Source organism: Jonesia quinghaiensis DSM 15701 (assembly GCF_000423205.1).
GTDB classification, from domain to species: Bacteria; Actinomycetota; Actinomycetes; order Actinomycetales; family Cellulomonadaceae; genus Jonesia; species Jonesia quinghaiensis.
Map to the genome: position 1 here is coordinate 115,343 of NZ_AUHN01000006.1, position 57,671 is coordinate 173,013.

Sequence of the window (57,671 nt, forward strand, 5' to 3'; positions counted from 1 at the left end):
TCAGCTGTGTGGTTCGGGAACCGTAGCCTGCAAGAATTTACTCGCCAAGGCACAACCTTCCACCCCAATAAACCAGGCAAAGCAACCGCACTCATCATCAACGGCCCCAACAGCGTGACCCGCAACCCCATGTACACCGGGTTAGCGGGGCTACTCCTCGCGCATGCAGTTGCCCGCCGTTCTGTGCCCGCTCTCATACCCCTCGCGGGATTTGTGGCAGTGTTGAACACCGGTCAAATACCGGCTGAAGAAGACGGACTACGGGAAACCTTCGGAGCTGAATACGAACAGTACTGTCAACGCGTTCCCCGCTGGGTGTCCCCGCAAACTATCCCGCTACTCGGCACGTGGTTGCGGAACCACTGACCGGTCAACCACCGTCACATCGTTGTGCCGGTACGGCGCCCCCATCTGCCACCCACCAAGAACGTAGCGTTCCCCAGAATCAGTCACGAGGACCGAATCAGCATCGAAACCAACAAGACGATGCACCCACAACGTTGTTCGCGTGCCATCCGCCGCGTGAATGTCATACACCGTTACCTGACGCTGGTTAAGCTCCTCATCCGGCACATCGCTGGGTATACCCTGCGCATCCGCCCACAGTTCCGAGCAGAGGGCCTCGACGTCACCATGAGTGTCAACCCGGTGAACATCAGCGAAGCTGTGGTCGGCGTAGTAGTTATACATGTCAATCGACGCCACCGGCTTATCAGGGCACACCATGATGGGCACTGCGCTCTTGCCGCACGCACCTAGCGTCACAATGCTCACTAGCCCCAGCGAGAGGGTGAGCGCAACCAACTGCGACAGGCAGCGATTCGCTCCCTGAGGGGTATTCGGCATTCGTGTCATGGCAGCAGCGCTTTGGGGCGTTCCGCAGTGTTGACAGCCTCACCATCGAAACCAGAGGGGACGCCATATTGGGTTTTCATCACGGTCCCATCAGGCCACACAAGATAGTGATAGCCCGGCCCCGCAAAGATGCTCGTCACCTCGTAAGTGGTCCCATCACGGAGGTGAAACCGGATACCGTCAGCATCCAACCCGGCCGCTTCTTCCGCTGTCACATCACTGGGCTTCACCGGTATATCAGTGAAAAACCCTACCCACTCGGTGATCTCCTGGCGGTCCGCCACCATGGTGTATGTGACCTCACGCGGATGATTCGCATAAAGATACGTGTAGAACTCCGCGTACTCCACATCACTAGGCCCAAAAGCTAACTCAAACTCCGTCGCAGGCCCACAAGCCGTTAAAAGTCCGCACAGAGTGCCACCGGCAATCGTCACCGCAGAACGCCACCACCAACGTGTCCCGCCCCCCACACGCCGAGATCCTAGACCTCGCACTGAGATCCTTGCCCAGGCCAAGGATCTCAGTGCTAAAACTAGGATTTCGCGGGGAAAATGAAGAACGGCGAGCGCATTCATGAAGCCCAATCCTGAACGTGAGTAGCGTGTGACGGTGCGTAACAATTTCTCTGTCATGATGCCGTGAACATGAGGAGATCTCGCGAACACAGCGTGTAACCCTCTATGTCTCACCAGCGGTGATGCTTACAGTAAGTCCGTGACCACACCTTTGCCCGATGCCAAGCTGCCCGATGCGCCACAACGCCGTATCCGCATCGTCACCCTTGCCAGCGCGATCACAATCGCCGGTGTGCTCGCAGCGACACCTCACTTCACGTTCCTTGGAACCATTGGTGGGGTGAGCATCGTGCCAGTCCTCCAAGCGATCATCCCGATTCTGTGCCTTGCTGCAGCAGTCCTCGTCCTTATTGCTCTGTTTATGCGCTGGTGGTTACCCGCGCTTGTGTTGATCGTGGGGATTGGCGCATCAATGCTGCCAACCTTGACCCCCACACCAACACTGACAGCACAGGTAGACTGCCGTGCACCTGCAGAAATCACTGTTTTCGCAGCGAACGTTCTCCAAACCAACGCTGACCCCGAGCAACTTGTTACTGCGATCTCAACACAACAGCCCGATGTTGTGGTGCTCGTCGAGGTTGATGAAACCTACCTCACGCGACTAGCTGACCTAGGTCTGTCCGCCACCCTGCCACACAGAACAGAGGCGGTCAGCCCGGGCGGTTTCGCTGGGTCCGTAATTTTCTCCGCATACCCGCAACGAGATCACGGGACAGTGCCCGTCACCACAAGCATCGTGTTTGATATGCCAACAACGGTCTTGGACCACCCGCAGGCAGGCCCCATCCAGGTAGCAGCCATCCACCCCTACCCGCCGACAAGCCAAGGTGAGGCGTGGCAAACAGCGTTAGAAGACATCGGCGATTGGCAGCGGAGCGTCACTAATCACCCACTTATTCTTGCCGGTGACTTCAACGCCGGGACCGGCCACCCAACGTTCCGGGCCGCGACGCAAGGGCTTGACCTTCCAGCAGGGTTCGCCGGGACGCTCCCGGAACCCACCTGGCCGATGGGCGGCCGAGTACCAGCCTTCACCACGTTGGACCACATCGCTGTGCGGAACCTGACCACAACCCGGGCCGGCATCCTTGACATTCCAGGCACAGATCACCGTGCTGTGACCGCCACACTCTCCACCTGTTCTACACAGTGAGATGACAGACACCAACTCACCGAGAGAAGTCCCCATCGCTGTCCTAGGGTGGAAAGAGGTGACCTAACCGGCCACCCACCTATCTCAAGGAGGCGCGCCATGAAAGCCGCGAGGTACTACGACCGTAAAGACATCCGTATCGAGGACATCCCCGAGCCCACCCTCCAACCTGGAACTGTCGCCATTGACGTCGCTTGGTGTGGCATCTGCGGAACGGACTTGCATGAATATCTCGAAGGTCCGATATTCATTCCTCCCACGGGTCACCCACACCCCATCTCTGGGGAAGATGCGCCAGTCACCATGGGGCACGAATTCTCAGGGACCATCACCGCACTAGGTGAAGGGGTTGATGACCTCGCTGTTGGCGAATCCGTTGTTGTGGAGCCCTACATCATCCGCGATGACGTTGATACCTCCCCTGGGCAGCCCTACCACCTCTCACCAGACATGAACTTCATTGGGCTCGGCGGTCGAGGTGGGGGACTTGCGGAAAAGATTGTTGTCCAGCGCCGCTGGGTGCACCCCATCGGTGACATTCCACTTGACCACGCAGCGCTCATTGAACCGTTGTCAGTAGGGCACCACGCGTACGTGCGATCTGGTGCCACCGCTGGCGATGTTGCCATTGTGGGCGGTGCTGGGCCGATTGGGCTTCTCACAGCTGCTGTCCTCAAAGCAGAGGGACTCACCGTCTACATCTCTGAAGTCTCCGAAGCGCGCAAAAACATGGCCACCTCGACCGGCGTAGCCGACGCTGTTTTTGACCCACGAGAAGTAGATGTTGCCCACGAGGTACGTGAACGCACCAATGGGCGGGGCGCCGATGTCGGGTTTGAATGCTCTTCCGTTCCTGTAGTGCTCGACATGCTCATTGACGCTGTGCGTCCCGCGGGAGTCCTTGTCAATGTATCCATTTGGGGGCACAAGCCTGACGTTGATATGCCCTCTGTTGTGCTCAAGGAAATCGACCTACGCGGAACCATCGGGTACGCAGGCGACCACCCCGACACCATCAAGCTCGTTCAGGACGGGAAAATTGACCTAGCGCCCTTCATAACAGCGCGAATAGGGCTAGACGGACTGGTGGACGAGGGCTTTGACCAACTGATCAACAACAACGAGCATCACGTGAAGATCATCGTTAATCCGCGCGGCTAAGTGAGTGCTCCTTGGGGGAGGGGTAAGTGAACTCCGTGCTGACTCGCAATGATCGAACCCCTCCCCAGGTGTCCACCAGATGGCAATGAAGTGGACAGATTTCCATGAACTCACTGGGGAGCTGTCCCCAGTGTTACAAGCATGAAATACGGTTGTAACGCCTCTACGGTGTGTCACATCGAGGTGCGTTAAGCGTTCGCCGCAAGAATGTGAGCAGGTCGATCGCCGCATGATTCGGCGGTTTTACGCAACAGCCATCCGTATGCTGAGATTCATGTTTCCCAAGTTACTAGTCAGTATCTCTTTGATAACGATGACTGTGATAGCGCACGATTTTGTCGTCAGCACGCGTTAAGCGTGTGTACCTTTCTAGTAACCCTTTGGGAGTTCCAGCACCCGGTTGCTGAGCAACACAGAACGACTCCAGTTCTTGTGTGCCGTGCAACAGTGAAGAGCGGGTGCCTCCCGTCCCTCGAGGAGGAACATTGAAGATCAGGAAGATGGCTGCGCCGTTCGCAGTCCTCATGAGTGCGTCGCTCGTGCTCGCAGCCTGCGGAACCTCGGAAGAGCCCGAGACCACAGAGACCAGCACAGCCGCCAACGGTGAGCAGGACGACGCCGGTACTACCGCCAAGGTAGACCTCGGTGAAGTCACCACCAAGGAAGACACCATTTACTACTCCCTCGGTGGAGAAGAATGGCTTGGCTACAACGGCAACACTCCCGAGACCTACTCAACCTACAACTCGGTCGTCAACGAGCGCCTCATTGAGGGCTTCATGTACTTCGGTACTGACGGCACCATCTACCAAAACGAAAACTTTGGTAGCTTCAAGTTGCTCGGTGAAGACCCAATGACCGTTGAGTACACCATCAACGACAACGTCACCTGGTCAGACGGAACTCCAGTTGCATACGAGGACTACCTCCTCGAGTGGGCAGCCCAGAAGATTCAAGACGGCGACAACCAACTGTTCAACCACGTCGGTGGTTTGGACTTCGGTGACCGTGTACCAGACGGTCCACAGGGCGAGATCGGTGGCAAGACCTTCACCATCGAATACAAAGATCCATACCCTGACTACCAGCTCCAGGTCAGCACGGCATTCCCTGCCCACGTTGTCGCTGAGCAAGCAGGTATGACCATTGATGAACTCGTTGCAGCGATCCAGGATGAGGACATTGACGCTCTCAAGCCTGCTGCAGAGTTCTGGAACGAAGGATGGCTGTCACCAACACCTGGTCAGCTCCCTGACGCTTCCATCATTCCTTCGAACGGCCCATACGTGCTGACCTCATGGGAAGCCGGACAGTCCCTCACCCTCGAGGCGAATGAGAGCTACTGGGGAACACCTCCAGCAACCAGCACACTGGTATACCGCTTTGTTGCTCCTGAAGCACAGGTACAGGCACTCACCAACGGTGACCTCAACGTCATTGAGCCACAGGCAACTGTTGACACCGTGGCGCAGATCGAAGCTCTTGCTGGCAGCGTCAACCTCATCTCCGGTGACAGCCTCACCTGGGAGCACTTGGACTTCAACTTCCGCGAGGGCAACGAAATGGGCGAAAACCTCGCCTTGCGTGAAGCATTCGCCATGTGCGTGCCTCGCCAGGACATCGTTGACCGTCTTATCAAGCCAGTCTCACCTGACGCCGAAATCATGAACGCACGCGAGGTCTTCCCCTTCCAGATGCGTTATGACGAAGTTGTGTCAGCTGCATACGACGGCCGCTACGACACCGTCAACCTCGATGGTGCAAAGGCTAAGCTCGAAGAAGCTGGTGTTGAAACCCCATTCACCGTGCGTATCGGCTACTCACAGCCCAACGCACGCCGTGACGACGAGGTTAACCTCATCAAGGAAAGCTGTGACCAGGCAGGGTTCAACGTGGAAAACGTTGGCTCACCTGAGTTCTTCTCCGAGACCCTTCCAAACGGTGACTACGACGTAGCACTGTTCGCTTGGGCAGGTTCAGGCCAGATCGTTTCTGGTCAGAACATCTACTCAACCGACGCTCCACAGAACTACGGGGAGTTCTCCTCAGACGCTGTAGACATCGCATGGCAGGCTCTTGGTTCAACACTTGACACTGCACAACAGCTCGAGCAGACCAAGATCATTGAGAAGGAACTGTGGGACCAGCTGTTCGGTATCCCACTGTTCGCTCACCCAGGCATCACGGCTTACGACGCAACACTGTCGAACGTGCGCCGCACTGCAACCCAGTCCACCGTGGCGTGGAACGCAGAACAGTGGGTGCGCGCAGAATAAGTCAGGAACCAACTGCTTGCAATAGTCAGTTGTAACCGCTTAATGCGTGAGCATCACACATGAGAACGGGGTGAGGCTGGAAACGGCCTCACCCCGTTCCTGCGATGTCAACACCCGCCATCATCCGTGGCATTATTAGTAGGTTGCGGTATGACGATCGATCATCGTCGGCGCCAAAGTACCTAAGGAAAAGTTCGTGACCAAGTATATTTTGCGCAGGCTCGGGGCCTCCTTCCTCGTCCTGCTCGGTGGCTCATTGCTCCTTTATGTCCTCACCATCAACTCCGATGACCCGCTGAAGGATCTTCGAGAGAGCAATGCAGACAACCGCGAATACCTCATTCAGCAACGCACCGAGTTTATGGGACTCGACCAGCCGTGGTACGTCCGCTACTGGGACTGGCTCACAGGGGTGTCAAAGTGCGTAACCCTCAATTGTGACCTCGGAACAAACCGCAATGGCGTCGATGTCGGATCCCTGCTCGGAAACGCTGCCAGTTCCACACTGCGCCTTGTTGTTCTAGCAACAGTGCTAGCTATCGTCATCGGTATCGTTGTGGGTATCCTCACCGCCATCCGCCAGTACTCAGGCTTTGACTACTCCGTGACGTTCCTCGCGTTCCTCTTCTTCTCACTCCCCGTTTTCTGGGTTGCAGTGTTGTTGAAGGAATTCGCTGGTATTCAGTTCAACAACTGGATGCAAGAACCGACATTCTCACCAGTGCAAATCATCATCACTGCTCTGGTCCTTGCTTTGATCCTGTCCGCTGTTCTTGGTGGTGACTGGAAGCGCCGCGCAGCAACAGCTGGTGTGACATTGGTTTTTGTGGCCAGTGCAATGACATACTTCTCCGCCGTTGAGTGGTTCCGCCGGCCACTTCTGGGCTTTGGATTTGTTGCGATCGTCGGCATCGCAGCAGCTGTGGGTAGCACCACACTCTTCGTAGGCTTCAAAAACCGTCGAGTCCTTTACTCAACATTGGCAACAGTTGCTGCGGGCCTCGTATCGTACTTCGCGTTCCGCGGTGTTATCGAAGAGCCCACCTGGCCAGTCCTCATTGGCTTGTTCATCATGAGCCTTGTTGTTGGTGGACTAATTGGCTGGTTCATGGGCGGTTACTCCCGTAAGCCCGCTGCTGCGCTCTCTGCTTTTGTCGGTGGAACCATGGCGCTACTGACTGCGGCTGATATGGCAGTTTCTCACTGGGCTTCATTCCTGTCGCTCAAACCACGTCCCATCTCAACCATCGGTTCGCAAACTCCGAACTTCTCTGGTGGTTTCTGGGAGTCTTTGCTTGACGTTGGTGCGCAGATCATCCTGCCAACCATCGTGCTGACCCTTATTTCGGTTGCCTCGTACACCCGCTACACACGGTCCTCGATGCTTGAAGTCATGAACCAGGACTACATTCGCACAGCCCGTTCAAAGGGATTGTCCGAGCGTGTAGTGATCGTTAAGCACGGGTTCCGTAACGCGCTGATCCCCATCACCACCATCGTCGCTTTTGACTTCGCAGGCCTCATCGGCGGTGCAGTCATTACTGAGAAGGTGTTTGGTTGGAAGGGAATGGGAGAGCTTTTCGAGACTGGTTTGCGAACCGTTGACCCCAACCCGGTTATGGCCTTCTTCTTGGTAACAGGTACTGCAGCGATTCTCATGAACCTGCTTGCTGACTTGGCCTACGCGGCTCTCGACCCACGTATTCGGCGGTGATCACCCATGTCATCAGCTGACATTAAGTCTTTCGTCTGCGTCATCACGCGCATATCGGCAAACCCCAACGGAGTGTCACATGTCTAACTCCCAAACTCCTGGTTCTGACTCGTATTCGATCGAGGCAGAAATCCCAGCGAACACGAAAACCTATTCGCAGGGTCAACTAGTTTTCCGTCGGTTCGTCCGACACAAGGGAGCGATGGCCTCGCTCATTGTTCTGTTATTCATCACGTTGACGGCTATCACCTCAATCGGTGTCGGGCCACTCCCGGGGTGGTGGGACAAGGACTACACGCGAGCAACTGCTGTACTTGATGGCGGTCGCCCCACCATCGGGTTCTTCAGCCTAGGTGAACACCCCTTTGGGCAAGACACCATTGGGAAGGACTACTTCGCGCTGGTGATGCGAGGCACGCAAATCTCGCTTCTCGTAGCTGTGACAGTGGGTGTACTTTCCACCATCATCGGAACCATCATTGGTGCTGTGGCAGGTTACATGCGCGGCTGGATTGAATCAATCCTCATGCGCCTCACCGACCTCGTCATTGTCATCCCGCTGCTTGCCCTTGCTGCAGTGATCGCTAAGGCGGCCTCGGATCAAGGTGTTTTCGTCCTCGCGCTTGTCCTAGCAATTGTTACGTGGACTGGTCTAGCCCGGCTTGTGCGTGGTGAAGTCCTCTCACTACGAGAGCGAGAGTTCGTTGCAGCTGCGCGTGCAGTCGGTACATCACCAGCACGCATCATCTTCAAGCACATCTTGCCGAACACAATCGGTGTGATCATTGTGTCCGCGACACTCTCGATCGCTTCTGCGATTCTTCTCGAAACGTCCCTGTCCTACCTCGGATTTGGTGTGCAGTCGCCAGACGTTTCACTCGGTCTCCTGATCAGCCAGTACCAGAACGCGTTCCTCACCCGGCCGTGGCTGTTCTGGTTCCCCGGCATCATGATTCTTCTTATCGCCCTGTCCATCAACTTCATTGGTGATGGTTTGCGCGATGCCTTCGACCCACGCCAGAACAGGAGCAAAGACTGATGACGTCACCACAATCACGCGTCCCGGTCGCCTCAGAACCCGTCCTTGAGTTCGACAACCTCGACGTCAAGTTCGGCACAGAGTTCGGAACCGTTCACGCCGTCAAGGGCATATCCATTCACGTACAACCCGGTGAAGTGCTTGCACTCGTTGGGGAATCAGGGTCTGGTAAGTCAGTAACCTCGATGACGGCGTTGGGTCTTCTCCCATCAAACGCTCGTATCGGCGGGGACATCCACGTCATCGACAATCAAGTCACCTCGATGGATGACCGCCAATTGCGGCGTATGCGCGGGAACGACGTTGCCATGGTGTTCCAAGAACCGATGACGGCGTTGAACCCTGTTCTGATGATCGGGAAGCAACTCACTGAATCACTTGAGCTGCACGACGTTGCTCACGGCCGCGAAGCTGACGCACGTGCAGTCGAACTGCTGCGCATGGTTGGTATTCCTGAACCTGAACGTCGGGTCAAGCAGTTCCCCCACGAGTTGTCCGGTGGACAACGTCAACGCGTGGTCATCGCGATGGCACTTGCGTGCGACCCTCGGGTCATCATCGCTGACGAGCCAACCACAGCTCTCGACGTTACTGTTCAGGCCGAGATTCTCGACCTTCTGCGTTCTCTTAAGGAGAAACTGAACACTGGTATCTTGCTTATCACCCACAACATGGGTGTTGTTGCGGATATGGCAGACCGCGTTGCTGTGATGTTCAAAGGCAACATCGTGGAAGAGGGCACTGCAGATGAGGTCCTTAACCGCCCGCAGCACGAATACACCAAACGGCTCCTTGCCGCAGTGCCACACCTAGGGCGTGGACCACAGCAGTTCGGGTTCGCACAGAAGGCCGTTGAGCCACTGCGTCCCGGACAATCTTTGGCGCTTGATGTTCAGAACCTCGTGGTGGAATACCAGCGCGTTGGTAAAACACCGTTCCGCGCTGTTGATGACGTTTCCTTCAGCGTGGCACCAGGCGAGATCGTTGGGCTTGTCGGGGAGTCAGGTTCAGGTAAGTCCACCATCGCACGGTGCTCCTTGGGTCTCATTCCGGCGCACTCTGGGACAGTCAATATCTTGGGTGAGGACCTTCACTCTATTGACCGTAAAACCGAAAAGGCGCTCCGTAAGCGCGTTGGTGTCGTCTTCCAGGATCCAGCATCCTCGCTGAACCCACGGTTCCCTATCGGTGACTGCATTGCTGAGCCACTTGTTGTTCACAAGGTTGGCAACCGTGCGTCTCAACTAGCACGCGTCGAGGAATTGCTGGATGCTGTTGAGCTTCCTCGTAACGTCATCAACCGTTACCCACACGAGTTGTCTGGTGGTCAGCGTCAACGCGTATCCATCGCTCGTGCACTCGTTCTTGACCCAGAGTTCCTCGTTGCTGACGAACCAACGTCAGCATTGGACGTCTCTGTTCAAGCGCAAGTGCTGAAGATGTTCCTTGCGCTTCAAGAGCGCTACCAGTTTGCGTGCATCTTCGTGTCGCACGACCTCGCTGTGATCGACATGCTGGCACACCGTGTCGTGGTTCTTGAATCAGGCGCGATTGTGGAGCAAGGTACTCGCCAACAAGTTCTTGGCAACCCGCAGCAGGAATACACCAAGCGACTTATCGCTGCAGCTCCTGTTCCAGAACCCGGTGAACAGCGCCGCCGCCGTGAAGAACGCTACCGCCTCTTGGCGCAGCTTGGTGACGAGCGTACAGAACTCAAACTGAACTGATTTTGTTGGGGTAGAACAACCACCACGAGAGGACCACGATGCGACACTTCACTGTGCATCGTGGTCCTCGTACGTTTCTGAGCGCACTCTGCACCGTTCTCCTGTTAGCTCTTGCGGCTGTGAGAGGAGCACAAAACGTGTGACGTGATACGAAGCAACAACTCGGCATATGTTCCTCAGGATCTTGCACTGGTAGAGTATTGGACGGCCCTCGAGAACGTGATGTTCCCGCTGTACGTCCAGTCAGTTCCCTATGGGGTCCGACGTCAACAAGCGCATGATGCGCTCACCACCTTGGGTTTGGCTCGTCACGATCAGCAGCGTCTGAGCCAGTTATCCGGTGGTCAACTGCAACGGGTAGCTAATGCTCGTGCTATTGCTGGAACGCCGCAAGTTCTCCTTGCTGATGAGCCAACTAGGCAGCTCGATTCGACAAGTTCAAAGAATGTGATGGACATCATTCATGAACTCAGTAGGGCGTCGAATATCGGGGCAATTGTCACAACATGCGATCCAATAGTTGTCGCACGCGCGGATCGCGTGCTTGAAATCCACGATGGGCGTGTACTGCCCGTAGGTCAGTGAAGTACGATTGCATAGGCCATCGTATGGCAAGCGCCCCGACCGCGAAGACTTGGGCGCCCCTTCTCGTACAACCCCGAAATGAGTCCCTTCATGTCAGTGCGCTCAAACCTGCGCAATGTAGCGATTGTTGCCCACGTCGACCACGGCAAAACCACCCTTGTGGACGCCATGTTGCGTCAGGCTGGTGCCTTCGATCCTCGCGCGCAAGTCGACGACCGAGTCATGGACTCCGGTGACCTTGAGCGCGAAAAGGGGATCACCATCCTCGCCAAGAACACAGCGATCCGTTACGCCGGGCCAGCTGCTCACGCTGCAGGCCACGAAGATGGCATCACCATCAACGTGATCGACACCCCTGGACACGCCGATTTCGGTGGCGAGGTCGAACGTGGTCTTTCTATGGTTGATGGTGTGGTGCTCCTCGTTGATTCCTCTGAGGGTCCGCTACCTCAAACCCGCTTTGTGCTGCGTAAAGCACTGGCCGCTAAGTTGCCCGTGATTCTTGTTGTCAATAAAGTTGACCGCCCTGACTCGCGTATTGAAGAAGTGGTGTCAGAGTCCACAGACCTCCTGCTTGGTCTCGCCTCGGACCTGTCCGAGGAAATGGACCTCGACCTTGAATCAGTTCTCGATGTTCCCGTTGTGTACGCAGCCGCTAAAGTTGGTCGCGCGAGCACTGAGCAGCCAGCAGATGGCACTGTTCCAGACAACGAGAACCTTGAACCGCTGTTCAAGACCATCATCGATAAGATTCCTGCGCCAACCTACGAGGATGACATCCCGTTGCAAGCGCACGTCACAAACCTTGACGCTTCGCCGTTCCTTGGGCGTCTCGCTTTGCTCCGTATCCACAACGGCACAATCCGCAAGGGGCAACAGGTCGCTTGGTGCCGCACAGACGGATCCGTGCAAAGCGTCAAGATCACTGAACTCTTGGAAACTAAGGGCCTTGACCGCGTCCCAACTGACTCAGCTGGCCCTGGAGACATTGTCGCCGTTGCCGGTATCGCTGACATCATGATCGGTGAGACACTCGCTGATCTTGATGACCCACGCCCGCTGCCCGTCATCACCGTTGACGACCCAGCCATCTCGATGACCATCGGTATCAACACCTCACCATTGGCTGGTAAGGGTGGCAAGAACCACAAGGTTACCGCCCGTCAGGTCAAGGACCGCTTGGACGCTGAGCTGGTAGGTAACGTGTCACTGCGCGTGCTACCCACTGAGCGCCCAGACGCGTGGGAAGTACAGGGCCGTGGAGAATTGGCTCTGGCTATCCTCGTTGAGCAGATGCGCCGTGAAGGCTTTGAGCTCACTGTTGGTAAGCCTCAAGTTGTTACCCGGACTGTAGACGGAAAGCGTCACGAGCCGATGGAACGTATGACTATTGACGTGCCTGAAGAATACCTCGGTGCAGTCACTCAATTGTTGGCTCAACGCAAGGGCCGCATGGAAACCATGATCAACCACGGCTCTGGCTGGGTGCGCATGGAATTCATGGTTCCAGCCCGTGGATTGATCGGCTTCCGTACCCGATTCCTCACTGAAACTCGTGGAACAGGCATCGCCTCGTCGATCGCTGACGGTTACGAGCCATGGTTTGGTCCCATCGAAACTCGTAATAACGGCTCACTTGTTGCAGACCGTGCCGGTGCGGTTACCCCATTTGCCATGATCAACCTTCAAGAACGTGGTTCATTCTTCGTTGACCCCACCCAAGAGGTCTACGAGGGCATGGTTGTTGGCGAGAACTCGCGCAACGAGGACATGGACGTCAACATCACCAAGGAAAAGAAGCTCACGAACATGCGGTCAGCAAGTGCTGACTCATTCGAGAACCTCGTTCCGCCACGCAAGCTCACCTTGGAAGAGTGCCTTGAGTTCGCCCGTGAAGACGAGTGCGTAGAAATTACTCCAGAGATCGTGCGCATTCGTAAGGTCATTCTTGACGCTACAGAACGTGCCCGGGCAACCGCCCGCATGAAGCGTTCCTGATCACTGACATCTGATGGTGGTGCTGTGGTGGCGGTTCGCCACCACAGCACCATCGGAGAACACATGAACATCACCGAGATCCAGCCACAGGGACATCTCGTTGCTGTGCACGCACACCCCGATGATGAAACCCTCTTCACTGGCGGCATCATCGCCCGATGGAGTGCCGCCGGGCTACCAGTCACCGTCGTGACGTGTACGCGGGGGGAACTGGGTGAATCAATCCCCGAAGATCTCGCTGACCTGCCACAGTCGCCACACACATTCGGTCGCTACCGGGCAACAGAGCTCCGCGAAGCGTTGCTCACATTGACAGCATCATCGAGCATCACGCACTTCTTTCTTGACGAACTCCCACTGCCCACCGCACAGAACCTCGATGCTTCAGCGCAGTTCACTGATTCTGGCATGCAATGGGCAGGTGAAGGGCTACCTGGAGTGTCAGGTCAGGCTACAGCTGCGCCGAATGCTCCTGCCACCGCGCTTACTCGCGGGGACCTAGATGAACAAGCACAGCGACTTTTACTCCTACTGCGTGAAACTTCGCCTTCATTCATTGTGACGTACGAGCCAGGTGGCGGATACGGGCACCCTGATCACGTACGCGCCGTGGATATTGTGCAGCGTGCCAGAGCAATAGATGGTGCTTCACCAGATGCTTCTCTGATGCAGACGCAGTTCCTCGCGTCAGTTCTCCCTGAAGAAGTAAGCCGGTGGGGGAGAGCCCAACTTGCTCACTACCCTCATGCCGAAGAGGCGCATCTTCCTGACCCCTTTGGGCCGTTACCGAGTATCAGCGCTCACCAACCGCAACAGATCTTCACAGTGAGCACGGGATCGCTAATACGCCCATTGTTGACAGCGTTGGCGACCTACCGAACCCAGGTGCACTGGGTGAGCAGTGCGCCAGAACCGCACCCCACGTTGTCGTGGCACCACCACGACGTCAAACTACGCGGATGGTATGCCCTGTCCAACAACATTCTCTCGCCGCTTTTCGACTGCGAAACCTACGCAGACCTCGGTCAGCTCTCAGCAGATCTCCAGACCAGACAGGTAGCATTTCCGCTATGAATAAACGCGCCATTGACGTGCTGTCCACAGTTTTTGACTACACACTTTCAGCAGGGCTAGGCGTCTTTATTGCGGTCTTAGGAACAACCCTTCATCGGCAATGGCAGCCATATACGCTGATCGTATTATTGCTCGCAGTTGTTGCTGCCACGATCATGCTTCGAGCCTGGAGAGGGATCGTCATGGTGGTGCCTTTTGGAGTCGCCTTAGTTGCGGTGGCACAAATTCTTGTTCAGGCAGGCCCAGGTGGAGATGTTCTTGTTCCCGACCAGCCCGTCAGTTATGTGTGGATCATCGGGTCAATAACTGCAGTTGGCATTGGATGTTTCACCCCACGATCATGGTTTCGTGACTGAACATTGACAAAAACTTCCCCATGACTTCCGTAGAATAGCCACGGGTAAATCAACCCGTCGTCAACTTTCTCGTTTCGCATATTCACGGCAACTGGAGCAGGACATGTCACAGGGCGCTGACCCTCGGCCCACCGAAGAGCAAGACCAACGCGGAAAGAGCGGAGAATCGGGTCAGCCCTCACAGCAGAGCGATAAGAAAAGCTCAGCACCTCAGGCTGATGTACCCCGTACACAATCACCCGCTGACGTTGCGAAAAAGGTAGACACAGACAAGCCGGCCTCGAAGTCAACTTCTGTAGTCTCGCCTAAATCTGCTGGAGCCACGCCGACAACTCCACCCTCCAAGGGGGAAGAAAACGGCAAACTTCCTGCTACTCAAGAAGCCACAGCGAAACCAAAAGCGCAGGAGAAGGCTCCGGCAGCGAAACCACCACGAAAATCTGCTGCCCCAATACCTATTTTGTCGAGCCCGCCACAGGAACCTCTAGGGCCAATGGCATCAAAGAAAGCATCTGCCCCGCAGGCGAAAGGAAAACCTGAACCTGCAACTGCAGACCCAGTAGGCACATCAGCCGCCCCTGCGAAAACCACCAACTCGGCGAATACGGATGCAGGCGCGGACACGGACACGAAAACCAGCAAGTCAGATCCGCCGAAGAAATCTGCGCCCTCGACAGCATCAGCAGCTCCCGCACCACAGGCATCCACACCGCCATCAATCCCACCGCGTTCACACCACACAGTGAAACGTAGCCCGGACGCTGCTGCCTCGAAGAAACCAGTTACGTCGAAACAGCAAGAACTTCCAGCACGTACAGCTGCGTCTGTGGGGTCAGCATCAACAGCATCGCCATCAACACCACCGAAAAAAACTCCAGCCGTTCCAGCAGCTGTGCCAGCGACGAAGTCGACACCTCCTGCGCAAACGAGCCCTCGTACAACGAAAGATGAGAAGCCCACTGAGACAACTCCATCAGGTTCTACCGCGTCTCAGGTAAAAGCATCAGGTTCTCCATCGTCAGCGAACAAGCCAGCGGTGCGAGAGTCGCCTAAAACGTCGCACCCTAAAGGCTCTGAACCCAAGAAGACGGCACCTAGTTCCGCTTCGCCTGCACCAAGTACAACTGCACCAGCAGTGCCAACACCGGTGCCGGAAAAGCCTGAGAAAAAAACCGATTCCGTCGCCTCCGAAAAGTCACAAAAGCCAAAAAAACCAGAGCCTACGTATGCATCTCTCGATGAGATCGACAATGAGGAAGTGCGCCGCACATGGCCTAAAGCGCTCGGAATCGCTGCCGCTTCAGTCCTAGTACTTGCCGGGATCTACGTTGGTGCGCAATGGTCCTACGCCAGCACAGTTGCAAACGGCACCACCGTGGCAGGAATTGATATTGGGGGCCTGGGTAAGGAAGATGCGACTCAGAAACTCACCGAAGAACTCATGCCACGGCTGACAGAACCAGCAGAACTCACAGCCGAAGACCTTCGGGCTTCTTTTGATCCCACAGAAGCGGGTATCACCCTCGACGCCGATGCGACAGTTGAAGAACTCATTGGTTTTTCGATGGCGCCACAGCGGTTACTAGCCCACTTAACAGGGGGTGATGAGGTTGAACCACAACTCATCATCGACGATTCAGCTTTTGCTGAGGCTTTGGAAGCCGCAGCCGTGGACCTCGAAGAAGAGCCCGTCAACGGGACAGTTTCTTTCTCCGGGGGTGAGGCAATTGCGAGTACTGCCGAAGATGGCCGTGGGATCGATGTCGAGCAGGCGAAAGCAAGCATTCTGGACGCAATTGTGACGGAAAATCGTCCAATCGCGTTGCCTGTTGTCAGTAAAGAACCAGAGATCACCCAAGAGATCACTGACCAGTACTTTGCACAAGCTCAAGAAATGACAGTCGGACCGATCACAGTGGAAGTCGCAGAGACTTCAGTGGAGATTCCGGTGAAAGACTTCACGAAAACTATTTCTGTGAAAGCTGAAAGTGCCGGGCTAGATTTTGTTTTTGACGGTGAGAAGTTGGCGTCAGAGGTTCTGGAAAGAACTTCGGGTCTCCTGACTGAAGCCGAAGACGCCCACTTTGAATTTGAGAATGGGAAGCCCATTATCGTCCCCGGAAAAGCCGGGACCCGCATCGATAGTGAGCAACTAGCTACAAACGTTAAGCAAGCAGCAACCCAACCCATTGGTGAACGCACTGCCGAAGTTGCTTTGGTTGAGTCAGCTCCACAGGACTCAGTTGAAGCCTTGGAGGCGTTGGGGGTAAAGGAAAAGGTAGCAACTTTCTCAACCCCCATCACCAACGACTACCTGCGAACCGAGAACCTTAAAGTAGCTGCTAAACGCATCACAGGGTACCTGGTCAAGCCAGGTGAGGAGTTCGACCTCCTGGAGGTTATTGGCCCTGTGACCGTGGCTAATGGGTATCACGCAGCCGGCGTTGTCGTGAATGGAATCCACACCGAAGGCGTTGGTGGTGGGCTTTCCCAGGTGGCAACAACCACGTACAACACGGGGTTCTTTGCAGGCATGACGGATATTGCACACCGCCCTCACTCCTACTGGTTTGAACGCTACCCAGCGGGCCGCGAATCGACAATCTTTGTGGGTTCGATCGACATGATCTGGCGAAATGACTCCCCACATGGTGTCTTGATGCGCTCCTACGTGGCGGACGGCAAATTGACTGTAGAGGCGTGGTCCACCGAAACATACAAGGTAGAAACCACTACCTCCCCACGGTCCAACGTCGTTGCGGCAACGATGACAACCATGACTGCTGCCAATTGCGAACCTCAACCCATCGGTAGCCCAGGGTTCACGGTGACAGTCACTCGCAAGGTCACAGAAATTGAATCGGGGGAAGTTGTCATCGATGAAGCAAACACATGGCGATACAAACCAGACAATGGTGTGACGTGTAAAAAGGCGTCGAGTAAAGACGACGACTAGCGATACACGTTGACCAACACGCCGATGCCCACCCCACGACTGGGGTGGGCATCGGCGTGTTTTCAGCAGTTACGATGGACCCAATTCACACGGCAATCCAGGAGATCACCATGCTGGGCAAGAGCGCACGCGAATCCGCCATTCATGTCGCCGCAGCGGCGACCCGCGCCGGTTGGGGGGACGGGGGTGGAGAAATTCTTGACCTTGGGACCCGCGCCGCCACACTATCCACCATTGCGTCTATCGATGCGATCAGCGCCGTCGTCCATATCGGTCACCCTGCGCAACCTGACCCAGACTTGGAACGGCTCCTTCTCACCGGTGATGACGCACTGATTATTACTGACTCGGTGAGTATTGAACCGCAGTGGGTTCTTGCCGCGCGTTCTGCTGAGTCCAGCGGAATGGTTATCGTGGATGAGGCCGGGATGCGAGATTGCCGTGGGGAGTTGCGGGCACTTGGCTTAGCGCCGCGTGTTGTCCCTTCGCCGACCACCATGGAGCAGCGGGTGGCTCTAGCTGCTGAAGGTGACTATCTCCTTGTGGAACGCGATGTGATTCCACGAGGGTTCTCCGAAGTTGCAGCTTCTGCCCGCTTGGCGCGCTTACCTGCCTTGTGGTTTGGTCTCCTGGAAGCATCCGCGGGATTGCCCGCTTTCTCCGCTCCGGCGCAAGTGTGGCTTGCTGTTGGGCCGCAAGAAGACCATGAAGGTTCACTGTTGGCTACATTGTCAGTATTTGCAGACCATGGAGTTGATCTTCAACATTTGCGCAGTGCACGGTCCACCGTTGGGCCGCACGTTTTCTTGTCGTCGTTTGCGATTTCTTCATCAACGCAGTTGCGTGCACTGCTTGACACGTTGGAAGACCGATCCGTGGAGTACAGGATCCTTGCGGTGATCCCTGGCGATTTCCGTTCAGAAGGCCCTGATGCAATTACTCCGGTGTGGGACAACGACCTTTACACGCGTCGGTGACACTGTGACAGATACGTGCGCTTTTCTTGGACCCGAAGGTACCTTCACCCACCAAGCTGCTTTACAGGCGGCGCCGCAAGGGACTCCTCTCATTCCGTGCCCTGATGTTGCTGCAGTGTATGACGCGGTCAATAGTGGGAAGTCGCGCTGGGGCGTGGTGGCTATTGAGAGTTCTGTGGAGGGGTATGTCGTCCCTTCGCTTGATGCGCTTGTTGCTGCAACGAATGTTATTGCTGTGGCAGAAACTTTTGTTGAGATTAGCTTTGATGCCTTTGTGCCTGCAGGTGAGGTGGGGGAAGCCACTGAAGTGGTGGGGCATCCGGTTGGTTTGGCCCAGTGCTCTGCATACATTGTGGAACGTGGGTTGGTTCCAGTTGCAGCGTCTTCAAATGCTGCTGCGTGCCGGGACATTAAGAATCATCAGGTGGCTTTGGCTCCTCCGGTGTGCTCTGATTTGTACCCTGTGCATCGGGTCGCTCACGCGGTTGAGGATTTTCATGGTGCGCGTACTAGGTTTTTCGTTATTACCCAGCGTGATCAGTGGACCCGCCCGGGTACGGATTTGGCGGGCGATACGTCGATGATCGCTATTACACCGCGGGCAACGGGTCCCGGTGTTTTAGCGCGGTTTGCGTTGGCTTTTGGGCAGCATGGGTTGAATATGTCGTCCCTGATTACGCGTCCGTTGAAGTCTCTGAGTGGTAAATACACGTTCATTGTGACGGTGGATTCTCCGACGTCTTCTGCGCCGATGCGTGCTGTATTGCAGGATTTGATGGCTCATGATGATGCCTTGAAAACGTTGGGTGTTTATTTCCGTCAGGGCCAACTGGACCAGGGGATTGACGAGTCCAAGATCGCTCCTGGTTCGGTCGACCAAACGAGCAGCTCGATGGATGCCGCACGTGCGTTGTTGTGGGAGGGGAACCTGTAGTGACCAAAGGTCAGGGCAAACACGTTGGGGTGCTTGGGTTAGGCCTGATTGGCGGATCATTGGCGTTGCGGTTAGCCGACAGCGGCGTGCCAGTTGTGGGATGGGACCCTGATGAATCCACCCGCGTCGCAGCCCACGCAGCAGGTGTGAAGGTTGTTGAGGAGCGCGCTGATCTCGTGCTTGGCGCAGGGATAATTGTGGTGGCTGGTCCGCTGATGGCTATCCCGCAGGTGTGCCAGTGGTTGGGGTCGGTGATTAGCCCAGAAGTCACGGTGATGGATGTGGGTTCTGTGAAGGGCCCTGTCCGCCGAGAGATGCGGGCGGCTGGCCTTGAGCGGCAGTTCGTTGGCGCTCACCCGATGGCGGGTGCGGAAACCTCGGGATTTTCTGCTGCGCGGCCTGATGTGTTGGATAACGCAATGTGGGCGGTATCTGGTGATGATGCCGCTGATCCTCGTAGGGTGTTTGAGGTCATGCGATTAATTACCGGCCCTGCTTGTGGACGTGTTGTTGTTGTTGACGATGCCACGCACGATGCTGTTGTGGCGCTGGTTTCTCATGTCCCGCATGTATTTGCTCACGAGCTTCTTGGTTACGCAGCGGAAGATCGCTTGGGCGGCTTGGCTAAGTTATTGGCCGCTGGAAGTTTCCGCGACGGGACACGGGTTGCCCGGCTTAATCCACAGCGTAATGCGGCAATGGTGTGGCATAACCGTCACGAAGTGGCGCATCTTCTTGATGACATGATCGACGAGTTGGTGGAGTTCCGCCAGCATCTTCTGCTCAGTGAGCAGTCCGTTGAGTTTGCCGAGTTTTTTGACCGCTCACAACAGTGGAGCCGTGGCGACAGTGCGCGAAACGTGGTGAATTCTGACGCGGGTGGCTCTGAGCGCTCAGTAGATGCCCCTGGTCACCTCGTTGTTCCGCTTGACCAATTAGTTCCCCGACTTCGTAACGCTGGATCGCATGGTTTATGGGTGAGCGCGGTGGCGTGGTCACATGGGTCGGTTAGGCATTCGGTGAACGCCGAGCCCGACGTGCAGGAGGTGGAGGTATGGGTTTGCCAATAGCAATGCGCTCGGCTGCGATCTGCACAGCACCGGACCGCGTCTCGAGGGTCAAACCGCTCGAATCACTCTGAATAATGACACCTAAGTAATCGGTGTAACCGTGTGTACCTCCTGGCGGGAGGGTAGCCCGGATCATGACGCGTTGCCCAATCGGCCACGTGTGCCACGGTACTTCCACTGTGGTTTCGACCTCTTCATTGTGGGAGGCGTGTGTCACATCGGAGTGTGGATCTGGTGCACCCGTGGTGTGCAGGGAATTCCCGGAGGTATCGTTGCTCATGACAGATTCCACGGTACACCGCTTCGCTGTGTCACTGGGGGAGTTAACGAACAATCGCCTGCTGGTCGTTGTCTCCATGACACTGACACAGTGCGTGATAATGGACTGTACGTTCAATGACTGCAGGTTGTGAAAGGACAAGCAAGTGACCTACGTGATCGCCAAGCCTTGCGTCGATGTCAAGGACAAGGCGTGCATCGAGGAATGCCCCGTTGACTGCATTTACGAGGGCAACCGCTCGCTGTACATCCACCCTGATGAATGCGTGGATTGTGGAGCGTGCGAGCCTGTCTGTCCAGTAGAGGCAATCTACTACGAGGACGACGTGCCTGAGGAATGGTCTGAGTACTACAAGGCGAACGTTGAGTTCTTCGATGACCTTGGATCACCTGGTGGTGCCGCCAAGATGGGTCAGATCGACAAGGACCACAGCATCATCGAAGTGTTGCCTCCTCAGGCGTGATGATCTGTGGGTTTCGCTGACATCTCCCACATAGCTTTTCCATGGGATCTCCTTCACGGTTTCAAAGAGTTAGCCCAATCAACCAACGGAACATTTGTTGATGTCTCGGTTGGTACACCCGTCGATCCGACCCCACAGGTTGTCCAAGAAGCGCTAACCGCTGGGGCTGATGCCCCGGGTTATCCATTGACGTATGGCACCATCGAACTCCGCCAAGCGGTAGTTGAGTGGTGTGCGCGCCGGCGTGGAGCCACCGTCCTTGAATCATCCGGTGTGATGCCTACTGTTGGATCCAAGGAACTGGTTGGGCTGTTACCGTCGCTGCTTCACCTTGGCGCGGGGGACGTCGTGGTGCATCCAGCTATTGCGTACCCTACTTACGATGTTGGGGCGAAACTGGCTGGAGCGACAGCGCTACCAGTCGCTCGTGTTGATGAATGGCGCGACAACCCCTCAGTGCGGTTGGTCTGGGTAAATACACCGGCTAATCCACACGGCGCGGTGATGAGTGTCGCTGAACTGCGTGAAGTTGTTGATGCCGCTCGCAGCATCGGGGCCATCGTTGTCAGCGACGAATGCTATGCCGAACTTCCGTGGACACCTGATCTTCAGCGATCGGGTGTTCCTAGCCTGTTGGACTCACAGGTCAACGGTGGTTCTCTTGCGGGTTTGTTAATGACCTATTCGCTGTCTAAACAGTCATCTATGGCGGGGTATCGGGCAGCTTTTGTCGCTGGAGATCCCAATCTTGTGCGCCAACTTGTTGCGTTGCGTAAACACCTGGGGATGATTGTTCCTGCTCCTGTTCAACAGGCGATGCAGGCTGCGCTACGCGATGATGAACATGTTGCGGTCCAGCGTGCGTTGTACGGAGCGAGACGCACCAAACTCGTGGACGCCTTGCTCGACCATGGTTTAAAGATTACTCATTCGCAGGCAGGGCTTTACCTTTGGGTAACATCGCCTCATGAACTGCCGCTGAGTTCGCGCGCTGAGACGCTTCGAGAACAGGCGAACATTGAGCTCCCAGGAGCAGGGTGGAACCTTGTGGGCTACCTTGCAGATAGAGGCATACTTGCCGCCCCGGGGGCCTTCTATGGGCCGCAGGGCGGGGATTGTGTGCGAGTCGCGTTGACCGCTTCGGATGATGCGATCGATGCCTTCGTTACCCAGCTTTGCTGAGTTTTTCCGTTAATCTATCTGGAACTTGTGATTGTTATCACGTGAATAATGGGCCTTTTGGCCCCCTGGAACTTTAATTTTTGGGCAAAGGGCAGGTACCGTCAGATACAAACAGCAAAAGTGACTGCTGCAACCGGAAACCTCACATTAGAGTGGCCAGAACACGGTCAACCGGTCACACAGCGTTTTTGCGCCTAACGACGGCGTCAGTGCGCAAGAAAGGATGACATGTCTGACAACCCACAGACACAGGTAGCTCTCACAGTGGGGCAAGAATCCCAAGAGCTCCCCATCGTCTCAGCAACGGAGGGTAACGATGGCATCGTAGTGTCATCGTTGCTGAAGTCGACCAACATGGTCACCGTTGATCCAGGATTCATGAACACCGCCTCATGCGAGTCGCAAATCACCTACATTGATGGCGACGCAGGAATCTTGCGCTACCGCGGATACCCCATTGACCAACTCGCGGAACATTCCTCCTTCCTCGAAGTTGCATACCTCCTGATTCACGGCAACCTTCCAACGAGCGATGAACTCGACGCTTTTGAAGCGCGAGTAAACCGCCACACCCTCGTTCCTGAAGGTTTCCGTACCTTCATGGGCACCTTCCCCGTGAAGTCTCACCCCATGGCGGTCATGTCGTCTGCCATCAACGCCTTGTCAACGTTCTACCCAGAGTCTCTCAATCCCTTTGACGATGACACCGTGGAACTAGCAACGGTTCTCTTGCTGGCAAAATCACGGACAATCACCTCTTACCTGCACCGCCGCCGGCACGGCGAGCCACTGCTGTACCCCGACTACTCACGCGGGTACGTCGAAGACTTCTTGCGCATGACATTCTCTGCTCCGTACCACAGCTACGAAGCAGAGCCAGTCGTCGTAGACGCTCTCGACAAACTACTCATCTTGCACGCAGACCACGAGCAAAACTGTTCAACCTCTACAGTTCGTATTGTTGGATCAAGTCACGCCAACCTGTACGCCTCGGTTGCTGCTGGAATCAACGCTCTCTCTGGCCCATTACACGGTGGGGCAAACGAATCTGTTCTTCAGATGCTCAACGCCATCGCTGACGACGGGGGAGACCCCAAGCAGTTTATGGAGCGGGTGAAGAACAAAGAAGATGGCGTTCGCCTGATGGGCTTCGGTCACCGGGTCTACAAAAACTACGACCCACGGGCAGCGATCGTCAAAAAGTCAGCAGATGCTGTTCTCGCGACGCTTGGTAAGCAAGACCAACTTCTTGAAATCGCGCAAACCCTTGAAGAAATCGCCCTCAACGACGACTACTTCATCTCACGCAAGCTCTACCCCAACGTCGACTTCTACACAGGTCTCATTTACAAAGCGATGGGGTTCGAGCCGGCAATGTTCACGCCATTATTCGCGTTGGGGCGCATGCCGGGGTGGATCGCTCAGTGGCGCGAAATGATGAAGGACCCACAAACTAAAATCGGGCGTCCACGTCAGATTTACACCGGTGAAACCGAACGCCAATACATTGGAATCGGTGACCGCAGCTAGAAAGTTTGGCAACAACGTGGGGGAATCACTGTAATCACAGTGATTCCCCCACGTTTTTTGTGTCTCTCAGTTTGCGTGCAGAGCAGCGTTCAACTCAATGCCCTTGCCGTCACGTTGGACAGCTTCTACACCACCAGTCAGGGAATTTCGACGGAACAAAATGTTTGGTTGCCCGGAAAGTTCCCGCGCTTTTACCGTCAACGGGTAACCATCTTCGGTGGTCTGCCCAACGACGTGAACCTTCGTACCAGCAGTCACATACAGGCCTGCCTCAATCACGCAATCATCGCCGAGCGATATTCCGAGCCCTGAGTTCGCCCCGAGCAACGAACGCTCACCGATAGCAATGACTTCTTTGCCGCCGCCTGACAGCGTGCCCATGATAGAAGCCCCGCCACCAACATCGGACCCATCGCCAACAACAACGCCAGCTGAAATGCGCCCCTCGACCATAGATGTGCCCAAGGTTCCAGCATTAAAGTTGACGAAACCTTCATGCATGACTGTTGTACCTTCAGCCAAGTGTGCGCCAAGACGCACACGGTCTGCATCTGCGATACGCACACCAGACGGCATGACGTAGTCAACCATGCGGGGGAACTTGTCTACCCCATACACGGTGACGGAGCCACGGGCCCTGAGTCTTGCACGGGTCACCTCAAACTCAACAGGTGAGCAGGGGCCAAAGTTGGTCCACACCACGTTGGCTAGCAGTCCGAACACACCGTCAAGGTTGATGGTGTGTGGGCGCACAATGCGGTGTGACAACAGGTGAAGGCGCAAGTACACGTCAGCGGCGTCTTTGGGGGCCGCATCAACATCTATAACGGTTTTCACTACGGTAAGAGTGACTCCTCGCAGCGGGTCAGCACCCTCAAGCGCGACAAGTTCAGCTGGTGCGGTGGAGTCTTGGGGAGCTGGCACCAACGCGGGTGAGGGATACCAGACATCGAGTACTGTGCCATCTGCCGCGATGGTAGCCACGCCGTAGCCCCATGCGGATCGTGAAAGATTTTCTGCCATGTCTCCACCCTATTGCCTGATGAGGGCGAGTGGGAGCTTGGTGTGGGATCAAGGATGTGATTCGCGCACGTTACCAGCCAGTAACCTCCAAAGCAGTGTCACATGAGTGCGATATCGTGGGAGATGCATCACCCGCCACGTGATTGGATCACCCGTGATCGAGACCGCCCACAATGTCCTTGCCGTCGCTGCGTCTTCTGGCGTGGTTGCGTTGACCCGCGCCCTGTGTGACATCGAGTCCGTCAGTGGGGATGAGCAACGCCTTGCTGACACGATCGAAAACTGGCTTTCGGGCTTCGAGCACCTCACCCTCACACGCATCGACAATAATGTTGTAGCGCGCACCAACTTGGGGCGGGACCAACGAGTAATCATTGCCGGTCACCTCGACACTGTCCCTATTGCTCAGAACCTACCTACTGAAATACGTACGGTTGACGGGCAAGACGTAGTGTGGGGGCGCGGCACAGTTGACATGAAAGCTGGAGTTGCCGTTCAGCTCGCACTGGCCGTAGAACTTACCGACCCTACATACGATGTCACGTGGTGTTTCTATGCCAATGAAGAGGTCGAAGCATCGCTGAACGGTTTAGGGGTCGTGGAACGCACTGCTCCAGAACTGCTTGAAGCGGACTTTGCGATTCTTGGCGAACCATCAAACGCCTCTATCGAGGGCGGATGCAACGGAACGATGCGCGCCATCGTCACCACAACAGGCACAGCCGCTCATTCGGCGCGTGCCTGGATGGGAAGCAATGCGATCCACAGTGCGGCTGAGATCCTCACCAGGCTTCAAGAATACGTTCCAGCTACAGTGACAGTTGATGGTTTGGATTACCGAGAAGGCCTCAACGCCACAGCAATCACCGGTGGCATAGCCGGAAACGTCATCCCAGACCACTGCGCGGTCACCGTGAACTACCGATTCGCTCCTCACCTAACCCTCACCGAAGCAGAGCGCCATATCCGCGAAGTATTCGACGGTTTTTCCGTCGATATCGTGGACCAAGCACCAGGCGCGCGCCCAGGGCTTGACGCCCCACTGGCGCAAGACTTCGCAGATGCAGTGCTAGCGGTGACAGGGCGCCAGCCCGCACCAAAATATGGGTGGACGGATGTTGCGCGCTTTTCAGCCCGCGGGATTCCCGCCGTCAATTTTGGTCCTGGAAACCCGTCACTCGCCCACCACGACAATGAGCACTGCCCGGAATCGGACATCACCTCCTCATACAGTGCACTCAAAGATTGGCTCAGCCGATCCTAAAAGAGTGGGCATCGCTTACACCACAGACCACACCGCCACACAGAAAAGGGCGACAATCATGAGCACCTCATTTCGACACCTTGGTCCCGGATACCGCAAAGGACCAGTACTACTGCGAGGGAACCAAATTCCCGGAGAAACCTCTGACAAACGCCTACTCGACAACTCTGAATCAGCAGATTGGGTCCATCAGGACCCATGGCGGGTGCTGCGCATCCAGAGCGAATTCGTGGAAGGGTTTGGTGCTCTCGCTGAACTTGGCCCCGCAATTTCCATCTTCGGATCAGCACGCACCAAGCAGGATCACCCGGATTATGACTTGGCACGCCAATGTGCTCACCTGATCGTTGAACGCGGCTATGCGGTAATTACCGGCGGTGGCCCAGGGGTCATGGAAGCCGGGAACCGTGGGGCTGATGAAGCTGGTGGAGTTTCAGTGGGATTGGGAATTGAACTTCCCTTTGAGCAAGGAATGAACGAACACGTCAACCTGGGTGTGAACTTCAGGTATTTCTTTGCCCGCAAAACTATGTTCGTGAAGTACGCATCGGGCTTCATTGTGTTGCCAGGCGGCTTCGGCACGTTCGATGAACTTTTCGAAGCGTTGACGTTGGTCCAAACCCACAAGATCACTGAGTTTCCCATCGTTTTGGTGGGCTCTGACTATTGGGGCGGCCTGCTGGACTGGTTGCGGACAACGGTGGCAACACGCGGCATGATTAACCCCGCTGACCTTGATCTTTTCCATGTCGTTGACACCGCTGAAGAAGCAGTGCGAATCGTGGCTGATCACGCTGATTCGGTACAAGCCGCGGCAGCGCAGTCATTGCACGATTCTGACGAGGAACCCGTTGAAGGCTGAACCACCTGAGGTGCCAATCCAGGGAACTCCTTTTATTGCACGAGGCAAAGAAGTAGGGGGGCGCGGAGGTGCCAGTGGTGCGGTGATGGCAATCATCAATCGCACCACAGATTCCTTTTGGTCAGGTGCCAGGCAGGCCGGTGATGCCGACGCACTACGTGCAGCAGAGAAGGCTGTGGGGCAAGGTGCCGACATCATCGATATTGGTGGCGTACGGGCAGGCACTGGCCAAGTCGTTGATGTCAACGAGGAATTGGGCCGTGTCATACCCTTCATTAAAACTGTGCGGAGCGAATTTCCTGACGTTCTTGTGTCAGTTGATACGTGGCGTGCCGAGGTTGCTGTGGCCGCGGCTGATGCTGGGGCCGACATCATCAATGACACGTGGGCGGGGCACGACCCTCGCCTCGTTAAGGTTGCCGCTCAAACAGGTTTAGCGCTGGTGTGCTCCCACACTGGTGGCATGACGCCACGCACTGATCCCTTTCGAGTGGGTTATCCGCTTGGTGGCGAGGAAAGTAACGATCCCCGTGATGGTGTTTTGCACGATGTGTTGGAAACGGTCTTGAAGACAGCTCGTGCTGCGCAACATGCTGGGGTGCCCAAAACGTCATTGTTATTGGATCCCACTCACGACTTCGGCAAGAACACGTGGCATTCGTTGCATTTGGTGAGAAGGACCCAGGAGTTAGTGCGCCAGGGTTATCCGGTGCTCATGGCGCTGTCGCGGAAGGATTTCGTGGGAGAGTCATTGGGGTTAGCTGCTGATGAGCGACTTGAAGGAACATTAGCTGCCACAGCTATCGCTGCATGGCACGGTGCTCGAGTTTTCCGCGCACACGATGTCCAAGAAACGCGTCGTGTGCTGGACATGATTGCGGCATTACGCGGTGATGTACCGCCCATTGCTGTGACGAGAGCAACATTCTAGGGTATTTTGGAGGTTTTCTGCAGGTCAAAGGGCTGTTAAATGAGGCGTGATTAGGTAAAATAGGCGTGGAGTTTACTGTCTCTTTAAAAACAGCGGTTGAGTCACGCACTACGAATGGAGAACGCCACATGGCTGCAATGAAGCCCCGAACCGGTGATGGTCCCATGGAAGTTACACGGGAAGGCCGCGGGATTATCATGCGCGTTCCGCTAGAAGGTGGCGGTAGGCTCGTTGTTGAAATCAACCAAGCGGAAGCCAACGAATTAGGCGCCGCAATACAAGCAGTGATGGACTGATATTGGCTCACCAACCTGAATCTGTCAGCAGAAGCCTCGCCCGCATCGGCCGGAAAATGCCGGAGATCGTGGTCAGCCCCGGCACGCTAGAAGACTGTGATTTCCTGATCGACACCCAGGTTGACGCGATCGCTGTTGGCGTGGGAGCGCCGGTGCCGGGTGACGACGAACTTCAACCCAGAGCCGGGACTGTCCATGCCTCAGCTCGGTACCGAATCGACTTAGCGGAACTTGCTGAGAGAGCGCACTTCAGCGGTGCGGCGGGTGCAACTCACGTCATTGATCTGCCCCGCGTGCATGCCGGTTCTTCGGTTGACCTTCCGTGGCGAGGGCTTCCACTACGCATCATCCTTGTCGGTGTTGGTCAGTCCACACATGATGACATCACCAAAGCCGGCGCTAGTCTTGGTCGCGTCACGCGAGGGCTTGACCGGGTTGTCACCACAGTCGCTGCAACTGGTGATCCAGCGCATGCGCACGCTCTGGCTCATGGGTACTGGCTGGCAGCTCCTCAACGGTGGAGTTTGGCAGCGAAAGAAGGCAGACGGCCAGCGGATCAACTTGTTCTTCTGACCCCACCGGCCCAGGTAGAACAGGTTGAGGAACTCCTGATTCATGCAGAAATCTCGGCATGGAGCACCTGGTTGAGCCGTGACCTGAGTACTGTTCCGGCCAATTACAAAACACCGCAGTGGCTTGCGGATACGATGCGCCGCCTTGCTAAAGAGCAACGTGACATTACCGTGACGGTGCGAGATGCAACATGGTTGGCGAAAAATGGGTGGGGCGGAGTCCTTGCTGTTGGAGGGGGATCTATATCGGCCCCGCTACTTGTAGAAGTTACCTACCGGCCCGCTGGTGCGCACGGTGTTCCAGTAGTTCTCGTAGGAAAGGGCGTCACCTTTGACACGGGTGGAATCTCCATTAAGCGGCCACGCGAGAGCATGATTCCGATGAAGACCGACATGATGGGGGCCGCAAGCGCTTTCGCTGCGGTTCTTGGGGCGTCGCGTAGGAAGGTGAACACACCCATAACTGCGTTGTTGCCGCTGGCGGAAAACCACTTCGGAGCGAACTCGTACCGCCCCGGAGATGTTGTCACACTTGTTGACGGAACTCAGGTTGATGTAAAGAATACTGACGCTGAAGGCAGACTTATCCTTGCTGACGCATTAGCTTATGCAACTAAGCATTTGTCCCCGTCACTCATTATTGATGTTGCCACTCTCACCGGTGCAGCAGCGCTATCTTTGGGGCGCGCCCATGGTGCGCTTTACGGAAACACCCCAGATCTGGTGACTCAACTTCGTTCGGCGGGGGAACGGAGCGGCGAGAAGCTGTGGCCAATGCCACTGGTCAGTGACTACAACTCCGCGTTGGAATCTGACGTTGCAGACGTCGTCAACCTTGCGCCTTCAAGTGTTGGGGCGGGTTCTGTCACCGCAGCCCTGTTCCTCCAACGCTTTGTGGGGGAAACCCCGTGGGCTCATCTTGATATCGCAGGCCCATCACTGTCCGATAAGGACAAGGGGCCCAGTGTCAAAGGCCCGACAGGTTATGGCGCTAGGCTGCTGGTGGATTTCCTTGTGCACTACGACAAGCGAGACTCGGGAAATCTATGACGGTAAAGGGGGCTGTGGCTAGTTTCCACGAACTAGGCACAGCAACCCATCGCCTACCGGCAAAATGCTGGGTGTCCACTGCGGCGAATCACCAAGATCGCGATACCACTGTCGCAACGACACGGTGTTCTCATCTCTATTGGCGGGGTCACTGAGGCGACCCGACACAAATGCATGGGTAAACACTGCTACCCCACCTGGGCGTAGCAATCTGTACGCTTCGTGGCAGACCTCGATCGCGCCAAGCGCGCCAGAGGACAACACAAAGAGATCATATGCATTATCTGCTAATCGAGGCAGAACATCATGGGGATGCCCCGTGATGGCCCGAGTCCGGTGAGAAGAGATCTCAGCGTGATGAAATGCTGTTTTTGCTGCGCGGTGGTGCTCACGTTCGGGGTCAATCGTTGTCAGTACACCATCCGTGGGCATGCCGTAGAGCAGCCAGAGTGATGCTACGGCTGTGCCTGTTCCGACTTCAACCGCAGTTTTTGCTTGGGTAGCAGCAGCCAGTAAACGTAAGGCCCCTCCCGTACTTGCTCCGATCACCGGGCAGCCCAACTCGAATGCCCGCTCACGAGCCGCGGTTACAGCGCTGGGCTCATTCACGTATTGCTCAGCGAATGCCCAGTTTGCTGCCATATGCGACATGCGTGTCACCTTCTTTCGTGATCTCCCTAGGTATCTTACGGTGAGATCGGCACGAATCGCTTGGACACAACCACTTTTCAGGTAGCTTCCAGATCACTGCCATATTGTTGTGGCATGGAGTCACCGTCGTGGGAAGAGGTTGTTCGCCAGCATTCTGCTCGCGTCTACCGTTTGGCGTACCGATTAACAGGCAATCAGCAAGACGCTGAAGACCTCACCCAGGATGTTTTCATTCGGGTGTTTCGTAGCCTCGATAGCTTCCAACCTGGGTCCTTCGAAGGATGGCTTCACAGGATCACAACAAATCTCTTTTTGGACTCTGTTCGGCGCAAACGCCGCGTGTGGATGGATCCGATGGGAGAGGACGCATCGACCTATCCTGATCGTTCTGAGCAAGGCAGCCCAGAACGCGGGTTCGAACACAATAACCTTGATCTTGATATCCAACATGCATTAGGGCAGCTGAAGCCGGAGTATCGGGTAGCGGTCGTGTTGTGTGACATCGAAGGGTTGTCTTACGAGGAAATTGCCGCAACGCTTGGGGTCAAGTTAGGGACAGTTCGGTCACGAATCCACCGTGCGCGTACGCAGTTGCGGCGTCATCTCGCTCACCGGGCAAAGGCCGAGCCAACTGAGGTGATGCCATGAAGCCGCATTTAGGTAACCGAGTATCCGCGCTTGTTGATGGGCAATTATCAACCGCAGAGCAAGAAGAAGCTCTAGCGCATATCGCTGGTTGCTCACCATGTGCGTTGGAGGTTCGTGAAGAGCGTCTAGCTCGTGGTGTGTTGTCTCAGTGCGGCGATCCGGCGCCATCATCTGAGCTTGTCGCTGGGTTAATGGGGCTCGTCAGTGGGACTACTGCCGCCCCTCCACGTGTATCGCGTAGCCACAATGATCCGTTTCTACCTTGCACGTCCCTGCCGTCAGAAAAGTGGTCAGGTGCGCTTCGGTCTACCAGAACTTGGTGGGGTGGTTTCGCTGTTCTAGCGATCGCTGTGGGGGTTGGTGCGCCTTTGATGATAGGAAGTGGTGGCGCTAGTGACAGGACCATCACTCCTTTGACAGCACACAGTGACGTCATGTCGCATGTTGAGCAAATCGGCTCTGATCCGGACTTCTCCCCAGTGGTAGAACTCCCCGCTGACGGCAGTGGGGTGCTGGACCCGCAGCAAATCGCTCGTTGGGCAAACGATCACGGGTGGGCTGCACCCAACATCGGGGCAGGTACAGCGCGGGTGACACGGGTGGGTTTTTCCTCTGCCGAACCGTCACATTTAGAGATGCTCATTGAACGCGGCAGCGCTAAGGTGCTGGTCCGTCAGACTCACGGTGCCCTCGATGTTGGCGCAGTTGCTCAAGCCCGGATGGTGCGTGCGGGGGAAGGTGCGCTGTACGTGATATCCACAAGACCGGTGCATATCGTTTGGCAAAGCCACGGCAGGGTGTTTGAATTGGTCGCGCAGGACGATGCAGCAACAGCGATGGATATCGCGTTGCTGTTTCCGGTTTCTGAGCCACGGCAGGGGATTTCTTCTGTTGTAACCGCGCTGGCTGACATCGTAGGAGGCGCCAAGTGACACAGCCGATTCCCCCACAAACTCCGGAGGATGCGGGAACTAGTCTCCCGCCGCACCAGAGTGCGCACGAGCGGTTCGCGCCGCCTTCCGCTTCTCATCGCGCGCAACAGGGCACGAATGACGATGCGGGGGACCAAACCGCTGACGAGGTGCAGCAGGTTGCGCCTCTTGCTGCTCGACAACAATCCCCAGAAGTTACTGATCCACCGCCTACTCCCAGGCACGGGCCCGTCCCGCAGCCACCAACGTCGACGCCTCCGCCAACTGCATCTACCGGTTTCGTAGCGCCTGGGATGGCACCACGCCCATACCAACCGCAAACACCGTCAACGATCGCAGGTGCCCACGGGTTGCCGCCGTCACATGCCTCGATAGGGCTCCCTTCTCAGCCGCAAACAGGGTCTTCATGGGATGGTGTGCCGTCCCAACCAGCGGCTAAGCGTCCGCGCCGCGGCGGAGTTTTGTTGTTGACGATGGTCGTGGCTTTGGTGTCAGCAACCGTTGGCGGACTTATCGGTGGGCAACTTCAAGCACAGCGCGCCCCAGATGCAGCTGCCGTTATTGTCCATGGTGGGAGCGATGGATCAACAGCAGATCTCAGCCGTGCTGAGGGATCTGTCGCAGATATCGCGGCGCAGGTCCTACCTTCTGTTGTATCAATTGAGGTGTACGCCCAGGATGGGGTTTCCACGGGGTCAGGATTTGTCATCTCTGATAACGGCTACATCCTGACAAATGATCACGTAGTTGCTGAAGCTGAAGATGCTGACGGCGTGGTTGTGATGTTTTCTGACGGTCAAGAGTTTGACGCTGAGGTCATTGGGTCCACTGTGGAATATGACCTTGCTGTGATCAAGGTTGACCGCAAAGAACTCACCCCGCTGGAGCTAGGTGACTCTGACGCTGTTGTCGTGGGGGATGCGACCATTGCTATCGGTGCTCCACTAGGCTTGCAGGGCACAGTGACCACGGGCATTGTCTCAGCATTGAACCGCCCAGTGACAGCAGGCGGAGCCGATGACTTGTCTTACATCAATGCCATCCAAACCGATGCTGCAATTAACCCCGGTAACTCCGGCGGGCCACTAGTGAACGTTAAGGGCGAAGTGATTGGTGTCAATTCCGCAATTGCCCAACCCCCAGGTTCGATGGTCTCCTCACCGGCTGGGAGTATTGGTCTCGGATTCGCCATCGGTTCAAATCAAGCTGCTCGAACAGCTGCTGAAATCATCGACAATGGGTTCGCAACATATCCGATTATTGGGGTCATGCTGGATTCTGCCTACCAAGGGCAAGGTGTCCAAGTGTTGCGTAGCCCGCAAGGTGGGCAGCAGCCGGTGACACCAGGAGGGCCTGCTGATCAGGCCGGTTTGCAGCCGGGCGACGTTATCACCGCCATTGACGACAGGCCCGTGACGTACGCTGATGAACTGATTGTTGCCATCCGTGCAAAAGCTCCTGGTGACACCGTAGCGCTCACGGTCAAAACATCCACAGGTGAACGTACTGTTGAAGTAACACTTGATGAAGCGCGCAGCGAATAGGTTAGGCTAAAGCCGTGATTGCACTCGCTGCTCGCCAAATATGGAGGACGTTCCTGTGATTTTCGGGATCAACGGTGGGGAATTCCTCATCATCCTCTTGGTTATCGTTCTCGTTGTAGGGCCCGAACGTCTCCCTCAATACGCGGAGCAGTTAGCACAACTTGTTCGTAAAGCGCGCAGCTTTATGTCCGATGCCAAGCAAAAAGTCGATACCGAACTTGGTCCGGAGTTTCGCGATGTTGATTGGCAAAAGCTCGATCCGCGTCAGTACGACCCTCGACGCATCGTTCGTGAAACGCTGATTGAAGACACGATTCTTGATCCCAATTACGGCAAGAAGCCAACTGGTGACGCTTCGGCGGCGACAGCAGCCGTAGCTGCTGCTCGTGCACGCAGTCAACCACAGGGCCCTTCTTTCCCTCAATTCACGCCTTTGCCCGCAGGGCAAACGCCGCCTTTTGACACTGAAGCGACATGAGCGAAAAGTCGGACTCGAAATCTTAGGTGCCGACCTGCAACAATAGAGACCATGACTTCACAGCCCACGCGCCAGCGCATCCTGTCAGGGATGCAACCAACCAATGATTCATTGTCGATCGGCAACTACATTGGGGCGATGACGCAGTGGGTGGCGTTGCAAGAAAACTACGACGCCTTCTACATGGTGGTCGACCTCCATGCACTGACGGTGAATCCTGACCCGGAAAAACTGAAAACCCGCACGCGCTCAACCTTGGCGCAGTACCTAGCTGGTGGCGTTGACCCATCGCGGTCAACCCTCTTCCTTCAATCTCATGTCCCAGCACATGCAGAACTTGCGTGGATCCTGTCTTGCAATACCGGTTTTGGGGAACTGGGCCGTATGACGCAGTTCAAAGACAAATCCGCGAAGCAAGGTATTGAAGGAGCCAGTGCCGGCCTCTTCACCTATCCAGTGCTGATGGCGGCTGACATCCTGCTTTATGATTCGGCGCTTGTTCCAGTTGGGGAAGACCAGCGTCAACACCTAGAGCTGACACGAAACCTCGCAGAGAGAATGAACAGCCGTTTTGGCGAGGACACCTTTGTAGTTCCCGAACCTCACATCGTCAAAGCTGTAGCTAAGGTCTATGACCTGCAGCAACCCACAGCGAAGATGAGTAAAAGTGAAGTTGGTAAAGGGACAATTTGGTTGATGGATCCGCCCAAGGTGGCGGCGAAGAAAATTAAGTCAGCTGTTACGGATGCTGGGACAGAGATCCGTTTTGACCGTGAAGAAAAACCTGGTGTGTCAAACCTCCTCACCATGTATTCAGTCTTCACTGGTCAAACTATTGAGCAACTCGAGCAGGAATATGCTGGCAAGCAATACGGTCACCTCAAAGTTGACCTCGCCGAGATTGTTGCTGACTTTTTGACCCAGTTCCAAGGGGAAGTGCACCGCTACTTGGATGACCCAGCTGAACTCGATCGCATCTTGGCGACTGGCGCGGCCAAAGCACAAGCTGTGGCTCAAGAGACTCTCGCTCGTGTTTATGACCGGGTTGGACTACTAGCCCCCGGGCATGGGGTTGCCTGATGCAGGCTAGTCTGCTTGGTGCAGAACAGCGGCGTATTGGGGTGTCGATTGCCGTTCCTCCTCCCTACGCTGAGGAGCTTGTAGCGGCGCGTCGTGCGACCGGGGATCCCCTTGCGGATGCGATACCAGCGCATATCACTATCCTCGGTCCCACCGTCATTGATGCTGACAATCTCGATAGAGTCTATGAGCATGTTCACGCTGCGTGCCGGGCTGTTGAACCATTTGATGTGCATCTTCGTGGGAGCGCAACATTCCGTCCCATCTCTCCTGTGGTGTTCATCCAAGTGGTGCAAGGTATCGCGGAATGTGAGGAGTTGGAGCGGCGGGTGAGGTCCGGGCTGCTCGACCAGCACTTGCGGTTCAACTATCATCCTCACGTCACTATCGCTCACGAGGTGGACGATGATGCGCTTGATGCTGCGTTCGAAAAGATGGCATTTTATGAGGCGACATTCCCAGTGACAGAAATCCACGTTTTTGAACACGGGGATGACGACGTCTGGCGCCCGGTTAGAGCTTTCGCGCTGGGTGTAGAGGAAAACGCGAACGAGTAGTGAGATGCCCCGAGATCCGGTGATTCTTGATGTTCGACATGCTCGTGAGGCTGTCCTGACCTAGGCTGTTGGGGTGACTGAACGCGAAAAAACTCCCCTCACCAGCCGATTCAAGACTCTCAAAGAACGCGGAAACGAAGTGAGGCAGCGGATCCTCCAAACACGCCCAGCGCGTGCTGTTCGTCGCTATCTACTGGCAAACGGGTCGATTCTTGCCGGGGGCATAACCTACACGGCCCTATTTTCCTTGTCCGCTGCCTTGACTCTCGGGTTTACCTTGCTGATCCGGTTCTTTGGAAACAACGAGGAAGTCAAGGAATCTGTCATGGAGTCGCTTGACGAAGCGATTCCTGGCTTGATCGACACAGGTTCGAACAATGGACTCATACGTCCTGACGAGCTGACATTCTCGCCTGCGTTAACTGTCACAAGCTTTATTGCCGTAGGAGTTCTTCTTTTCACTGCCCTGAGAGCAATGGGGGTTCTGCGTAAATCCCTGCACGGTATGTTCGGGATGCTCACTGCTCGGAAGAATAAACCAATTGATAAGGCGCGTGAGTTGCTTGGGTTCTTCATTATTGCCACAGGCGTACTTGTCTCTGCTGTTGCCACTATCGCTGTTGACACCGCTGGCCGGTGGTTGGCAGGCCGTCTGGTTGGCGGAGAGGTATGGGGATCCCTGATTCCTTTGGGGAGTTTCGTGGTGGGGCTTCTTGTTGATGTTGGAATGTTCTTCCTGCTTATCCGTGTGCTTGCTGGTTTGCGTTTGCCCACTAAAGACCTACTGGCGGGTGCAGCCGTTGCTGCCGTTGGGCTTGGTGGCTTGCGAATCCTTGGGACGTCAGTGGTTGCAGGTTCTGCATCATCAAATCCACTATTTGCTTCAGCAACAGTGATCGTCACCTTGCTCGTCTGGATCAATATCAGTGCGCGCATCATTTTGGTGGCTGCCGCATTTGCGGCCGATCCTCCGCATGCCATTCTGAAACGCGAAGAAGAATTGTCAACAATGTCTGTATAGCACGCTGAAGTTCCGTGGGAGAAACCTCTGCTTTCCAATGGAGCGATATTCTGTATGACAGAACGGGGCCGACCATCAATTGATGGTCGGCCCCGTTCCCATTCTGTGCCGTATTCGTCAGTCAGTGTGCGTGGTGCTTCTGAAAGCGAGTACTGGTTGAACCTGGACTGTGCGCTGGCATTCCTAGAATGCGCGACGGATCATTGCGCGTTTCACTTCTTGAATAGCCTTGGTTACCTCAATGCCACGGGGGCATGCTTCCGTGCAGTTGAAGGTTGTTCGGCAACGCCAGACTCCCTCTTTGTCGTTGAGGATTTCCAGCCGCTGTGTCGCACCTTCATCGCGTGAATCGAAAATGAAGCGGTGCGCATTGACGATTGCTGCCGGGCCGAAGTACTGACCATCAGTCCAGAACACGGGGCAGGATGACGTGCACGCAGCACACAGAATACATTTGGTGGTGTCATCGAAGCGTTCACGTTGTTCAGCGCTTTGGATACGTTCCTTAGAGGGCTGGTTCCCAGAGGTGATAAGGAACGGCATGATTTCACGGTAGGACGCGAAAAACGGCTCCATGTCAACGATCAGGTCTTTGACTACCGGCAATCCCTTAATGGGCTCAACAATGATCGGCCCCTTGTCAGGGTTGAGATCTTTGAGGAGAGTCTTGCACGCCAACCGGTTTCGGCCATTGATGCGTATCGCATCTGAGCCGCAAATTCCATGCGCACACGAGCGGCGGAACGTTAGTGTTCCGTCAGTTTCCCACTTGATTTTATGAAGAGCATCAAGCACTCGGTCGGTGCCATACATAGTGAGCGTGTGCTGTTCCCAGTATGGTTCGTCGGAGTTTTCTGGAATGAACCGGCGAACCTTGATGGTGACCTCAAACGAGGGGATAGCACCAGCTTGTGTTTCGGTGTCGGTGTCTTTGTCAAGTGTGGCAGTCATCAGTACTTACGCTCCATTGGCTCGTACCTTGTTTGCACGACGGGTTTAGCGCCGAGCACAACCTTGTAGTCCTCAAAGTCACTGACGTGTGAGAAAGCCTCGTCGGTGATGTTGCCACCCACAGACGCACCGGGTGGACGGCGATACACCATGGTGTGGTGCATGTAGCGACTGTCGTCACGGTCAGGGTAGTCCTCGCGGAAGTGCCCACCGCGCGATTCACGGCGGTTCAATGCCGCAATGACAGTTACCTCGGCAATGTCGAGGAGGAACCCAAGTTCTAGGGCTTCCAACAGGTCAGTGTTGAACATCTTGCCTTTGTCTTGGACTGACACCCGCTGGTAGCGCTCTTGAAGGGTCCTGATATCAGCCAATGCTTGGGTGAGTGATTCTTCTGTGCGGAACACCTGGGCGTTGGCGTCCATCGTCTCTTGCATTTCACGACGGATATCTGAAACTCGCTCACCCTCAGGGCGAGTGCGCAACTCTTCAAGTTGGGTGATGACCCACTGTTCTGCAGAATCAGGGAGGTCAGTGAAGGTTGCTGTCTTCGCATATGCAGCGGCTGCGCGCCCGGCACGCTTACCAAACACGTTGATGTCTAGCAGCGAGTTTGTCCCCAACCGATTTGCGCCATGCACGGAAACACAGGCCACTTCACCGGCAGCGTAGAGCCCTTTAACAACATCACTGGGGTTACGGAGAACTTCAGAATCGATCGTTGTGGGGATTCCGCCCATTGCGTAGTGAGCGGTGGGGTACACCGGCACGGGCTCGGTGTATGGCTCAATGCCCAAGTAGGTACGGGCGAACTCCGTGATATCCGGTAGTTTCGCGTCGATGTGTGCTGGTTCCAAGTGGGTGAGGTCGAGCAGGACGTAGTCCTTATTGGGGCCAGCGCCTCTGCCTTCTCGTACCTCGTTAGCCATTGACCGTGCCACGATGTCTCGTGGGGCAAGGTCTTTGATGGTGGGGGCATAGCGCTCCATGAAGCGCTCACCGTTCCCGTTACGGAGGATTCCACCTTCACCACGAGCCGCTTCGGAGAGCAGAATCCCAAGTCCAGCCAACCCTGTGGGGTGGAACTGGAAGAACTCCATGTCTTCGAGGGGCAACCCACGGCGGAGCGCAAGGGCCATCCCGTCGCCGGTGAGGGTGTGAGCGTTAGAGGTTGTTTTGTAGATTTTCCCTGCCCCACCTGTCGCAAAGACGACGGCTTTGGTTTGGAAAATGTGGATCTCGCCCGTGGCAAGGTCGTAGGCAACAACTCCTGTGGCTGTGACTTCCTCGCCCGCTGGGACATCGCCAGCAGAGAGGTCGTGGTCCACGATGAGGTCAAGGACATAGAACTCATTAAAGAATTCGACGTCCTGTTTGACGCAGTTTTGGTACAGCGTTTGGAGGATCATGTGACCGGTGCGGTCAGCTGCATAGCAGGCGCGCCGAACAGCTGCTTCACCGTGATTGCGGGTGTGTCCACCGAAGCGTCGTTGGTCAATCTTGCCTTCAGGGGTGCGGTTGAACGGCAACCCCATTCGTTCAAGGTCAAGAACTGCGTCGATGGCTTCTTTGGCCATGATCTCTGCGGCATCTTGATCCACGAGATAGTCACCGCCTTTGACGGTGTCAAAAGTGTGCCATTCCCAGTTGTCTTCTTCGACGTTTGCTAAGGCGGCACACATGCCACCTTGTGCGGCACCGGTGTGGGACCGGGTGGGGTAAAGCTTGGAAATAACTGCCGTGCGGGCTTCGGTGGAAGCCTCAAGAGCGGCGCGCATTCCTGCGCCACCTGCGCCGACAATCACGACGTCATACTGGTGGAATTGCATCGTAGCCGATGCCTCCTAACAACAAGAGGGTGCGGGCTGACTCTGTGTCTGGGTCAGCAGAATGAGGGAAGTAGATCTGCTGGAGCGTTGGCGGGGCATGGATCGAAGGTGAAAATCACCAGAGTGCCAAGCACGACAGTGAGAATGAATGCACTGTACAAGCCGATTTTTAGAATGGCCCGGGTGACGTGCTTTTCTGCGTAGTCATTGATAATTGTGCGTACGCCATTGGTGCCATGGATCATTGCGAGCCAGAGCATGAGCAGATCCCACATTTGCCAGAATGGTGATGCCCATTTGCCGCCAACAAAGGCGAAGTCAATACGGTTAACACCCTCACCGACCATCAGGTTGACGAAGAGGTGACCGAAAATGAGGACAACGAGGATGACACCGGAGCCGCGCATAAAAAGCCAGCCCCACATCTCAAAGTTAGAGCGTGTGATCTTCTTGCGTACGTAGGGGGCGCGTGGGTTGTCAATGTTGGCAGTCATCAGTGACCTCCGAAAATGTGCGAGAGGTGGCGGGGGAGGAAGCCAGCCATAGTGACAATCACCAGGCCAACAACGACCCACAGCATGATGCGCTGGTATTTGGGTCCCTTGGACCAGAAGTCCACAAGGATGATGCGCAGGCCGTTGAATGCGTGGAATACGATTCCCACGACGAGCCCGGCTTCACCCAGACCCATAATGGGGGTTTGGTAGGTGCCGATGACGGCGTTGTATGCCTCTGGGGAGACACGGACGAGGGCGGTGTCGAGGACGTGGACAAAGAGGAACAGGAAAATGAGCACGCCGGTTACACGGTGTGCAACCCACGACCACATTCCTTCACGGCCGCGATAGAGCGTTCCTGCAGGTGCGCTGGGCACTGTGGCGCCTCCTGGTAGCGAGATCTTGAGCCGGATCTGGTCAGGTGTGGTCCTGTTTCTCAGGACAACATCGTCCATCTCCGCGTGTGCTTCCACTTTAGTGAATTTTCTGTGCGCTGAGGCACAGGGGTGCCGCGAATCGCAGAGAAAAGGCCCCGTTTGTGACTTATCCCACAGCATTCTGTCACTTCCGTGGACTGTCCCGTCTCGATGTCGAGCAACTTATCGCTGTTGACGCGGGACCAGTGGACTCGGGGAGTAGGCAAACCATTGAGTACTCTTGACTCCATGACGCCGCACCAGCCTGAACAGACACGACGATCTGCCCGCCCCGTGAGCCCGATCGATGACTTCCATGCTGTGATACCCGCCGGCGGTTCGGGGACCCGCTTATGGCCGATGTCCCGCGAGGTGCGCCCCAAGTTCCTTCTCGATCTCACCGGTGCTGGACGCTCGCTCCTCCAAGCAACCTACGATCGCGTTTCGCGTCTCAGTGGACCACAAAACGTCATGGTCGTCACCGGGGGTGCGCACGAGAAACCCATTCAGGAGCAACTCCCGAGCCTGGCAGACACGGCGATATTGACTGAACCCTCCCCGCGTGACTCAATGGCGGCCATCGGATTGGCGGCCGCTGTGCTGCAGCAACGCCACGGAGACGTGCTTTTAGGGTCCTTTGCAGCAGATCATGTCATCACGGATCTCGAAGGATTCGATGCTGCTATCCGTGAAGCGGTTACAGCAGCCCGTCAGGGGTATGTCGTCACCATCGGAATTTCGGCAACGCGGCCGTCGACAGCCTTTGGGTACATTCACTCAGGCGAGCTCCTCGATTTACCGGGGTGTACTAGCGTGCGTAGTGTCGAGAGCTTCACAGAAAAGCCGGACGCTTCAACTGCCCGGAATTATCTATCCACGGGCGAATACCGGTGGAATGCAGGAATGTTTATCTCCAAAGTGTCCGTGCTCTTGGGCCACCTACGTGACCAGCGACCTGACCTGCACGCCGGGTTGATGACCATTGCCGCAGCCTGGGATACCGATCGCCGCGAGTCCGTATTGGCTGAGGTGTGGCCGCGTTTGGAGAAAATCGCCATTGACCATGCAGTCGCTGAGCCAGTTGCTCAAACGGGGGGAGTGGCTGTGGTTCCTGGGAATTTTGGCTGGGATGACGTGGGCGACTTCAACTCACTTGCTGCGTTACTTCCCTCTGATGACAATGCGGGTTCCAAGGTGGTTGGAGACCATCAAGACGTTGTCCGAGTGCAAAGCGCAGGTTCAGTGGTGGTGCCCAACTCGGGTCGCCTGGTCACGATCCTAGGACTTGATGACGTGGTTGTGGTGGACACTCCAGATGCGCTCCTGGTGACAACTCGTGCGCGAGCGCAACAGGTCAAGGATATGGTCACTGAACTGCGGGATCGGGGCTTGGAAAACTATCTCTAGCGTGTGACGCGCATGAGGGGAGGCGCGTAGTCGTTGAGACTCAACGTGTGGGACGCCAGTGGGGAGAGGGGTCTAAAGGAGTAGGCTCGTTATGTGACATTTCCACTGGCCTCTGCGATAGATGACCTTGCGACAGCGTTCGAGGACGAGATTCTCTCGTTTCGTCGCGATATCCACGCCCACCCTGAGACGGCCCGGCAAGAGCACCGGACAACGCAGGCTGTTGCTGAGCGCCTGCGTCAAGCTGGACTCACTCCTGTCCTTTTCAAGGGGACTGGACTCATGTGTGACATCGGTCCAAGTGCTGAAGAAGGGGGCGAATCGCTTATTGCCCTGCGTGCTGACATCGATGCTCTTCCGCTCCAAGAAACGTCTGGCTTGCCGTTTGCGTCAGTCAATGACGGGGTGAGTCACTCGTGTGGACACGACGTTCACACCTCAGTTGTGCTGGGTGCGGGGCTCATTTTGGCGCGGCTTGCTCAAGAGGGGCGCCTGACTCAAGGAGTGCGGTTAGTTTTCCAACCAGCTGAGGAAGTGCAGCCGGGTGGCGCTTTGGACCTTTTGGCGCAGGATGTCTTGGATGATGTGGGGGAGATTTTTGCGGTTCATACAGAACCCAAACTTGATTGCGGATTGATTGGTTCTCGGATTGGTCCGATCACTTCTGCCTGCGACACAATCACGGTGACGGTAACTTCTCACGGTGGGCACACTTCTCGTCCACACCTTACTGGCGATGTTGTCTATGCCATCGGTGAGATCATCACAGAAGTTCCAGCTGTGCTGGGGCGCCGCTTGGACCCGCGCTCGGGCGTCAATATGACGTGGGGCAGTGTGCAGGCAGGTGCGGCGCCCAATGCAATCCCAGCATCGGGAATGATCATGGGAACACTGCGATGCCTAGAAGTTAGCGCATGGGAACAGGCAGCTCACGTACTTAAGGAGACCGTTGCCCACGTGGCGGCAGCTTATGGGGTCGAGGTGGCACTCCATCACCAGCGCGGAGTTCCCCCTGTGGACAACGCTGAATCATGCACGCTCGACATCGAAGCGGCTGCACGTGATGCTCTCGGCGGTCATAGCGTGACGCTGACAGAACAGTCACTTGGTGGGGAGGATTTTGCCTGGTACCTCACTAAAGTTCCGGGAGCACTGATTAGACTTGGAACAAGGACTCCGGGTGGGAAAACGTATGATATCCACCGGGGAGATCTGCGAATCGATGAGAACTCGCTTAAAGTCGGTATGAGGATTCTTGCACGTGTTGCAACGGGAGAAGATGCCCGCCTCGACCGCGTGTGATAGGTACGAAACCCACTGAACACAAGGAATCTCACGATCCGAGCGCTCTCAGTCCACTGACGGAGCGGACGCTCTCAAGTTGGTAACGAATGTGATTCGTTACCCAATAGAAACTGAACGTTAACGGCTTAACGTCTACAGTTATCTGTAAGGCGGGTCACTGAGGCCCGAATCAAGGAAGGCAGCATGCCGGTTCACCGGAAGCTGCTCTGCTCAACGAGTTGCGACCCCCGCCACTGGCGGTGCATCCGCTGAGTTCCCTACCCCAACACACACAGGAGAACTTACGTGAAGAAGTTCGCTCAGATCGCTGCGATTTCCGCAGCGGCAGCACTCGCTCTGGCGGCATGTGGCGATGCCCCCCAGGAATCCCCAACCAACACCGAGACATCCTCCACTTCAGGTGACACAGCAGAAGCCGTTGACTTCAAGGGTTGCATGGTTTCCGACGAGGGAGGGTTTGATGACAACTCCTTCAACGAGACGTCATTCTCCGGTTTGCTCCGTGCCTCAGAAGACCTCGGCATCGAAACAGGTGTAGCTGAATCGGCTGACGCCGGACAGTACATCTCGAACGTTGACTCCATGATTCAGTCCTCATGCGACATCATCTTTAACGTAGGTTTTAACCTTGCAGACGTCACTGGTCAGTCGGCTGAGGCAAACCCAGACCAGCACTTCGCCATCATCGACTCCGGTGTCGACCCAGCTCGTGACAATGTCAAGCCACTGTTGTTCAACACTCACGAAGCTGCGTACCTTGCTGGCTACGTTGCCGCTGGTGTGAGCGAGACCGGCACAGTTGCAACCTTCGGTGGTATGAACATTCCATCAGTCACCATCTTCATGGATGGCTTTGTCGACGGTGTTGCTAAGTTCAACGAAGAGAACGACGCAGACGTTCGCGTTCTCGGTTGGGATAAAGAGAAGCCAGAAGGCGGCTCATTCACCGAAAACTTCAGCGAAATCGGTAAGGGTAAAGAACTCTCCGAGCAGTTCATTGCGCAGGGCGCAGACGTCATCATGCCAGTTGCTGGCCCAGTGGGCGAAGGTGCAATGGCCGCTGCTTCTGAGCACGAAGGTGTCTACGTTATTGGTGTCGACACTGATGCTTTTGACAAGTACGACAGCTACCGTGACATCCTCCTAACCTCAGTACTTAAGGCAATGGACACCGCAGTCTTCGACACGAGCGAGGCAGCTCTTGGTGGTACCTTCGACGCCACTCCTTACGTTGGAACACTCGAAAACGGTGGCGTTGGCCTTGCTGACTTCCACAACCTTGATTCAGAGGTTCCTGCTGAGGTAAAGACCAAGGTTGAAGAACTCAAGGCAGCAATCATTGACGGCAGCCTGGTTGTCGAATCACCTTCCGCAACCACGGTTGAGTGATCTAACTTCACCCTGACGTGTGGCCCCAGAGAGATCCCTCTCCTGGGGCCACACGACCCTAACCCACAGACAAGCAGCAACGAAGCGGCTTGTCCACACGTTGCATTCGCGCATGTAGCGCAACGCGGAAGGCGTAGAGCATGAAGCTGGAACTACGCGGCATCACCAAAGTCTTTGGCACATTTACGGCCAACGACAGCATTGACCTTGTTATTGAACCAGGACAAGTCCATGCGCTCCTTGGGGAGAACGGTGCCGGGAAGAGCACACTAATGAACGTCATCTATGGTCTTTACGATCCAGATGGCGGGGAAATCCTCCTGGATGACAAACCGGTGAAATTCGCTGGACCAGGTGAAGCAATGGCAGCTGGCATCGGTATGGTCCACCAACACTTTATGTTGGTACCTGTCTTTACCGTTGCTGAAAACGTCATCTTAGGTTTTGAGCCAACCAAGGGCGGGATCATCAGTTTGGGTGAAGCCCGGCGTCGGGTGAAGGAAATCTCTGACCGTTTTGGGTTCAATATCGATCCTGACACGCGTGTCGAAGATCTTCCTGTTGGCGCACAACAGCGCGTTGAAATCATCAAGGCACTGTCGCATGATGCAAAGATCGTTATTCTTGACGAACCCACCGCAGTGTTGACCCCTCAAGAAACTGATGAGCTTCTTGAAATCATGCGTCAACTCAAGAACTCGGGAACTTCGATTGTCTTCATCACGCACAAATTGCGTGAAGTGAAAGCGATCGCTGACAAAATTTCCGTCATCCGCCGCGGTAAGATCGTAGGAAGTGCTGATCCAACAGCGTCGGAGAAGGAATTGGCTTCTGCGATGGTTGGCCGTTCTGTGTCACTCACTGTGGCCAAAGAAGATGCTCAGCCAGGCGATGTGCGCCTCACGGTGAAAGACCTTTCACTCATTACCTCACAAGGGGTGCCTCTCCTGCGGGATGTCTCGTTTGATGTGCGCAGTGGTGAGATTTTGGCCATTGCCGGAGTCCAAGGAAATGGACAAACGGAACTGACCGAGACGCTTCTCGGTATGCACCCTAAAGCTCACGGGAGTGCTCAACTCAACGGAGAAGAGCTCCTCGGTAAATCCATCCGCGAGGTTCTTGACGTCGGCCTAGGTTTTGTTCCTGAAGACCGTAATAAAGACGGCCTCATTGCTGGTTTCACTATCGAAGAGAACATGATTCTCGACCTTCATGACAAGGCTCCCTATGCGAGGGGCATGAGCCTCAACGCAAAAGTTATCGAAGAGAACGCTGCAAAGCACATCGAAGAGTTCGATGTTCGAACACAGACATCGAAAAACCTCGCATCGCAACTGTCGGGTGGTAACCAGCAAAAAGTTGTGTTGGCGCGTGAACTGTCACGCCCGTTGCAACTGTTTATCGCGGCTCAGCCCACCCGTGGCCTCGATGTGGGATCCATTGAGTTTGTGCACAAGCGTGTGATCGCGGAACGCGACTCAGGCACAGCAGTCATTATCGTCTCCACCGAACTAGACGAAGTACTGGGCCTCGCAGACCGCATCGCGGTGATGTACGAAGGGCACATTATCGGGATCGTTCCTAAAGATACGTCTCGCGATGTACTCGGTCTCATGATGGCAGGTGTCGACTACGATGCCGCGCTTACCAAAGCAGCCCAACACGAGACAACACTGTCAGCTGTTAGCGATGAAACAGACATTTCCCGAGGAGGAGCGCTGTGAGCGTCGAAACTCAAAAGTCACCACAGCCAGCTCCAGAGTCTGAAACTTCAGAGGACAGACGGTGGAATACTGCACTGCGTGACATTGTCTCTAGCAATGCGAGTGTCATCGTTTTTGCGATCATCGCAGCGCTACTGATGGCCGCTGTACTCGTAGCAGCTGCAAACGCTGAGGTGCAACGCACAGCTGGTTACATCTTTGCTCGCCCCAGCGACTTCTTCACTGCAGTATGGGATGCGGTTTCAGGTGCCTACTGGTCGCTTTTCCGTGGTGCAATCTATGACCCAGAAGCACAGAGTGTTGTGCGACAGTTCAAACCCATTACGGAAACGCTGACTGCAGCCACTCCACTCATCTTCGCTGGACTTGGTCTTGGGATTGGTTTCCGCAGTGGTCTGTTCAACATTGGTGCTCAGGGTCAGGTAGTCCTTGGTGCAACAGTGTCAGCCTTCATTGGGTTCGCCTTTGACCTCCCGGTTGGTATCCACCTCATCGTCGCTGTTCTTGGTGGTGTTCTTGGTGGTGCGCTGTGGGCAGGAATCGCTGGTTACCTGAAGGCGCGCTTCGGGGCAAACGAAGTTATTGTCACGATTATGTTGAACTCGATTTCTGGGTTCTTGATGTCATACCTGCTTACTACTGACGCGTTCAAACGTGAAGGCAGCAATAACCCCGTTTCGCAGCGTGTACTTGACACTGCGATGTTCCCGCAAATCATGGGGGAGAACTTCCGCCTCCATGCTGGTTTCCTTCTTGCTCTCATCGCCGCGTACTTCGTGTGGTGGTTGATGGAGCGATCGACTCTTGGATTTAAGTTCCGAGCAGTCGGGTTGAACTCTGATGCGGCCCGGACCGCTGGTATCAGCGTGAACAGAATCTACCTCTACGTCATGCTCGTCGCTGGTGGTCTTGCAGGCCTTGGTGGTGTCTCTCAAACTCTTGGTACTGAAGGTGTCCTGCAAGAGGGTGTAGCAGGAAGTATCGGCTTCGATGCAATCACCGTAGCTCTCCTGGGGCGTTCACGTCCCGTTGGAATTATTGGAGCTGCACTGTTATTCGGCGCCCTGCGTGCAGGATCTCCCTTGATGCAAACTGCCAGCAACACGCCGGTGGACATTGTTCAGGTAGTCCAGGCTCTCGTGGTGTTGTTGATCGCTGCTCCACCGCTGGTACGAGCAATCTTCCGTCTCCCTGCTCCACGTAAGGAGGGCGCAGCATGAGCGCCGCCACTCTCTCACCGTCCTCGCAGCACTTTGAGGGCACGGTTGTCACTCCAGTGTCATGGAAAGGGCCCATCGCCTACGGAGTCATCGGGCTCTTGAGCTTGATTGCTTTAGGCTTTGGTTCGCCTGCCGGAAGCATTGCGCAAATTGTTCTGTCTCAGTCCAGAGACAGCATCAAAATCGACGCTCTTATGGTGCCTGCGCGGGCAACCGTTATCGTACTGAGCTTAGCGATTCTCGTGCTGGCGGCATATGCATCGTATGCGGCATTAAAGCGCATCAAGGTGGGGGCATGGATGCCAACCATCGTTGGTGTGCTGACTTTCATGTCGTTCCTCATCTGGGCAGCGGCAGGCAAAGACACCACGATGCCACTGGCTCAGTTGCTGGCTCAAGGTCTTATTCTGGCAGTCCCACTGGCTTTTGGCGCTATGGCTGGTTTGATCTGTGAACGAGTCGGCATCATCAATATCGCCATCGAAGGGCAACTACTCGCTGGAGCCTTTGTTGGTGCTGTTGCAGCCACTGTTGTGGGCAATGCCTACGCGGCGCTCTTTGTTGCTCCATTCGCCGGTGCGCTTGTTGGTGTTCTCCTTGCATTCTTCTCTATCAAGTACAGGGTTGACCAAATCGTTGTTGGTGTTGTTCTCAACGTGTTGGTCATCGGTGTAACAAGCTACCTGTTCTCAACGGTGTTGAAGGAAAATAAGTCTCTCCTCAACCAGCCTGAGCGATTGGGAGAACTGCCAATTCCCCTACTCTCGGATATCCCGTTCATTGGTGGAATTCTCTTCAACCAAAACATCTTGGTCTACTTGATGTTTGTTGCTGTCATTGCACTGCAGTTCTTGATCTTCCGGAGCCGATGGGGCCTACGTCTGCGCTCAGTAGGTGAGCACCCAAAGGCAGCTGACACCGTAGGTATCAAGGTCAACAGAACCCGATGGATCAACACCATCATCGGTGGTGCGGTTGCAGGGCTTGGTGGTGTTGCATTCACCGTTATGGCTGGCGTTGGTTTCGGTAAAGAGATGACAGCGGGTAAAGGCTATATTGCACTTGCCGCGATGATCCTTGGCCGATGGAACCCTAACGGTGCGTTTGCCGCAGCTATTCTCTTTGGAATTGCGGACGCGCTGCGTGGAACACTATCCATTACAGGCACACCGGTGCCCACCCAGTTCTTGGCAATGTTGCCATACCTCGCAACGATCTTCGCTGTTGCCGGACTTGTCGGTAAAGTCCGTGCGCCAGCAGCAGAAGGAATCCCGTACGTGAAGTAAGAACACGCCGTGGGGGTGTGTCAACAACACCCCCACGGTTTCTTTTCACCCCAACACGTTAAGCGTTTTAGGTATAGGCTGGGAAACGACGCAGGTACACGGTGTTAGCACCTCATCACAGCATCGGCGGCCTCACGCGCAACAAGGAGACGCAGCATGACACGAGCACAAGAACTCGCGGCTTCCATCAACTGGGACGACCTCATTCAAGCCGCACGCGACATGACCTTGAGGTCATACGTCCCCTACTCGAAATATCCGGTGGGAGCAGCAGCTATCACCACAGATGGCCGGCTCGTACGCGGTTGCAATGTGGAAAACGCTGGCTACGGGGTCACCCTGTGTGCTGAGTGTGGACTGATCTCAGAGCTTGTTGCCTCAGGTGGTGGGCGCCTCCAGGCATTCGTCTGTGTCAATGGTGAAGGCGATGTCATCATGCCCTGCGGACGGTGCCGTCAGCTTCTGTGGGAACACGGAGGAGCTGATCTAGTGCTGTCCACAGTGTCGGGCTACAAAACGATGTCTGAGGTATTGCCTGATGCGTTCGGTCCCAGTGACCTCACTGACTACGAAGAAAGCAGAAAAGCATGACTGCACAGCAATTTGATGCCGTTGACATCATCCGCGCAAAGCGCGACGGGCGCGAACTCACCCAAGCAGAAATTGACTGGGTCATCAACGCCTATACCCACGACTATGTAGCCGACTATCAAATGGCCGCGCTCAACATGGCGATCCTCCTGAACGGGATGAACCGCACTGAAATCTCTCACTGGACTGCGGCAATGATTGCCTCAGGTGAGCGTATGAACTTTGATGCACTGTCACGCCCAACAGCGGACAAGCACTCAACAGGAGGAGTCGGTGACAAAATCACGCTTCCTCTGGCACCACTTGTTGCTGTTTTCGATGTAGCAGTCCCACAGTTGTCTGGACGGGGCTTGGGCCACACGGGCGGAACGCTCGACAAGCTTGAAGCCATTGCAGGGTGGCGCGCAGCGCTCAGCAACGAAGAGATCATGGACCAACTAGAAAACGTTGCAGCAGTGATCTGCCAGGCAGGCTCAGGCTTAGCTCCAGCAGACCGCAAACTCTACGCACTGCGTGATGTCACGGGCACAGTAGAGGCAATTCCGCTTATTGCTTCATCAATCATGAGCAAGAAGATCGCTGAAGGCACGTCAGCACTGGTGCTGGACGTCAAGGTCGGCTCAGGTGCGTTCATGAAAAATGAAGAGAACGCCCGTCAATTAGCGCAAACTATGGTGGACCTCGGCAAGGATGCTGGCGTAAACACCGTTGCTTTATTGACTGACATGTCGACCCCGCTGGGGCTGACTGTCGGGAACGCACTTGAGGTTCGTGAGTCGATTGAGGTTCTTCAAGGTGGCGGTCCACAGGACGTTGTTGACTTAACAGTTGCGCTAGCTCACGAAATGCTCGTTGGTGCTGGCCGAGCGACTGACATTGATGACATCCGTGCGGCCCTTTCTGATGGTCGAGCCATGGACAAGTGGCGTGCCATGATCGCTGCACAAGGTGGCGACAATGATGCACCGCTTCCCGTGGCGAAAGAACAGCACGTCATCACTGCTCCACGTAGTGGTTACCTCTCCTCATTGGACGCGATGGCTGTTGGTGTGTCGTCGTGGCGCTTGGGTGCTGGGCGTGCGCGCAAGGAAGACCAAGTGCAAGCAGGGGCGGGCATCGAACTGCATGCAAAGCCTGGTGACAAGATCACCGAAGGCCAACCGCTCATGACGCTTCACACAGATACCCCAGAGCGTTTTGAGCGTGCCATCGCTATCGCTCAAGAGGGCTTTGACATCAGCGATGACGTGGTTACCGGGTTGCCAGATTTGGTGATCGACCGAATCGTGTGATCGCTGCATCGAGTTTGCTCAAGTGATCACCCCGTTGGTCACCTGGCAGGGTAACGTGAGGTGCCGCTGTGGAATGTTCGCCATCAGCGGCACCTCGCTCGCAATTCCTCGATGACTCGGTATTGTGGGATACGTAAGGCACATACTGTCAAGGAGCACTGTGGCGCATCAGGGGTATCAGCTCACTACTTTCCTTTACGGATTATGGTGTGGGCGACGCAAAATGCCACCTGCGCCGCATGGTGAAAATACCAGTGCGACCCCTGGAAATAACGCTGCTTCCAACTCGCACAAGGTGTCAGCAACTCAAGAAAACATGACTGCGAAATGGGCGCTTGGTCAACACCCAGGCCCCGTTGACCTCAGCGCGGAGGACGGTAGCGAGTGCCCTGCCGTGCAAATGGATTCAACAACCTGTGGGTCGGCCGCACTGACGATGATTGCGCTTACCGACGCTCACGCTGATACCCGTGAGACGTTGAGAGAACTCGCGCAGAACGATCCACAAGGCGCTGCCCAGTCCGCGCCGCACGCTGACTTAAACGCAATGGAGACCCTTTTTGCAGCGGCTCAACAAGCTATGAAGAGCCGCACATCGCATCGAGCAATGATGGGGTTGCTGCGCTGGCCGCGCCGGTGGGGGACACCACCCTGGGGTGCTGCGCGGGTTGCGCATTTCCTCGGGCATGACTATCAAGACCGCATGGTGGTTGCGACATCGCTGCCTCAGTATCAACGCGTCATGGGGCACAGTGTGGAATGCGTGCGTCGAGGTTTCCCCGTGATGTTGTATGCAGGGGCAGATACGCGGCGAGGGGTGACTGCTTCAGTGCCGCGCCATGTTGTTGTTCTCCACCAACCACCGTCGTTGCGTGGCACGGACCACCTGCTAGTTTTCGATCCGGCAACCGCAATCAACACCCAGGTTTCTGTTTCTGATGTCATGAACCGGCAGATACCTTCCAACGCTTTGGGAGGATGGCAGCACATTATGTGGGCTGTTTTCCCACGTCCAAGCTCTGACCGTACGTCATAACACTCCTCTCACAGAAGGTTGCACCATGACACTCCTTGACACTATTCCCACGCTGCCCAAAGTTGTTCTCCACGACCACCTTGATGGCGGGTTGCGCCCTGAAACAATCATCGACCTTGCCGCGCAAGTGGGGCACACTCTGCCAGCAACAGACCCAGCGGCACTGAAAGCTTGGTTCGTCGAATCAGCAGACTCAGGCTCGCTTGAACGCTACTTAGAAACCTTTGACCACACCATTGCAGTGATGCAAACAGCGCCTGCGCTTACTCGCGTTGCCCGTGAAGCCGTTATGGATCTAGCCGCTGACGGAGTGATCTACGCTGAATCACGGTGGGCTCCTGAACAGCACTTACGTGGCGGATTAACCTTGGATGAGGCTGTAGAGGCAGTGCAGCGAGGCTTCGCCGAAGGTGTGGACCTTGCGGCACGTGAGGGGCACAGCATTGAGGTGGGGCAACTTGTCACGGCTATGCGTCACGCTGACCGGTGGGACGAAATCGCTGACCTAGCGCTGCGCCACCGGGACAAAGGAGTTTACGGTTTCGATATTGCCGGTGCAGAAGCAGGATTCATGCCTGACCGTTTCCCCCAGGTGTGGCGCCGCCTCAATGACGAAAACTTCCCTGTCACAATCCACGCGGGCGAGGCCGCTGGCGCGGAGTCCATTGCGCAGGCTGTGCACCTGGGGCAGGCGCAGCGGGTTGGGCACGGAGTACGCATTATCGATGACATCACAGGGTTGGACACTGATACGCCAGTTCTTGGTCGCCTAGCGAACTGGGTGCGGGACAACCAAATCGCGTTGGAGATGTGCCCATGCTCAAACCTGCAAACCGGTGCCGCACAGAGCATTGCAAGCCACCCCATCACACGTCTGCGTGATCTTGATTTTGCGGTCACCATTAACACTGACAACCGCCTCATGTCTGGAACATCGATGTCCCATGAGATGCGCCTTCTCGTCAGCGAGGCAGGGTGGGATATACACGACCTTCTCAACGCTACGCTGGTAGCCGCATGGTCCACATTTACGCACCACGATGCGCGGCTTGCGCTGGGTGAACGCATCATCACAGCTTTTGAAGAAATCCACGATGGAAGTGAGCAAGAAAATGAATCATGACATTACTGCTGAGCACGTTGCTGGGCTCGTAGATCACACCCTCCTCAAGCCAGAGTCAACGCCAGCAGATATTGCAGCCTTGGTCACTGAGGCTGTGAAGCTGGGTGTGTTCTCGGTGTGTGTGTCACCATCCCTGTTGCCTGTTGCGGTACCTGCAGGCGCCGACCTGAAAATTGCCACAGTTGTGGGCTTCCCTTCTGGTGCGCACAAAGCTGATGCAAAAGCAGCTGAGACTGCGTCTGCTGTCCGTGATGGTGCTGACGAGATTGACATGGTCATCAACTTGGGTGCAGTCAAAGCGGGTGACTGGCAGCTTGTTGAGGACGACATTCGTGCTGTTCGTGACGCCGCTCCAGCCACTGTTCTGCTGAAGGTGATCATTGAATCGGCTGCGTTGACCAGCGATGAGATTGTTGCGGCGTGTGAAGCATCAGAGCGCGCTGGAGCGGACTACGTGAAGACCTCTACTGGATTCCACCCTGCGGGTGGTGCGAGTGTCGAGGCGGTTGCCTTGATGTCTCGCACGGTTGGCCCGCGGTTGGGTGTGAAAGCCTCTGGTGGTATCCGAACTGGTGCTGCAGCTCGGGCTCTCATCGAAGCTGGCGCTACGCGTCTTGGGTTGTCAGGGACAGCTACCGTGTTGGCTGGCATCGCTAACCCCGCATCGGAGAGCGGTGATGAACAGGCCTCAGGGTACTGATTTTTCGCACTAGCCCGCATAACTAGGCTCATCTCACAGCATTCTGTTAGGCTCACCTAACCCCGTTGGGGTAAGGTGAGCCTAACGTTTTGCTGAAAGGAATGTATGTCTGCCCAGTATGATTTTTCGATGCCTCCCGTGCGGATGCGGGAAAGCTTTACAGCAACAGTTGTTTCCCGTGAGCAGATTTCCCCTGTGCTCGTGCGCCTTCAGTTTCAGTGCCCAAACTGGGTAGGGTTTGATTTTCCCTCCGCGACAGACACCTACATCAAAGCTTTCTTTCCCGCCGCTGACGGTTCGCACGTCATGCGCTCATATACTGTGCGTCACGCAGATGTTGTGCGCGGACACGTAGATATCGATTTTGTCGTCCACGGTGACGAGGGAGTTGCTGGGCGTTGGGCTCGCGACGCAAGGGTTGGGGACACTCTTGATTTCGGTGGTATTGGTGGAGGTTACATTCCCCACCAGGAGGCCGCTCATCATCTGCTCATTGGTGATGAGTCAGCCTTGCCGGCCATTGCGGTTGCTCTTGAAGCGATGCCGGTGGGGGCGAGTATTCGTGCTTTCATCGAAATTGAAGCGCCAGGCCACGAAGTGCCGCTGAGTCATTCAGATGCCGTGACCTGGGTATACCGCAACGGTGCCCGTGCTGGGGAAGCATTGGTGCAGGCGGTCGGTGCAGCCGGGGAAATCGCCGTGGACACCCATGTTTTTCTTCATGGAGAGGCGATGTCCGTTCGTGATATCAGACGTTCGTTGCGTGCGATGGGAATGTCGCCGCGTTCCATGAGCGTGTCAGGGTATTGGCGTGCCGGTGTCAACGATGAACAATGGCGTGATTCCAAGCGAGAATGGAACCAATCAGTTGCTGCCGATGATGAGTCACTGAATGTGGGATGACGTTCGCGCACTACTCCACGGCGCACGGTAAGTGCATCTCACCGCCCCGCACCGCAGTAGCAACGACGTGACAGACAGGTAAGGGGGCATCAGGATTAACCTGATGCCCCCTTACCTATGACGCGCTAGTTGAGGCCAAGGGCGGTGCTCATGTCCTGACGCACCGCAGTGATCTTGTCCCGTGCCACTTTGCGTGTGGTTGACAGCGTAGCGAAGTCGGCGTCGGGTGTGACGTCTTCAATGACTTCGATGTAGCACTTCACCTTTGGTTCTGTCCCTGATGGTCGCACAATGACCCGGGTGTCATCTTCGGTGAGGAGCAACAAACCATCTGTTGGAGGCAACCCGTTGTAGCCGGTGGATAGGTCAACAACCTCAACAACAGGGCTGCCAGCAATAGTGCTTGGGGGCGCCGAACGAAGCCGTGTCATGGTTTGAGGGATCTTGGACAAATCCGTGAACCGTGCGGACAACTGATCAGTAAGGTGCAGCCCATGTTCCCGAGCGAGATCGTCCAGGTATTCGATGATGCTGCGCCCCTCAGCTTTCAGGGTGGCTGCCAGCTGAGCTACCACAAGGGCAGCTGAGATTCCGTCTTTGTCTTTGACCAGTTCAGGGGCAACGCAGTAGCCCAAGGCCTCTTCGTAACCGTAAACCAGGTTTTCGGCACGCGAAATCCACTTAAAACCGGTCAGAGTTGAGGAGTACCCCAACCCGTGTTTCGCCGCGATTTTCCCCAAGAGGCGCGATGACACGATAGAGTTCGCGAGAACAGCGTCTGATCCAGAGTGCCCCTGAGCGACCGTGCGCTCAGCAATCACGTTTCCAAGGAGTGAACCCACCTCATCACCGTGCAGCATGCGCCAGCCTGCTGCTTGTGGAGTAGTCACACGGTGGGCGTGCGCAGCAGCCGTGCGGGGGTCCTTGACCGCCACAGCGCACCGGTCGGTGTCGGGGTCGTTGGCAATGACGATGTCGCCGGCGAAACGCATGGCGTAAGTCAGTGCTAGGTCAATTGCGCCGGGTTCTTCTGGGTTAGGGAAAGAAACCGTGGGGAAGTCTGGATTTGGTTCATACTGCTCTGCGACAGAAATCAGGTGCTCAAATCCAGCCCTGTGTAGCACCTTGTCGACCACCGATCCGCCGACTCCATGCAACGGGGTAAGGATGATTTTCAGGTTGCGTGGCGAAGGTTCTTTAAGCGTCAATACGGCGTCAACATACTTCGTGACAGCAGAGTCATCAAGGGTGAACCACCCAGAGTGAGGCATGGCAACGTCACGGACACGCCCGATGCCTGCGATGTGTTTCGCAATATCGCGGTCGTAAGGAGGCACAATTTGCGCCCCTTGACCAGCGTCGGTGACAACACGCCCACCCAGGTAAACCTTGTAGCCGTTGTCCTGGGGAGGGTTGTGGCTCGCGGTGACAACAATCCCGGCGTCTGCGCCCAGCCGTTTCATGGTGTACGCAAGGACTGGCGTGGGCAGTGCGTGGTTGAGCATCGTTACCGAGCAGCCAGCGCCGGTGAGGACTGCTGCTGAGTCCAGTGCGAACTGCTTGGAATAGTGGCGAGCATCGTAGCCAATAACTACTTGGGGTGTGGCGCCAGGAAGTTGTTCAACTAGGTAGGCGCCAAGGCCAGCCGCAGCTTTAATAACAACCGAACGATTCATTCGGTTAGGGCCAGCTTCGATAGCTCCGCGTAGACCGGCTGTACCAAACTCTAAGGTCCCGGAGAACCGGTCCTTCAGGTCGCCAAGGGCTTGAGAGGAGCGGCCTTTGGAATCTGATGAGTTATCGGGGTTCTCGATAACTTTCAGTAGGCGCTGCAATTCATCGCGAGTGTGCGCTTCTGGGTCGTCGTCAATCCAGGTGCGCGCTTCTTCGATGAGTAGTAGTTCTTCTTCAGTGAGGGGAATAGCCATGGTGGTGTCCTATCCTCAGATGTTCTTCGCGATGTCAGCCAACAGCCGACTGATCCGTGGCCCTGCAGCCTGCCCGGCTTCGATGACCTCTTCATGTGACAGGGCTTGCTCCGAAATACCTGCCGCCAGGTTAGTGACCAAGGAAATCCCTAGGATCTCCAGCCCGGCGTGGCGCGCTGCGATGGCCTCAAGTGTGGTGGACATACCCACCAAGTCAGCGCCAAGAACTCCAGCCATTTTTACTTCAGCGGGGGTTTCATAGTGTGGGCCAGGGAACTGTGCGTAGACACCTTCAGGAAGAGCAGAGTCGATGGTGTGTGCGATGTCCCGTAGGCGCTGGGAGTACAGGTCAGTGAGGTCAACAAACGTTGCACCCTCAAGAGGAGAAGTTGCGGTGAGGTTAATGTGATCGCGAATGAGAACAGGCGTTCCGGGAGCCCACGCAGGGTCCAGACCGCCACAACCATTGGTCAAAATGAGAGTTGAGCACCCTGCTGCAGCAGCGGTGCGGACACCGTGAACAACAGGTCGCACGCCTTTACCCTCGTACAGGTGTGTCCGCGAACCGAGAACAAGAGCGTGCTTGGTAGTGCCCGTGATTTTGATCGAACGCAGTGTTCCAACGTGCCCGTGGACAGCGGGCTTCGAGAACCCTGGAATGTCATGGCTGGGCAGCTCGGCAACTGTTTCTCCCAACAGTTCAGCGGCTCCACCCCACCCTGAGCCAAGGACAAGAGCGAGATCGTGGGACTCGATGCCTGTCGCATCGGCAATATAGCGTGCCGCCTGCTGGGCGAGGTCGAATGGGTCAGCGTCAGCAGTGGTGTCTTCAGTGACATGTGTGGTGGTCATGCTCTGAGACTACCGTGATCAAACGCTTAACGCGATAACCTATAGCGTTTTCTCACCTGCTCGGCCTACCTGTCACAAACAGTGACAACTATGCGAGACATACTGTCTCAGTACACTGCGTACTGTGCTATCGCACCGACACTGACAGCCTGCCCCTGAGATACTGGACCGGTGACTTCGACTCCCCAGCCCACAGTCCCAGTAAATCCGCCAGCACCAGACACCACACATGACCCCCACAGCACACCAACAACCACTGAAAAAAGCCCACGCATCGCCATCCTCGGAGGAGGCCCAGGAGGGTATGAGGCGGCTCTCGTAGCAGCCCGCCTCGGCGCGCACGTCACCATCATCGAACGACAAGGACTCGGCGGCTCAGCTGTCCTCACTGACGTAGTCCCC

Annotated in this window: 56 protein-coding genes and 1 pseudogene (2 of these 57 running past the window's edge); 44 read left to right on the forward strand and 13 right to left on the reverse strand. The window is 55.8% G+C overall.

Annotated features, from left to right (window positions below; genetic code table 11):
• On the forward strand, positions 1–366 hold the 3' portion of the coding sequence (locus G538_RS0105935; protein WP_029068597.1) for a methyltransferase family protein. The gene continues 123 nt to the left of window position 1, outside the view; 366 of the gene's 489 nt are visible here — the last part of the coding sequence; the start codon falls outside the window, past its left edge; the stop codon is at positions 364–366.
• Here G538_RS0105935 and G538_RS15350 read toward each other — a convergent pair.
• Entirely contained in the window at positions 337–855 is a 519-nt protein-coding gene (locus G538_RS15350; protein ID WP_157544318.1) for a hypothetical protein, read from the reverse strand. The two genes, G538_RS0105935 and G538_RS15350, sit on opposite strands and share 30 nt — an antisense overlap.
• Positions 852–1,352 carry a hypothetical protein gene (locus G538_RS17975; protein WP_169514103.1) on the reverse strand — a complete coding sequence of 167 codons (501 nt, stop codon included), beginning with the start codon at positions 1,350–1,352 and terminating at the stop codon, positions 852–854. Before G538_RS17975 ends, G538_RS15350 begins: the two co-directional genes overlap by 4 nt.
• 220 nt (positions 1,353–1,572) lie before the next feature.
• Here G538_RS17975 and G538_RS0105950 point away from each other — a divergent pair, with 220 nt between their 5' ends.
• From G538_RS0105950 to G538_RS0105995, 10 genes are all read left to right on the forward strand, one after another.
• Positions 1,573–2,589, forward strand: a complete 1,017-nt coding sequence (locus tag G538_RS0105950) for an endonuclease/exonuclease/phosphatase family protein (protein WP_029068600.1) — start codon at positions 1,573–1,575, stop codon at positions 2,587–2,589.
• Positions 2,590–2,688: 99 nt separating this feature from the next.
• On the forward strand, positions 2,689–3,750 hold the full coding sequence (locus tag G538_RS0105955) for a 2,3-butanediol dehydrogenase (protein WP_029068601.1): 1,062 nt from the start codon (positions 2,689–2,691) through the stop codon (positions 3,748–3,750).
• Between the two features lie 500 nt (positions 3,751–4,250).
• Positions 4,251–6,026, forward strand: a complete 1,776-nt coding sequence (locus tag G538_RS0105960) for an ABC transporter family substrate-binding protein (protein ID WP_245566803.1) — start codon at positions 4,251–4,253, stop codon at positions 6,024–6,026.
• Between the two features lie 196 nt (positions 6,027–6,222).
• Positions 6,223–7,740 carry an ABC transporter permease gene (locus G538_RS0105965; protein WP_029068603.1) on the forward strand — a complete coding sequence of 506 codons (1,518 nt, stop codon included), beginning with the start codon at positions 6,223–6,225 and terminating at the stop codon, positions 7,738–7,740.
• Positions 7,741–7,819: 79 nt separating this feature from the next.
• Complete coding sequence (locus G538_RS0105970; RefSeq protein WP_029068604.1) at positions 7,820–8,779, forward strand: ABC transporter permease; 960 nt, start codon at positions 7,820–7,822, stop codon at positions 8,777–8,779.
• Complete coding sequence (locus tag G538_RS0105975) at positions 8,779–10,506, forward strand: ABC transporter ATP-binding protein (RefSeq protein WP_029068605.1); 1,728 nt, start codon at positions 8,779–8,781, stop codon at positions 10,504–10,506. The genes G538_RS0105970 and G538_RS0105975 overlap by 1 nt, the downstream gene beginning before the upstream one ends.
• 144 nt (positions 10,507–10,650) lie before the next feature.
• Positions 10,651–11,091 carry an ATP-binding cassette domain-containing protein gene (locus G538_RS15355; RefSeq protein ID WP_051196627.1) on the forward strand — a complete coding sequence of 147 codons (441 nt, stop codon included), beginning with the start codon at positions 10,651–10,653 and terminating at the stop codon, positions 11,089–11,091.
• A gap of 90 nt (positions 11,092–11,181) precedes the next feature.
• Positions 11,182–13,089 (forward strand): translational GTPase TypA, encoded by a 1,908-nt coding sequence (gene typA / locus G538_RS0105985; protein WP_029068606.1) that lies wholly within the window; start codon positions 11,182–11,184, stop codon positions 13,087–13,089.
• Between the two features lie 63 nt (positions 13,090–13,152).
• Positions 13,153–14,163: a PIG-L family deacetylase gene (locus G538_RS17275; protein ID WP_157544320.1), complete on the forward strand. Its 1,011-nt coding sequence runs from the start codon at positions 13,153–13,155 to the stop codon at positions 14,161–14,163.
• On the forward strand, positions 14,160–14,519 hold the full coding sequence (locus G538_RS0105995; RefSeq protein ID WP_029068607.1) for a hypothetical protein: 360 nt from the start codon (positions 14,160–14,162) through the stop codon (positions 14,517–14,519). The genes G538_RS17275 and G538_RS0105995 overlap by 4 nt, the downstream gene beginning before the upstream one ends.
• A 375-nt stretch (positions 14,520–14,894) precedes the next feature.
• Here G538_RS0105995 and G538_RS18155 read toward each other — a convergent pair whose 3' ends face one another.
• Positions 14,895–15,479: a hypothetical protein gene (locus G538_RS18155; RefSeq protein WP_029068608.1), complete on the reverse strand. Its 585-nt coding sequence runs from the start codon at positions 15,477–15,479 to the stop codon at positions 14,895–14,897.
• Positions 15,480–15,555: 76 nt separating this feature from the next.
• Here G538_RS18155 and G538_RS17730 point away from each other — a divergent pair, with 76 nt between their 5' ends.
• The 4 genes from G538_RS17730 to G538_RS15370 all read left to right on the forward strand — a co-directional run bounded on the left by G538_RS17730 (position 15,556) and on the right by G538_RS15370 (position 20,456).
• The gene (locus G538_RS17730) at positions 15,556–17,475 is read left to right on the forward strand and encodes a VanW family protein (RefSeq protein WP_169514104.1); all 1,920 of its coding nucleotides are present in this window, start codon (positions 15,556–15,558) and stop codon (positions 17,473–17,475) included.
• Between the two features lie 74 nt (positions 17,476–17,549).
• A complete protein-coding gene (locus G538_RS0106010) occupies positions 17,550–18,452 on the forward strand; it encodes an ACT domain-containing protein (protein ID WP_245566804.1) in 903 nt (300 codons plus the stop codon).
• A 4-nt stretch (positions 18,453–18,456) separates the two neighbouring features.
• A complete protein-coding gene (locus G538_RS0106015) occupies positions 18,457–19,386 on the forward strand; it encodes a prephenate dehydratase (protein ID WP_029068610.1) in 930 nt (309 codons plus the stop codon).
• Positions 19,386–20,456 carry a prephenate dehydrogenase gene (locus G538_RS15370; protein ID WP_051196630.1) on the forward strand — a complete coding sequence of 357 codons (1,071 nt, stop codon included), beginning with the start codon at positions 19,386–19,388 and terminating at the stop codon, positions 20,454–20,456. The genes G538_RS0106015 and G538_RS15370 overlap by 1 nt, the downstream gene beginning before the upstream one ends.
• Here G538_RS15370 and G538_RS17980 read toward each other — a convergent pair.
• Positions 20,395–20,736, reverse strand: coding sequence for a putative acetyltransferase (locus tag G538_RS17980; protein WP_157544321.1), 342 nt, complete (start codon positions 20,734–20,736; stop codon positions 20,395–20,397). The two genes, G538_RS15370 and G538_RS17980, sit on opposite strands and share 62 nt — an antisense overlap.
• 145 nt (positions 20,737–20,881) lie before the next feature.
• Between G538_RS17980 and fdxA the strand changes: the two genes are divergently transcribed.
• The 3 genes from fdxA to G538_RS0106035 all read left to right on the forward strand — a co-directional run bounded on the left by fdxA (position 20,882) and on the right by G538_RS0106035 (position 23,911).
• A complete protein-coding gene (gene fdxA / locus G538_RS0106025; protein ID WP_029068611.1) occupies positions 20,882–21,199 on the forward strand; it encodes a ferredoxin in 318 nt (105 codons plus the stop codon).
• A 6-nt stretch (positions 21,200–21,205) separates the two neighbouring features.
• On the forward strand, positions 21,206–22,381 hold the full coding sequence (gene dapC / locus G538_RS0106030; RefSeq protein WP_029068612.1) for a succinyldiaminopimelate transaminase: 1,176 nt from the start codon (positions 21,206–21,208) through the stop codon (positions 22,379–22,381).
• 228 nt (positions 22,382–22,609) lie between these two features.
• The gene (locus G538_RS0106035) at positions 22,610–23,911 is read left to right on the forward strand and encodes a citrate synthase (RefSeq protein ID WP_029068613.1); all 1,302 of its coding nucleotides are present in this window, start codon (positions 22,610–22,612) and stop codon (positions 23,909–23,911) included.
• Between the two features lie 66 nt (positions 23,912–23,977).
• Here the strand turns inward: G538_RS0106035 and dapD are convergent, their stop codons facing one another.
• The gene (gene dapD / locus G538_RS0106040; RefSeq protein ID WP_029068614.1) at positions 23,978–24,934 is read right to left on the reverse strand and encodes a 2,3,4,5-tetrahydropyridine-2,6-dicarboxylate N-succinyltransferase; all 957 of its coding nucleotides are present in this window, start codon (positions 24,932–24,934) and stop codon (positions 23,978–23,980) included.
• 154 nt (positions 24,935–25,088) lie between these two features.
• Here dapD and dapE point away from each other — a divergent pair, with 154 nt between their 5' ends.
• From dapE to G538_RS0106065, 5 genes are all read left to right on the forward strand, one after another.
• Positions 25,089–26,198 carry a succinyl-diaminopimelate desuccinylase gene (gene dapE / locus G538_RS0106045; protein WP_029068615.1) on the forward strand — a complete coding sequence of 370 codons (1,110 nt, stop codon included), beginning with the start codon at positions 25,089–25,091 and terminating at the stop codon, positions 26,196–26,198.
• A gap of 58 nt (positions 26,199–26,256) precedes the next feature.
• Positions 26,257–27,060, forward strand: coding sequence for an LOG family protein (locus tag G538_RS0106050; protein WP_029068616.1), 804 nt, complete (start codon positions 26,257–26,259; stop codon positions 27,058–27,060).
• Positions 27,061–27,145: 85 nt separating this feature from the next.
• Complete coding sequence (gene folP, locus G538_RS0106055) at positions 27,146–27,991, forward strand: dihydropteroate synthase (protein ID WP_051196724.1); 846 nt, start codon at positions 27,146–27,148, stop codon at positions 27,989–27,991.
• Positions 27,992–28,119: 128 nt separating this feature from the next.
• Complete coding sequence (locus tag G538_RS17735; RefSeq protein WP_084618152.1) at positions 28,120–28,287, forward strand: DUF3117 domain-containing protein; 168 nt, start codon at positions 28,120–28,122, stop codon at positions 28,285–28,287.
• A gap of 2 nt (positions 28,288–28,289) precedes the next feature.
• Positions 28,290–29,909 carry a leucyl aminopeptidase family protein gene (locus tag G538_RS0106065; RefSeq protein WP_029068618.1) on the forward strand — a complete coding sequence of 540 codons (1,620 nt, stop codon included), beginning with the start codon at positions 28,290–28,292 and terminating at the stop codon, positions 29,907–29,909.
• Positions 29,910–29,927: 18 nt separating this feature from the next.
• Here the strand turns inward: G538_RS0106065 and G538_RS0106070 are convergent, their stop codons facing one another.
• Positions 29,928–30,560: an O-methyltransferase gene (locus G538_RS0106070; protein ID WP_029068619.1), complete on the reverse strand. Its 633-nt coding sequence runs from the start codon at positions 30,558–30,560 to the stop codon at positions 29,928–29,930.
• A gap of 114 nt (positions 30,561–30,674) precedes the next feature.
• Here G538_RS0106070 and sigE point away from each other — a divergent pair, with 114 nt between their 5' ends.
• Entirely contained in the window at positions 30,675–31,208 is a 534-nt protein-coding gene (gene sigE / locus G538_RS15375; protein WP_035833464.1) for an RNA polymerase sigma factor SigE, read from the forward strand.
• Positions 31,205–31,300 (forward strand): annotated as a pseudogene (locus tag G538_RS18520) (zf-HC2 domain-containing protein); the annotation flags it as partial. The gene sigE and the pseudogene G538_RS18520, both read left to right, overlap by 4 nt.
• Before the next feature lie 53 nt (positions 31,301–31,353).
• Here G538_RS18520 and G538_RS18300 read toward each other — a convergent pair.
• Positions 31,354–31,614, reverse strand: coding sequence for a hypothetical protein (locus tag G538_RS18300; protein WP_245566805.1), 261 nt, complete (start codon positions 31,612–31,614; stop codon positions 31,354–31,356).
• A 28-nt stretch (positions 31,615–31,642) separates the two neighbouring features.
• Here G538_RS18300 and G538_RS18305 point away from each other — a divergent pair, with 28 nt between their 5' ends.
• From G538_RS18305 to G538_RS15390, 6 genes are all read left to right on the forward strand, one after another.
• On the forward strand, positions 31,643–32,140 hold the full coding sequence (locus tag G538_RS18305) for a hypothetical protein (RefSeq protein ID WP_245566806.1): 498 nt from the start codon (positions 31,643–31,645) through the stop codon (positions 32,138–32,140).
• Complete coding sequence (locus G538_RS15385; protein ID WP_245566807.1) at positions 32,137–33,684, forward strand: S1C family serine protease; 1,548 nt, start codon at positions 32,137–32,139, stop codon at positions 33,682–33,684. Before G538_RS18305 ends, G538_RS15385 begins: the two co-directional genes overlap by 4 nt.
• A gap of 55 nt (positions 33,685–33,739) precedes the next feature.
• Positions 33,740–34,162, forward strand: coding sequence for a twin-arginine translocase TatA/TatE family subunit (locus tag G538_RS0106090; protein WP_342664643.1), 423 nt, complete (start codon positions 33,740–33,742; stop codon positions 34,160–34,162).
• 51 nt (positions 34,163–34,213) lie between these two features.
• A complete protein-coding gene (gene trpS, locus G538_RS0106095) occupies positions 34,214–35,242 on the forward strand; it encodes a tryptophan--tRNA ligase (protein WP_029068622.1) in 1,029 nt (342 codons plus the stop codon).
• The gene (locus tag G538_RS0106100) at positions 35,242–35,799 is read left to right on the forward strand and encodes a 2'-5' RNA ligase family protein (RefSeq protein ID WP_029068623.1); all 558 of its coding nucleotides are present in this window, start codon (positions 35,242–35,244) and stop codon (positions 35,797–35,799) included. The genes trpS and G538_RS0106100 overlap by 1 nt, the downstream gene beginning before the upstream one ends.
• A 73-nt stretch (positions 35,800–35,872) precedes the next feature.
• Entirely contained in the window at positions 35,873–36,820 is a 948-nt protein-coding gene (locus G538_RS15390) for a YihY/virulence factor BrkB family protein (protein ID WP_051196633.1), read from the forward strand.
• A 183-nt stretch (positions 36,821–37,003) separates the two neighbouring features.
• Here G538_RS15390 and G538_RS0106110 read toward each other — a convergent pair whose 3' ends face one another.
• The 4 genes from G538_RS0106110 to sdhC are packed head-to-tail and all read right to left on the reverse strand — an operon-like array spanning position 37,004 to position 40,474.
• On the reverse strand, positions 37,004–37,771 hold the full coding sequence (locus G538_RS0106110) for a succinate dehydrogenase iron-sulfur subunit (RefSeq protein ID WP_029068624.1): 768 nt from the start codon (positions 37,769–37,771) through the stop codon (positions 37,004–37,006).
• Positions 37,771–39,600 (reverse strand): succinate dehydrogenase flavoprotein subunit, encoded by a 1,830-nt coding sequence (gene sdhA / locus G538_RS0106115; RefSeq protein ID WP_029068625.1) that lies wholly within the window; start codon positions 39,598–39,600, stop codon positions 37,771–37,773. The genes G538_RS0106110 and sdhA overlap by 1 nt, the downstream gene beginning before the upstream one ends.
• 53 nt (positions 39,601–39,653) lie before the next feature.
• Positions 39,654–40,094, reverse strand: coding sequence for a succinate dehydrogenase hydrophobic membrane anchor subunit (locus G538_RS0106120; protein WP_029068626.1), 441 nt, complete (start codon positions 40,092–40,094; stop codon positions 39,654–39,656).
• Positions 40,094–40,474: a succinate dehydrogenase, cytochrome b556 subunit gene (sdhC, locus tag G538_RS0106125; RefSeq protein WP_029068627.1), complete on the reverse strand. Its 381-nt coding sequence runs from the start codon at positions 40,472–40,474 to the stop codon at positions 40,094–40,096. Before sdhC ends, G538_RS0106120 begins: the two co-directional genes overlap by 1 nt.
• A gap of 288 nt (positions 40,475–40,762) precedes the next feature.
• Between sdhC and G538_RS0106130 the strand changes: the two genes are divergently transcribed.
• The 12 genes from G538_RS0106130 (at position 40,763) to G538_RS0106185 (ending at position 54,489) form a co-directional block, all read left to right on the forward strand.
• Positions 40,763–41,920 (forward strand): mannose-1-phosphate guanylyltransferase, encoded by a 1,158-nt coding sequence (locus tag G538_RS0106130; protein WP_035833468.1) that lies wholly within the window; start codon positions 40,763–40,765, stop codon positions 41,918–41,920.
• Positions 41,921–42,013: 93 nt separating this feature from the next.
• Positions 42,014–43,222, forward strand: a complete 1,209-nt coding sequence (locus tag G538_RS0106135; RefSeq protein WP_029068629.1) for an amidohydrolase — start codon at positions 42,014–42,016, stop codon at positions 43,220–43,222.
• Positions 43,223–43,510: 288 nt separating this feature from the next.
• A complete protein-coding gene (locus G538_RS0106140; protein WP_029068630.1) occupies positions 43,511–44,614 on the forward strand; it encodes a BMP family lipoprotein in 1,104 nt (367 codons plus the stop codon).
• 140 nt (positions 44,615–44,754) lie between these two features.
• Positions 44,755–46,338, forward strand: a complete 1,584-nt coding sequence (locus G538_RS0106145) for an ABC transporter ATP-binding protein (RefSeq protein ID WP_029068631.1) — start codon at positions 44,755–44,757, stop codon at positions 46,336–46,338.
• Positions 46,335–47,558, forward strand: a complete 1,224-nt coding sequence (locus tag G538_RS0106150; RefSeq protein ID WP_029068632.1) for an ABC transporter permease — start codon at positions 46,335–46,337, stop codon at positions 47,556–47,558. The genes G538_RS0106145 and G538_RS0106150 overlap by 4 nt, the downstream gene beginning before the upstream one ends.
• Positions 47,555–48,844 (forward strand): ABC transporter permease, encoded by a 1,290-nt coding sequence (locus G538_RS0106155; protein WP_029068633.1) that lies wholly within the window; start codon positions 47,555–47,557, stop codon positions 48,842–48,844. The genes G538_RS0106150 and G538_RS0106155 overlap by 4 nt, the downstream gene beginning before the upstream one ends.
• Positions 48,845–49,000: 156 nt before the next feature.
• A complete protein-coding gene (locus G538_RS0106160; protein ID WP_029068634.1) occupies positions 49,001–49,435 on the forward strand; it encodes a cytidine deaminase in 435 nt (144 codons plus the stop codon).
• Entirely contained in the window at positions 49,432–50,727 is a 1,296-nt protein-coding gene (locus G538_RS0106165; RefSeq protein ID WP_029068635.1) for a thymidine phosphorylase, read from the forward strand. The genes G538_RS0106160 and G538_RS0106165 overlap by 4 nt, the downstream gene beginning before the upstream one ends.
• Before the next feature lie 316 nt (positions 50,728–51,043).
• Positions 51,044–51,763, forward strand: coding sequence for a cysteine peptidase family C39 domain-containing protein (locus G538_RS0106170; protein WP_157544322.1), 720 nt, complete (start codon positions 51,044–51,046; stop codon positions 51,761–51,763).
• Between the two features lie 25 nt (positions 51,764–51,788).
• Positions 51,789–52,886, forward strand: coding sequence for an adenosine deaminase (locus tag G538_RS15395; RefSeq protein WP_035833471.1), 1,098 nt, complete (start codon positions 51,789–51,791; stop codon positions 52,884–52,886).
• Positions 52,876–53,586: a deoxyribose-phosphate aldolase gene (gene deoC / locus G538_RS15400; RefSeq protein WP_211218590.1), complete on the forward strand. Its 711-nt coding sequence runs from the start codon at positions 52,876–52,878 to the stop codon at positions 53,584–53,586. Before G538_RS15395 ends, deoC begins: the two co-directional genes overlap by 11 nt.
• 105 nt (positions 53,587–53,691) lie before the next feature.
• The gene (locus G538_RS0106185) at positions 53,692–54,489 is read left to right on the forward strand and encodes a siderophore-interacting protein (RefSeq protein WP_051196634.1); all 798 of its coding nucleotides are present in this window, start codon (positions 53,692–53,694) and stop codon (positions 54,487–54,489) included.
• 125 nt (positions 54,490–54,614) lie between these two features.
• Here G538_RS0106185 and G538_RS0106190 read toward each other — a convergent pair whose 3' ends face one another.
• Together G538_RS0106190 and G538_RS0106195 are read right to left on the reverse strand one after the other, a co-directional pair.
• The gene (locus G538_RS0106190; RefSeq protein ID WP_029068638.1) at positions 54,615–56,417 is read right to left on the reverse strand and encodes a phospho-sugar mutase; all 1,803 of its coding nucleotides are present in this window, start codon (positions 56,415–56,417) and stop codon (positions 54,615–54,617) included.
• Between the two features lie 15 nt (positions 56,418–56,432).
• On the reverse strand, positions 56,433–57,269 hold the full coding sequence (locus G538_RS0106195; protein ID WP_029068639.1) for a purine-nucleoside phosphorylase: 837 nt from the start codon (positions 57,267–57,269) through the stop codon (positions 56,433–56,435).
• Between the two features lie 171 nt (positions 57,270–57,440).
• Between G538_RS0106195 and G538_RS0106200 the strand changes: the two genes are divergently transcribed.
• On the forward strand, positions 57,441–57,671 hold the 5' portion of the coding sequence (locus tag G538_RS0106200; RefSeq protein WP_029068640.1) for an NAD(P)H-quinone dehydrogenase. Its footprint extends 1,293 nt past the window's final position; 231 of the gene's 1,524 nt are visible here — the first part of the coding sequence; its start codon is at positions 57,441–57,443; its stop codon lies off the right edge, out of view.

Excerpts from the sequence above, each read along its gene's own strand:
- G538_RS0105975 (WP_029068605.1), top strand. The coding sequence starts at position 8,779 with ATGACGTCACCACAATCACGCGTCCCGGTCGCCTCAGAACCCGTCCTT.
- G538_RS0105970 (WP_029068604.1), top strand. The coding sequence starts at position 7,820 with ATGTCTAACTCCCAAACTCCTGGTTCTGACTCGTATTCGATCGAGGCA.
- G538_RS15395 (WP_035833471.1), top strand. The coding sequence starts at position 51,789 with ATGACACTCCTTGACACTATTCCCACGCTGCCCAAAGTTGTTCTCCAC.
- trpS (WP_029068622.1), top strand. The coding sequence starts at position 34,214 with ATGACTTCACAGCCCACGCGCCAGCGCATCCTGTCAGGGATGCAACCA.
- G538_RS0106165 (WP_029068635.1), top strand. The coding sequence starts at position 49,432 with ATGACTGCACAGCAATTTGATGCCGTTGACATCATCCGCGCAAAGCGC.
- G538_RS0106130 (WP_035833468.1), top strand. The coding sequence starts at position 40,763 with ATGACGCCGCACCAGCCTGAACAGACACGACGATCTGCCCGCCCCGTG.
- G538_RS0106035 (WP_029068613.1), top strand. The coding sequence starts at position 22,610 with ATGTCTGACAACCCACAGACACAGGTAGCTCTCACAGTGGGGCAAGAA.
- G538_RS17275 (WP_157544320.1), top strand. The coding sequence starts at position 13,153 with ATGAACATCACCGAGATCCAGCCACAGGGACATCTCGTTGCTGTGCAC.
- G538_RS0106170 (WP_157544322.1), top strand. The coding sequence starts at position 51,044 with ATGACTGCGAAATGGGCGCTTGGTCAACACCCAGGCCCCGTTGACCTC.
- G538_RS0106070 (WP_029068619.1), bottom strand. The coding sequence starts at position 30,560 with ATGTCGCATATGGCAGCAAACTGGGCATTCGCTGAGCAATACGTGAAT.
- G538_RS0105960 (WP_245566803.1), top strand. The coding sequence starts at position 4,251 with ATGGCTGCGCCGTTCGCAGTCCTCATGAGTGCGTCGCTCGTGCTCGCA.
- folP (WP_051196724.1), top strand. The coding sequence starts at position 27,146 with ATGGCAATCATCAATCGCACCACAGATTCCTTTTGGTCAGGTGCCAGG.
- sigE (WP_035833464.1), top strand. The coding sequence starts at position 30,675 with ATGGAGTCACCGTCGTGGGAAGAGGTTGTTCGCCAGCATTCTGCTCGC.
- G538_RS18305 (WP_245566806.1), top strand. The coding sequence starts at position 31,643 with ATGTCGCATGTTGAGCAAATCGGCTCTGATCCGGACTTCTCCCCAGTG.
- dapD (WP_029068614.1), bottom strand. The coding sequence starts at position 24,934 with ATGGCAGAAAATCTTTCACGATCCGCATGGGGCTACGGCGTGGCTACC.
- G538_RS0106190 (WP_029068638.1), bottom strand. The coding sequence starts at position 56,417 with ATGGCTATTCCCCTCACTGAAGAAGAACTACTACTCATCGAAGAAGCG.
- G538_RS17980 (WP_157544321.1), bottom strand. The coding sequence starts at position 20,736 with ATGAGCAACGATACCTCCGGGAATTCCCTGCACACCACGGGTGCACCA.
- G538_RS0106155 (WP_029068633.1), top strand. The coding sequence starts at position 47,555 with ATGAGCGCCGCCACTCTCTCACCGTCCTCGCAGCACTTTGAGGGCACG.
- G538_RS0106160 (WP_029068634.1), top strand. The coding sequence starts at position 49,001 with ATGACACGAGCACAAGAACTCGCGGCTTCCATCAACTGGGACGACCTC.
- G538_RS0106050 (WP_029068616.1), top strand. The coding sequence starts at position 26,257 with ATGAGCACCTCATTTCGACACCTTGGTCCCGGATACCGCAAAGGACCA.
- G538_RS0106120 (WP_029068626.1), bottom strand. The coding sequence starts at position 40,094 with ATGACTGCCAACATTGACAACCCACGCGCCCCCTACGTACGCAAGAAG.
- G538_RS15350 (WP_157544318.1), bottom strand. The coding sequence starts at position 855 with ATGACACGAATGCCGAATACCCCTCAGGGAGCGAATCGCTGCCTGTCG.
- sdhA (WP_029068625.1), bottom strand. The coding sequence starts at position 39,600 with ATGCAATTCCACCAGTATGACGTCGTGATTGTCGGCGCAGGTGGCGCA.
- deoC (WP_211218590.1), top strand. The coding sequence starts at position 52,876 with ATGAATCATGACATTACTGCTGAGCACGTTGCTGGGCTCGTAGATCAC.
- G538_RS0106185 (WP_051196634.1), top strand. The coding sequence starts at position 53,692 with ATGTCTGCCCAGTATGATTTTTCGATGCCTCCCGTGCGGATGCGGGAA.
- typA (WP_029068606.1), top strand. The coding sequence starts at position 11,182 with ATGTCAGTGCGCTCAAACCTGCGCAATGTAGCGATTGTTGCCCACGTC.
- G538_RS0106110 (WP_029068624.1), bottom strand. The coding sequence starts at position 37,771 with ATGACTGCCACACTTGACAAAGACACCGACACCGAAACACAAGCTGGT.
- G538_RS0106100 (WP_029068623.1), top strand. The coding sequence starts at position 35,242 with ATGCAGGCTAGTCTGCTTGGTGCAGAACAGCGGCGTATTGGGGTGTCG.
- G538_RS18300 (WP_245566805.1), bottom strand. The coding sequence starts at position 31,614 with ATGGTCCTGTCACTAGCGCCACCACTTCCTATCATCAAAGGCGCACCA.
- G538_RS17735 (WP_084618152.1), top strand. The coding sequence starts at position 28,120 with ATGGCTGCAATGAAGCCCCGAACCGGTGATGGTCCCATGGAAGTTACA.
- G538_RS0106145 (WP_029068631.1), top strand. The coding sequence starts at position 44,755 with ATGAAGCTGGAACTACGCGGCATCACCAAAGTCTTTGGCACATTTACG.
- G538_RS0106195 (WP_029068639.1), bottom strand. The coding sequence starts at position 57,269 with ATGACCACCACACATGTCACTGAAGACACCACTGCTGACGCTGACCCA.
- G538_RS0106010 (WP_245566804.1), top strand. The coding sequence starts at position 17,550 with ATGGACCCAATTCACACGGCAATCCAGGAGATCACCATGCTGGGCAAG.
- G538_RS0105955 (WP_029068601.1), top strand. The coding sequence starts at position 2,689 with ATGAAAGCCGCGAGGTACTACGACCGTAAAGACATCCGTATCGAGGAC.
- G538_RS0105995 (WP_029068607.1), top strand. The coding sequence starts at position 14,160 with ATGAATAAACGCGCCATTGACGTGCTGTCCACAGTTTTTGACTACACA.